The organism is Streptomyces sp. NPDC004788 (assembly GCF_053601115.1).
Genome location: NZ_JBSGBF010000005.1, coordinates 55,492 through 111,252 on the forward strand (window position 1 = coordinate 55,492; position 55,761 = coordinate 111,252).

A 55,761-nucleotide genomic window follows, 5' to 3' on the forward strand; every position below is an offset into this window, starting at 1 on the left:
TGTGGATCTCCACCCGGGTTCTGAGCCCCGGGCCTCGTGGGTGTAGCTCAGCGGAAGAGCGCCGGTCTCCAAAACCGGGACGGCGGAGGTTCGACTCCTCCCACCCGTGCGAGCGCGTGAAACTCCCCTCACCGGGACGGCAGCGCGCCAACAGGGCTCGTCCTTCGATCCCTTGGCGTGGCGGGTAGCTCCCGCGGAATCGCCTAAAGCGGCTGTCGTCTAACGGGCACAGGACTCCCCCGGAGAGGGGGCAACGCTGGTTCGAATCCAGCCGGCCGCAAGCTAGCCCGCCTGACCCAATCGGTAGAGGTGCGTGGTACCGGCCCGGCTCGTCCGGGACATCGGCCACAGAGATCCCGGTTCGAACCCGGGGGTGGGCTCTAGTCCATGCCGTTCGTGGGGGCCCTGGGCCGCCCATCAGTAACCCGCCCTTGAGGGGTGAGACGAACGGGGTTGTAAGCCCGCCCAGGTGGAGCGGCATGGACTTCTTCTTGAAGCCCTACTCACGCGAGTAGGGAGGGGGGTCTCCCGGAAGGGGGGCCATGCGTAGGAGGGGGGTGGCCATGCGCACCCGTTGTCTGGACTGTCGGGCGTTCGCCACCCATGCGGGGCGGTGCGCTGAGCATCACCGGGCCTACGAGTCCGGCCGGTCTGTGCAGTCTCACCGCAAGCGCCGTGAGGCCATCGCCCGGGGGAACAACGCTGCCGCTCGTCTGCGCCGTGCGCTGAAGCGCGTGGGTCGTGGCTCGTGCGCGCACTGTGGTCTGTCCTTCCTGGCATCGGCCATCGACGTGGACCACATCGTTCCCCTGTCGCGTGGCGGTGAGGACGTGGACGCCAACGTTCAGCTCCTGTGCCGCTCGTGCCACAAGGCGAAGACGCGCGTGGACATGGGCTACACGGCTCCGCCCTTCTGACGGGAGGGGGAGAGCGGCCCGGAAGTTCCCGCGCGTGCCCGCCGGCGATCCCGGCCCCAGCTCGGAAAACGCGCCCTAGGTGCGGCTCCGTTTTTGGACTCCCGGGCGCTGTCTGACCTGGGCAAAGCCCGTTCCGCACCCCTGAGAAAGGCACCCGCTAAGGGGTCTCAAGACCCGGTTAGGAGGGTGTCAGGTGTCGCGAGCGAAGAGCCCAGCCCAGCGAACGGGCAACCCGAACGGAGCGGCTACTCCGGACGCTGCCCCCGTGGTCTACGAGGGGCGTGCCCCGCGGGTGCCCAGCCACCTGAAGGCCCAGGGCCGTGAGGTCTGGCGGGCCGTGTGGCAGGCGGGCAGCGGGGCGTACAGCCCGGAGACGGACCGCAACGTGATCTTGCGGTACGCGGAGCTTCACGACCGGCGAGCGGACTTGCTGGACCTGATCCACAAGGAAGGGCTCTCCGTCGTGGGGTCCACGGGGCAGCCGGCCATTCACCCGGCCATGCGGTTCGTGGAGTCCACGGAGCGCGAACTCCGGGCCATCGAGACAGCCATTGGCTTCACGCCCGAAGCGCGTATGCGCCTGGGCATCGTCGCGGCGGAGGCCCGCCGGGTGGCGGCAAGTCCCGCCGATTTCTAACCGGGGGGTGCGGCATGTGGGACGGGCTTGATCCTGTCATCGCGCGGCACATCCCGGCCGGCGCGGAGTTCCCCTCCGAAGGCCACCGGGTGGCCAACTGGATTGAGAAGTTCTGTGTGTTGACCGGCTCGTTCGCCGGGCAGCCCTTCACGCTCCTGCCGTGGCAGCGGGATCTTCTCGTGGATGCCTACCGGCTCGAGCGCGACCCGTTCGGGCGGTGGCGCCGGAAGCACCGCACGGCCGTGGTCTGCGTGGCCCGCAAGAACGGCAAGAGCACCCTTGCCGCGGGGATCATGCTGTACCACCTGGTGGCGGACCGGGCTGACGCTCAGCGTCAGATCATCGCTGCCGCCAACGACCGGGCACAGGCCCGCATGGTGTTCGACGCGGCGAAGGCAATGGTCCTTGCGTCGCCCCGGCTGTCCGCGGTCTGTGAGGTACAGCGGGACATCATCCGGTACGCGGACAACTCGTATCGGGTGGTCAGCGCTGACGCGGGCCGCCAACAGGGTCTGAACCCGTCTTCGGTCAGCCTTGATGAGTACGCCTTCGCGAAGTCGGCTGACCTCTTCGACGCGCTGACCCTGGGGTCCGCCGCACGGAATCAGCCCATGTTCTGGGTGATCTCCACGGCCGGTCCGGACCCGGATGGGCCCTTCGCTCAGCTCTGCACCCAGGGCGAGCGCGTGAACGCCGGGGAGCTTGAGGACCCCACGCTCTTCTACCGCTCGTGGGGCCCGCGCATCGGGGACACCGTGGACCACACGGACCCGGAGGTCTGGCGGGCCTGCAACCCGTCCTTCGACATCCTGAACGTGGCGGACTTCGAAGCTGCGTGTCAGCGCAGTACGGAGGCGTCCTTCCGGATCTACCGCCTGTCCCAGTTCGTGAGGGGCGGTAGCTCGTGGCTGCCTCACGGCCTGTGGGACTCCCTTGCCGTGGACGACACGCTCACCGCCGGTGACGCCGTGGTCCTGGGCTTCGACGGGGCTTGGAAGGGCGACTCCACGGCGCTGGTCGCCTGCCGTGTCGCGGACCTTCGGGTCTTCGTGCTGGGCCACTGGGAAGCTCCGCCGGATGACGCTCACTGGCGGGTGCCGATGGCGGACGTACGGGACGCGCTCCGCTCCGCGCTGGACACGTACACGGTCCGGACGCTGGTGGCTGACCCGTACCGCTGGGAGGAAACCCTTGATCGCCTTGAGGCGGAGGGTCACCCGGTCGAAGCCTTCCCGACCAACAGCCTGAAGCGAATGATCCCGGCGACTCAGGCCGTGTACGACGCGGCCCGGGACGGCCGGCTCAGCCACGACGGGAACCCGGCGTTGGCCCGGCACATAGGCAACGCGGTGCTCCGTGAAGATCGCCACGGGGCCCGCATCACGAAAGAGCACGCGTCTTCCCGCCGGAAGATCGACCTTGCCATAGCCATGATCCTCGCCGTTCACGGCGCGGTGCTGTGGCGTGAGGACAACCCCGGCTTCGCTGACGCGCCAATCCTCGCCACCTGGGAAGACGGCGGTGAGGTCTTCGCCTACGGGGGTAGCGCGGAGTTCTTCAACGATCTTTAGCCCGCCTCTGTGCGCGGGCACGGGGGTGAGATCGTGGGCTTCTGGTCTGCACTTTTCAAGCCCCGCGCTGAGACGCGGGCCACCTGGGAACCGGATACGGACCTGTACCCGTACCCGGGTGTGGTCTCGTCCGCGGGGCAGCGGGTCAACGGCAGCACGGCCCTTCAGGTGTCCGCGGTCTTCGCGTGCATCCGACTTCTGTCGGAGACGATTGCCACGCTGCCGGTCGCCACGTATTCGCGCCGGGGCGGTGCGCGCCGGGAGATCAACTCTCCGACGTGGCTGGACTACCCCACGGCGGAGCCCGGCGGGCTGGGCCGTATCGACCTGATCTCTCAGATCGTGCTGTCCCTCCTCCTTGAGGGCAACGCCTACCTTGCCGTGCGGTGGTCGCCGGACAACACGGCCATCGTCGGGTTGGACGTGCTGGACCCGTCCCGGATCGTGACGCACGCGGTAGTGGTGGACGGCAGCCGGCGCAAGGTCTTCGAAGCGTTCGACATCGACGCGGACGGGAACGAAGTCGCCGTTGGCTACTTCACCTCCCGAGAGATCTTGCACATCCCCGGGATGATGCTGCCCGGCGAATTCACCGGCGTGAGCCCGATCAACTACGCGCGGGAGAGCATCGGGCTTGCGCTCGCGGCCCAGACCTACGGCGCGAAGTTCTTTGCGAACGGCGCCGTACCCGCGGCCATCGTGGAAGTCCCCGGCGCCATGTCGGAAGAAGGGCTTGCCCGCGCTCGTGAGGCGTGGCGACTGGCCAACACGGGACCGGAGAACGCTCACCGCGTCGCACTGCTGACGGAGGGCGCCCGGTTCTCGAAGGTCAGCCTGTCGCCGGACGAAGCCCAGTTCCTACAGACCCGGGCCTTTCAGGTCCCGGAGATCGCACGGATCTTCGGCGTGCCTCCGCACCTGATCGCGGACGCGTCCGGCTCCACGAGCTGGGGAAGCGGTCTGGCCGAACAGAACCAAGCGTTCTCCATGTTCAGCCTTCGGCCGTGGCTCGAGCGGATTGAGGCGGGCTTCACCCGCCTGTTGTTCGCGGAGACCGCGGACCGCATGAAGTTCGTGAAGTTCTCCTTGGACGGCATCCAGCGGGGCGCCCCGAAGGAGCGCATGGAGCTGTACTCCCTGGGCCTTCAGAACGGCATCTACAGCATTGACGAAGTGCGGGCCGCTGAAGACCTTGAGCCCCTGCCGGACGGACTGGGCACCGCGTACCGCGTGCCGCTGAACCTCGCTGACGTGTCCGCCGAAGACGAGCCCCCCGCGAACGAAACCACGCCGGAGCCGGAGCCCCCGGAGCCGGACGAGACGAACGAGGGGGACGAAGACGATGACGGAGACGCGGAGCCTGACGAGTCCGGCTGAGATCCGGGCCAACGGCGACGGGATGACCGCCCGCGGGTACGCCTACCGCTTCAACGAGCTGAGCCACGATCTGGGGGGTTTCCGCGAGCGCATCGCGCCGGGCGCCGGTATGGCGTCCCTTGAGCGCAACGACGTGATCGCCACCTTCAACCACAACGTGGATCAGGTGCTTGGCCGGCGCTCGTCCGGGACGCTCCGCGTGGGCGAAGACGAGCACGGCGGTTGGTACGAGATCGACCTTCCGAACACGAGCACCGGCCGGGACCTTGCCGAACTCCTCAAGCGCGGTGACGTGAAGGGCTCCTCCTTCACCTTCCGCGTGGCCCGGGGTGGGCAGCGCCGGGCGGGCACCGACCCGGAGACCGGTCTCCCCATCCGGGAGATCACACAGATGGACGTGGCGGAGCTGGGCCCGGTGCTGAACCCGGCCTACCCGACCACCGACGCGGCACTTCGGTCCATTGAGGCAGTGCTAGGCGTCGCGCTCCGTGCCGCGAAGCCGGACGACGAAGACCCGGACGAGTCCGAAGAGGACACGCCGGACGAGTCGCCGGAGAGCACGGACGAGCCGGCTGGGGGGCCGGACGAGAAGGACCCGGCGGACGAGCCCGAAGAGGACGAGCCGGAAGAGCACAAGAAGGCGCGTGCACTGGTTCGCGCGCTCATCACCACGGGGGGAACCACACATGGACGCAACGACCCTGAGCGCGAACTTTGAGGCGCGCGAGCGGGCCACCAACGAGCTTCGCGCCCTGAGCGAGGAGTTCGCCGGCAAGGAGATGGACGCGGACGCCCGGTCCAAGGAGACCGCGCTCCTGGGCGCCATTGCCGACTACGACGGCCGGATCAAGCGGGGCATTGAAGTCCTGAAGTCCGGCGAGTCCGTCAGCGCCCTCATGCAGGGCCTGAAGGGGACCGGCTCCAAGGGGAACGCCCCGGACAAGCTGGCCCAGGCGGCGGAACAGCTCCGCTCGCTGAAGATCAACGAGGGGCTGACATTCGCCCCGGAGGCCCCGGAGTCCCGCGCGGCCATCGACACGAAGACCAACCCGGGCAACACCGTGATCGCCCGGACCCTGTACGGCCGGCTTCTGGCGGAGGCCGTTGAGCGGTCCACGGTCATGCGCGGTGGCGCCACCATCCTGACCACGAGTTCCGGTGAGCCCATGGACTTCACCGTTGTCGTGGGCCGGGCTGCCGCGTCCATCGTCAACGAGAACGCGAACATCCCGGAGTCGAACCCGACCACCGTTCAGCGGTCCGTTGGCGCGTACAAGTACGGCTACGCGTCCACCCTGTCCACGGAGTTCGTACAGGATCAGGCCCTTGATCTTGTCTCCTTCCTGGTGGGCGACGCGGGCCCGGCCATCGGTGCGGGCATGGGTCAGCACTTCCTGACCGGCACCGGCACGAACCAGCCGAAGGGCATCGTCACCGCCGGTTCGCCGGCCACGGCCACGTTCACCGCCACCGCGAAGGACGCGACCGTTTCGGACGCGCTCATTGACCTGTACTACGAGCTGCCCAGCTCGTACCGGGGCAACGCTGCCTTCGTCGTCTCCGACAAGGTGGCGGCCCAGATGCGGAAGCTGAAGAGCACGGACGGTCAGTACCTGTGGCAGTCCTCCGTGATCGTGGGCGGCCCGGACACCTTCAACGGCCGGCCGGTCCTCACTGACGTGGGTGTGCCGGACACGAAGGTCACCTTCGGAGACCTGTCGAAGTACACCGTGCGCCTTGCCGGTCCGCTCCGTGTCGAGCGGTCCGTTGACCTCAAGTTCCTCAACGATCAGGTGGTCTACCGCTTCCTTCAGCGGGCGGACGGTCTCCTTGTCGATGAGCGCGCGGTCAAGGTGCTGACGGTCGGCGGTGGCGCGTAACGCTGCCACGGCCTGGGCCCGGTCTGCTCGCCTGAGCGGGCCGGGCCCTTCCCGGGGGAGGGGGCCCTTTGTCATACGCAACCGTTGACGAGCTGCGCGCACTGGACGGGCTGGGGGACGCCCAGCTCTTCCCGGACGCCACGCTTAGCGAAGCCATCGACTACGCCGTTGAGACCGTCGAAACGTACTGCGGGCGGAAGTGGGAAGGCGTCGATGCCGCCCCCGAAACCATCCGGTGGTGCGTGCGCAAGATCGCCCGGCAGTACCTGTTGGATCTCGTCTCCCGCGTCCCGGACCGCGCGCTTCAGCTTCAAAGCGAATTCGGTTCGATCCAGCTTGCCCAGGCGGGCGGGAACTGGCGGCCCACGAGCCTGCCGGAGGTCAATGCCCAGCTCAACCGGTACCGCGTCCGCCTGCCGTTCTTCTTCCTGTAGGGGGCTGCCGTGCCGCTGATCTTCGACGCGAAGGTTGCGCTCTTCGAAGCGCTCAAGGGGCTCGTCCCCGCCGGGGTGCAACTCACCTTCGCGGAGACCGGGCAGTCCGACCGCCGGCAACAGCTCTGGTTGGGCGCCACGACGGACGAAGAGCTTGAGCCCGTCGCCATGAGAGCCGGCCCGCGGAAACCCACGGCAGTCACCGGCTACGTGGAAGCCCACGCCGTGGTGATCGCCCCAGGCGACCCGATCGGCGCGGAGCGGGGCGCGTACGTCCTCCGGGACGTGGTGGCGGACGCCTGCCGGGCCGTGGACCGCGCGAGCGTCGCCGGGCTTCTGGACCTCCGGCCGGAGTCATCGACCGTCGAGACCGCAGAGACCACAGACGGGGCGTACAGCGCCCTGACCGTCCGCGTGAGGGTGCGCGGACGCACCACAACCTAGGGGGGACCGCATGGCGCTGGACGCTGCCATTGGCATTGGAGAAGAGACCACGTACGGCACGGCGCCTACGTCCACGATCGGCTACGAGGGGAAGGCGGATTCGTGGAAGGTGGCCAAGGAGTTCATTGAGAGCGTCGGCTTCCGCCGGGGTATGCAGACCGCCCGCGCGGACCGCCGGAACATCGTGCAGATGGGCGGGGAGGGTGAGCTTGAGGTTGACCTCCTGGACGTGGGCGCTGCCGCGCTCCTGAGTGCCGCCTTCGACAAGCACACCTTCACCGACTCCGGGAGCACCCGGACGCACGTCTTCGAGACTGCCGCGTCCAGTGCCGCGCCCAGCTTCACGGCCCAGATGATCCGTCCCACCATCGACGGAACCAACGTGGCCTACAAGCACGTGGGGTGCGTCGCCACTGAGTGGGAGCTGACCGCGGAGACGGAGAACGCGGTCACGCTCAACGTGTCCTTCGACTTTCAGGACGTGTCCCACACCAGCACCCCGGCTCAGGTGCTGCCCATCGACTACCCGGCGACCGGCCGGCCGTACGACTGGACCCGCACCGCCGTGACCCTGACCCGGGCCGGGACTCCGGTCCCGCTGGACGCCGGGAAGCTGTCCCTCACCGGGGACCTGGGCATGAAGACGGACCGGCGCTTTCTGCGGGCCAACGCCCTGAAGAAGAAGCCGGTCCGCGCTGCCGTGCCGACGTACGAGGGTGAGCTTGAGGGGGAGTTCTCCGCGGACTCCCTGAAGCTCTACGAAGCGTTCGTTGCCGGTGAGGTGATCGGCTTCCGCGTGGACCTCACGGGCCTCACCGCGGGCACGAGCATGAAGATCGAATGCCCGGCCATCCAGTTCACTGGGGAGTCCCCGGAGGCTTCCACGGACGACGTGACCGTTCACACCCTGCCCTTCCGCGTGCTGGACCCGGGCGACGGCAACCCGGCCATTCGGCTGACCTACGTGGAGCCGAAGCCGGTGACCGCGCTGAAGGCAATGAGCGCCCCAGATCAGGGGTGAGGCCCGATGGCCCGCACCAGCGCCTTCACAGTCCGGGTACAGGGGATGACCGCCCTTCAGCGCAACGTGCGCCGGCTCAAGGACCGGGAGTTGAACAACTCCGTCCGGGCCGCGAACAAGGCGGCGGCGGAAGTGGTCAAGCCGGAGGCGGAGGCCACCGCGCCGAAGGGCCGCCGGGACGCGAAGTCCAGCAAGCGCTACAAGCCGGGCAAGCTCGCGAAGTCCGTCAAGGTCACCGCCTCCGTCAAGGGGGCCCAGGTGAAGGCGGGCTCCGCCGCTCGCGTCCCGTATGCGGCAGCCGTGCACTTCGGCTACCCGAAGCGGCACATCCGACCGAACCGGTTCCTGTTCCGGGCCATGGCGCGCAAGAGCGCCGAAGTAACCGAGACCTACGAGCGCGAGATCAGCGCCGTGGTCCGTCAGCACCTTGAGGGGGACTAGACGTGGCGAAGAAGACCGCCGTGGGCGGGGACCTGGGGGAACTCCTCTCCCTTGATCTCAACAGCCTGACCATCGACGAAATCGACATCATCGAAGAGATCACGAACGCCCCGCTGGACGAGCTGCGCAAGCCCGGTCAGCGCCGGGGCCCGATGCTGCGGGCCATGGCCGTGGTCCTCAAGCGTCGCGAAGATCCGAACTTCTCGGCAGCGGACGCGGGCCGGCTCCGGCTCGAGTTCAAGGGCAAGGCGAAGCCGGACCCTACCGCGCCCAGCGCGTAGTTCTGTGCGCCCGGCTCGTGGGCCACTTCCGCGGGCTCACCTGGGCGGACGTGCGGTCCCTACAGCTCAGGGACTTCAACGCGCTGGTTGACCAGATGACAGCCGACATCGAGCGGCAGAACAGACAGACCCGACGCGCGCAACGGGGGCGCACGTCCGGGAGCACCACGGGGGAACGGCGCACGCCGGTCATGACGTAAGGGGGCCGGTGTGGCAAAGCCCATCACGATCACGCTTCTCGGGGACGAGTCGGATCTTGCCGCGTCCCTTGAGCGTGGTTCGGCGGACGTGACCGCCTTCGCTGATCAGGTGGAGGCAGCACTCCGTGAGGCGACCGAAGCGGCGGCGAACCTGGGTGACGCCGTTGCCGAAGGCGCGGACGAAGCCGGGAACGAAGTCGGCTCGTTCGGTGAACGCTTCGGCGGTGCGGCTGCCCTTGCCGGTGCCGCCATCGCGGCCGGGCTCGTGGCCGGCATCACCGAAGCCCTTGATCAGGAGAAGAGCAACGATCTTCTCGCGGCCCAGCTTGGAGCTTCCCCCGCGGAGGCGAAGACCCTGGGCCAGGCAGCCGGACAGATCTACTCGTCCGGCTGGGGCGAGTCCGTCGCGGACGCCAACGCGGCCCTGAAAGCCCTATGGCAAGAGGGCCTTGTTCCGGCGAACGCCACGGCGGACGAACTGGCCAACGTCGGCAAGCGCGCCATGGACGTTGCCGCGGTGCTCGGTGACGAAGTCGGGCCCACGTCCAACGCCGTGGCGCAGATGATCAAGACCGGCCTTGCGCGCAACGCGGAAGAGGCGTTCGACATCATCACGGCCGGCGCCCAGAACGGCGCCAACAAGGCCGAAGACCTGGCCGACACGTTCAACGAGTATTCGACCAACTTCCGGACCATGGGGTTGGACGGGGCCACGGCCATGGGGCTGATCTCCCAGGGCCTGAAGGGCGGAGCCCGTGACGCCGATCAAGTCGCGGACGCCATCAAGGAGTTCAGCCTTGTAGCCGGGCAGGGCGGCAAGGCCGTTGAAGAAACGTTCAACTCGATCGGGCTGAACGGCTCCCAGATCGTCAAGGACGTGGCGGCCGGAGGCGACTCCGCGAAGTTGGCCATGGACAAGGTGCTTGACGCCCTTCGCCAGATGCCCGCTTCGGCGGAGCGCGCGAGCGCGATCAAGACCCTGTTCGGCGGTCCCGGTGAGGACCTGGGCGCGGCCCTGTTCTCCCTGAACGTGGACACAGCGGCCCAGTCCCTGGGCAAGGTCGAAGGGGCCGCGAAGCGCGCCGGCGACACGATGCACGACAACGCTTCAACGCGGCTGTCCGCGTTCTGGCGCTCGCTGCAACAGGGCGCCGTTGACGTGATCGGCGGAGCGGTCCTTCCGGCGCTGGACGGGCTCATTGACGGGGCCGCTGCCGTGGGCCGGTTCATCTCGGACAACCAAACGCCCATCACGGTCGTGGCCGGGCTCATCACGGCCCTACTCCTCCCAGCGCTGATCTCGTGGGGAGTCACCGCCACGACTTCCGCCATAGCCAACGCCACCGCGTGGGTCACGTCCACGGCCACGGCGGTCAGTAGCTCCGCCACTCAGGTGCTCGCGCACTGGTCCGTGGTCGGCGGATGGCTCAAGGCAGCCGGACAGGCCGTGATCTCGTCCGCCATCGTCGTGGGCGGGTGGATCACCATGGGCGCCCAGGCGCTCATACAGGCGGCCCGCATGGCTGCCGCGTGGCTGATCGCCATGGGCCCGGTAGCGCTGATCATCGCTGCCGTGGTCGGTCTCGCGGCCCTGATCTGGGCCAACTGGGACAAGATCGTCTCTTGGACAACCCAGGCGTGGGACTGGGTGTGGAACAAGATCAAGGGGACCTGGGACTTCCTGGTCAACCTGTTCATGAACGCCACGCTCGTGGGGTTCATCGTCCAGCACTGGGACGCCATCAAGAACGCCACCGGCGCCGCCTTCGACTGGGTATGGAACAAGATCAAGGGCATCTGGGACACCCTGGTCAACCTGTTCCTGAACTTCACCGGCCCCGGCCTGTTGATCAAGCATTGGGACACGATCAAGCAAGCCACCGCGGACGCCTTCCTGTGGGTCTACAACAAGGCCCGCGACGGGCTGAACGCCGTGGTCTCGTTCTTCACCGGGCTCCCGGGCCGCATCCGTGACACGGCCGGCAGCGTGGTCCGCTCCGCCCTGGGCATCGGCGGTTCGATCATCGACGGACTGAAGGACGGACTGTCCCGGCTGGGTGGCTTCGCCTCAAGCCTGGCCTCTTCGGTGACCGGCGCCGCGAAGGGCGCGATTAACAGCGTCATCGACCTTCTGAACTGGGCCATTCCGAACAAGCTCGGGTGGGGCGCGCTGTCCATCGACATCCCAGACGACCCGATTCCCCACGTGCGCGCCATGGGCGGTCCGGCCCAGGGCCTGACCCGCGTGGGCGAGCGCGGACCGGAATGGGTGTCCCTGCCCGGCGGATCAACGGTGATCCCGAACCACGCGGCCCCCGCCGGGGGCGGAGTCGTGGTCAACGTCAGCACCAACGCGGACCCCTGGGCCATCGGGCGCGAAGTCGCCTGGGCCCTTCGAACCGCATGACCCCTACTCGCGCGAGTAGGCCAAGGGGGGATGGACATGGCGGAGTTGAACGACTGGACCGCCGAATACGCCGGGCTCGTCATGGGGGAACCCGACTCCGCCATATCCATCGTCGGGGTTGACGGGCTCGTGTCCCTGCCGGACGTGAGGACATCGGACCTCACCCTTGTGCAGCAACACGGCCAGTACCCCGGGGACGACTACCTGAACGGCCGGACCGTGACGCTGACCCTTGAGGTCTACGGCGCCACGGCTGACGAGTTCGCCCAGGCCCTGGGACAGGTCTACGCGGCCTTCGCGCCGGCCGGGCCGGAGAGACCGCTCCGCTTCAGGTTTCCCGGCCTTGCCGCGGGCCGCACGGCCTTCGTCAACGCCCGGCCGCGGAAGCGCTCCGGGCCCGTGGACCTGAACTTTGCCAACCGGGTCTGCAACATCGTCGTGGAGCTGTACGCGACGGACCCGCACATCTACGGGGACGAGCTGGTGACTCTGAAGCTCTCCTCCCCCTGGGAGGGGAGCAACCCCAAGCTCCGGTTCTTCTATCCCGGCTCCGTTCCGGCGCTGCCGGTGATCACGCTGGACAACGCGAAGGACTGTGTTCTCAAGGACGAGATCACGGGCCTGTACTTCGGCATGGTCCCGCTCGCCGGCGGAATCACGATCAACAGCCCGGCCCAGCTCGTGACCGGCACAACGACCGGCACCGTCTTCAACGACCGGATCACCGCCGGATCAACGTGGCCGGAGTACGCCTTCGGTGAGCACCGGCTCAGCCTGTCCAGCGGGGCGGTCACCCGGGCCACGGAGGCAGTCCTCACGTGGCGAAACAGGTGGGTGTGATGGGCGCGAAGTACACGGTCCTGCACACCAACCTGAAGACCGGCGCCGTGGTGGCCCGTCTGCCGGTCACCGGCATTTCGTTCACGCACACGCTCAACGCGGCCGGGACCGCCACGGTCGGCATTCCGCTCCACGCGCCGGAGGCAGACCCGGCGGTCCTGAGCCCCGGTATCAGCGGGCTCGTGATCGTCCGCGACGGGGCCCCGGTCTGGGGCGGAATCATCTGGACCGCCTCCGCAGACATCGCGGCCGGGACGCTCGCCCTGGGCGCCTCCGGCTACCACTCGCACTACAAGGGCCGGGTCTTCGTCAACGGCTGGACCGCCCGCACCGTGGAACAGGCGGACCTACTCAAGTCGTGGTTCAGCTACTTCAACGCGGACAACGGCATCGGCACCGCCACGGACACGATCAAGCCCACCGGGGCCAAGCGCACCGCCGTGTGGACCCGGTACGAGCTGAAGAACGCCGGCGAAGCGATCGAAGAGCTAGCCGACAACATCAACGGGTTCAACTTCCGCTACGTGCCGTACTGGGTCACGCCCAACGTCAAGGTGGGGCACCGATTCGTCATGACCAGCCGGTCCGGCTCGTCCACCCGCACCCTGACGCACCGCGTGAACTGCGATGTAACCCGCGTGGGCTACGACTCCACGGCCCTGTGCACCGTGGCCTACGCCACCGGAGCCGACAAGGGCAACGGCGAAAAACTCGTAGGCATCTTCGAGAACACGGAGCTTGCGGCCCGAATGCCTGAGCGCGTCACGGTCGGCACCTATCAGGACGTGAAGGAAACCCAAACGCTCATAGGTAAGGCACAGGCCACCGTGAATGCCGGGTCAGCCCCTGCCGCGATTCCGGAGCTGACGCTCTACCCCGGCCAGTACGGGCCGCTGGACTTCGTACCGGGCGATTACGTGGCAGTGGACGCGGACGCCGGATACGTCGCCTTCCTAGACGAGTTCGCCGTAACCGAGTGCGGTACGACCGTGGACGTGAACGGCACCGAATCAATTCGTCTCGCGCTCGCCAACAAGGAGTTGTTCATCAATGCCAACCCAAGCTAACGCGGTCCCTCCGTCTCTCGTGAACGAACTTGCGGAGGTCAAGCGCCGGCTCTCCGCCATCGAGCGAGCACCGGCCCCGGTCAACACATTCGACCGATACCCGGCCGTGGAATGGGCCGCCCAGGGGCGCCCCGCCGTAGGCGGAAACATCTGGTCTTCGGTGAGCATTGCGAACGCCACCGGCCTGACCTTCGACCGTGTGGAATGCAAGTTCATCACGGACTTCCTTTACCCCGGCAAGCGAGAAGCCGAAGTTCGGCTAGCCGCATTCCGGCATACCGGCAAGGCAGAACGGGAGATCGTCAGCGCCTCCGCGGTCCTGAACCTCACCGGCATGACCGAACGCCGGATCGGCTCCGTGGTCATGCGCTGGGTCCACGGCATCCCGTACGGCTGGGACTACGCCGATGACACCACGATCTACACGATCGAACTTCAGCACCGGTACAAGGTGGGCCCGGAGCCGTACGACTCCGACGCTCACACCGTGGACGTGTTCGCCTTCTACAAGGGCAGCAACAAGGCGGGCCCTCCGACCGGTGGACCCATGGACATGGCGAACAACGCCGGATACCAAACCATGGTCCTTCCGGATTCACGCCCGAACGTCAGCGCCGGTTGGGTGACCATTCCTCGCATAGTCGGGGAACAGGAGCTTTACGGCTCCTACAGCCTTTCCGCAATGCAGTATTGCGTGGGCCTTCCGGCCGAACGCATCCCGGAGGCTTCCGCGAAGGGCTGGGCCTGGATCAGGAACTCCGGAGCTTCGTGGGGACGAGACCCCGACATCACAGAGCCGTACTTCAGCGTCTAAGGGGGCGGAATGGATCTGGCCCGCCTTTACGGGGCCGCTGAGATCGTCGCCCCGCTTCTGGTGTTCATTGCGTTCTCACTGAACCGGTGGAAGACCGGTATGCGGGACGCATGGCGGGCGGAGGCGGAAGCCTTCGCGAGCAAGGCCCAGCGGCAGGCGGACGAAATCGTTGAGCTTCGCCGTGAGGTGAAGGAACTCAGGCGGGAGAACGCGGAGCTTCGCGCCCAGGTGGCCGAACTCCTGGCACGCCCGTAGCAACCAACTAAGAGGGCGCCACCCTACTCACTCGGGTAGGGCGGTGCCCCCTTTGCATTTCTGGGGGGAAAACGCATGACCACACCACTCCCGGCAGAGATCCCGACCGTCCGCGTCCACGGCCAGTACCGGGGCCCGGACGGGCGCGCGCTCGCCGGCACTATCACCTTCACCGCGCCGGGACTCCTCACCTTCCCGGCGTCAGACCTCTTCATCGGCGGACCGGTCGTGGCGACGCTGGACGAGACCGGGGCGTTCGCGGTAACCCTGCCCGCCACCGACGCGCCCCAGATGAACCCCAGCGGCTGGGCATGGACCGTCAAGGAGAACCTTGCCGGGATCATCGGGAGCCGGACCTTCGCTCTGTTGCTGCCGAAGGCCGTACCGGACGTGGACCTTGCCGACGTGGCGCCGGCCGACCCGACCACGCCGAACTATGTGCCCGTGCCCGGCTCCCAGATCTACACCGGCACCGGCGCTCCGGCCGCATCCCTGGGCCTCACCGGCGACTTCTACACCCAGTACGACACCCGCACCCTGTTGGGCGTCACGCACACCACCGTGACCATGTGGAAGAAGACCGCGGGTACCTGGGCGAAGGTGGGCGGGGACATCCGGGGCTCTCAGTGGTTCGTGAACACGGCGACCACACCCAGCACCGACGCGAAGCCCGGAGACCTCTTGCTCCGGTCGGACACCGGCGACATCTGGCAGCGGACCGCCTCCGGCTGGGGCTCGTCCATCGGCAACCTGAAGGGCCCGAAGGGCGACGCGGGAGCACCGGGCAGCAAGGTCTATGCCTTCGCCAACGGCACCGAAGCGACCGGCGTAGGCGTGCCGGACGACTTCGCCATTCGAACCGACACGGGCAACCTGTACCTGTACGTGGCCGGCTCCGGCTGGACGAACAAGGGCAGCATCAAGGGCCCGAAGGGCGACACGGGCGCGACCGGACCCCAGGGCCCGAAGGGCGACCCGGGAACCGGCAACGTCAACACCGTGAACGGCAAGCTGGGCCCGGACGTGGTGCTCACCCCTGCCGACACGGGCGCCGTACCGGCCACCGGCCCGGCCACGATCACGCTGCCCGCGGGCTCGAGTGCGGTCGCCTTCGCGGTGAAGTCCGCGGACAACGCCACGAACTCCATAGAGGTTCGTGCTTCCGGAAGCGTCCGGTTCCAGCCCGGCAACATCTACATGGACAAGAACCTTCGGATCGGCGGGGCTGGGTCGGCAACCGGCGGAGGCTCCGGGGTGCTGGTCATGCAGGACGGGACCGCCCCTACGTCCTCCGTGACGGACGGCGCGATCGTCTATTCAGAAGCCGGGGTTCTCAAGATCCGCAACGCGGACGGAACGGTGATCGTCCCCGGCGGCACCCCGGCCGGTGTCGTCACATCCGTCAACGGCAAGCCGGGCCCGACCGTGACGCTTGCCGCTGCCGACGTGTCCGCGCTCGCCACCACGGCCCGGGGAGCCGCGAACGGTGTTGCGTCGCTGGACGCATCGAGCCGCGTGCCTATCGCCCAGCTCCCGCCGGAGGTCCCCACGGACCACATGTGGGAACCCAGTGACCTGGGCCTGAAGGCGTGGGCATTCGACCCGGCCGTTGCGATGAGCACTCCTATCTACTCCGGCAACGCCACGCTGAGGCTCACGGCCGTGATCCTCAAGAGCACCCAGACCATTTCCAAGATCGTCTGGCACTTCGGCGGATACGCGGGCGGGATGCTCGCCGGCTCGTGGGGCGCGATCTACAACAGCTCCGGCACCCGCGTGGGCACCACGGCAGTCCTGACCGGCGAGACCGTCATTGCCGGAGTGCACAACGGAGGCGGTCAGACCGTCGCGGCCCCGCTTACGGCGAACGCGTCCCTGCCCGCGGGCATCTACTACGTGGCGTGGGCCTTCCGGTACAACACCACGACCAATGACGGGCCCATGATGCTGTGCGCCGATTCCGCCTTCGGAGCCCCGCCGAATGTCTTCGGGCTCAACAACGTCAAGCGGTACGGCGTGATCAGCGGCACGGCTGCCACATCGGCCCCGGCAACCATCACGCTCAGCTCTGTGGAAAACGGGTCCAACAGGTTTTGGGCAGCGCTCGCGTAGGGGCAATCCACGCCCCAGACCCCAGGTGAGAACACAGCCCCCGTCCGGCTTCGGGCGGGGGCTTCGCATCTGAGGGGGATGAATGCAGCTCGTGACGCGCGCCCAGTGGGGTGCACGGCAGCCTGACAACGGGCACACGCCGGTGGCCCGCAACCGGGGCGTCAAGGTCCACTACCTGGGCACCGCCTACACGGCCGGCGACCATGACACCTGTGCGCCGTACATGCGCAAGATCCAGCGCGACCACATGGACGGCAACGGCTGGGCCGACTTCGCTTACAACTTCGCCGTGTGCGAGCACGGTTACGTGTTCGAAGGCCGGGGCCTGAACGCGCAGAACGCGGCCAACGGCAACACGACCCTGAACCGCGACCACTTCGCCGTGGTCGCCTTCGTCGGTAGCTCCGGCCACACCGCGCCGACCGACGCACAGGTTCAGGGCATCAAGGACGCGATTGCCTACCTGCGGGCCCACGGCGCCGGTGACGAGATCCGCGGCCACCGCGACGGGTACGCCACCGACTGTCCCGGCCCGGCCCTGTACGCGCTTGTGAAGTCCGGCGCACTCGAGCCCGGCGACTCGAAGCCGGAGCCCACGGGCTTCGCCCCGTTCCCGGGGGCCGCGTGGTTCAAGAACAACCCGAACAGCCCGCTCGTCACCGCCATGGGCCGCCGGCTCGTGGCTGAGGGGTGCTCCGCCTACGCGGAGGGTCCGGGCCCGCGCTGGACGGAGGCTGACCGCCGGTCGTACGCGAAGTGGCAGCGCAAGTTGGGCTTCACCGGCTCCGACGCGGACGGGTGGCCCGGCAAGACGAGCTGGGACCGGCTCCGCGTCCCGAAGGTCTGATCGTCACAGCCCGTGCCGCCCAGGCGGCCGGAGCGCTTCCGCGTGGACGAGCTGGCCCACGCCGTGGCGCACACCATCACACACCGCAACAACAGGGGGAAGATCATGGAGTTCATCAAGACCCACCCGGCCCGCATCTACGCCGTGGTGGTCGCCGTGCTCGCGCTCGTCGCGCACTTCGTCCCGTCGCTGCCGTCCCCGCTCATCCTGGGCGTGGTCGCGGCCGTGCTCGGTACCGGTGAGGCGGTCCAGCGCGTGGAGAACGGCAAGACCCTGGGCGCCTACACCGGCCAGTACCGCCCGTAGGCAACCGGCTCCCCAGACCTTCGGTGACCAACACACCGAAGGGGTTGAGGATGACCTATCGACACGTCGCGCTCATGGGCCGGGCCCGGACCGGCAAGGACACCTTGGCCGGCCGGCTCGTGTCCATGTGGGCCTTTACGAGGGTGGCCTTCGCGGACCCGCTCAAGGACATGGCTGCCACGCTGGACCCCATCGTCATGTACGAGCCGGGCGGGTACGGCCCACTGCCGGTCCGCCTGAGCGACGCGGTACGCCGCTGGGGCTGGGAGACGGCCAAGGACAGCTGTCCGGAGGTTCGCCGGACGCTTCAGCGCCTGGGGCAGGCGGCCCGTGATCAGGACCCGAACCACTGGGTCTCGCTCGCCATGGACAAGATCGCCACGGCGGACCGGTGGAACCTGCCGGTCGTGGTGACCGACGTGCGGCACGCCAACGAAGCCCAGGCCCTGAAGAACCGGGGCTTCGTGCTCGTCCGCGTGGTCCGCCCCGGGGCTCCGGCCCTGGGAGCCAACGCCCAGCACGAGAGCGAAACCGCCCTTGACGACTACCCGGCCGACGTGACCGTTGCCAACACGGGCACGCTCGCTGATCTGCACTGCGCTGCCGATCGGCTCGTTCAGTACCGATGACCAGACAGCCCCGTCGGACCCCAGCGGCCCGGCGGGGCTTCGTCGTGTCCGGCGCGGTGACGAAGTGCCGGAATGACGGTCTCTTCCTGTTCCACCCATGGCCGACCAACAGCAGTAACTAGGGCTGCAACCGGCACCGGGCGCCACTTCGCCACTTCGTCACCGCCTGGGCAATCCACTCCCCAGACCCGTGGTGGACCTATCCATCACGAGCCCGGAGGGGGCACAGCCCATGGGGCAGATCCGAACCATCAACCGAAGCGGGAGCCGCTTCTACTTCGACCCGGACAAGCCTGATCTCAAGGTCCCCGGCGTCACGTCCGTGATCGGCATGTTGCCGAAGCCCTTCCTTCAGCACTGGGCATCGAAGATGACCGCGGAGCTTGCGGTTGACTCGCTGGACTTCGTGAAGGCCATGGCGGAGCGAGACCGCGCCGGCGCCGTGGACTACCTCAAGGGCGCTGCCCGCCGGTACACGAAGGCCCGCGCGGACCTGGGCTCTGACGCCCATGACCTGTTTGAGCGGCTGATCCGCGGTGAGGCCGTGGGCCGGGTACACCCGGACCTGACCGCCTACCGGGACCACTTCCGGGAGTTCCTTGAGGCGGTCAACCCGGAGCTTGTCCGCGCCGAAGACATCGCGTGGTCGGACACGCACGCCTACGCCGGGAGCTTCGACGCCATCTTGAACGTGTGGCTGGACGAGAGCGGGAAGCCGACCCCGGACCGCTCCGGCGAGCGGCACACGGTCATAGCGGACTGGAAGACGAGCCGGGCCACCTACGCTGACGTGGCCCTTCAGATGTCCGCGTACGCGCACGCTGACCGGCTCGTTGACGCCCAGGGCGTGAGCGTGCCCATGCCTGACTTCGACGGGGCCTGTGTCCTGCACATCACGGACGAGACGTGGGCCTTCAAGCCGGTCCGCATCGACAGTGAGGACGTGTTCGCCACGTTCCTCCGGCTCCGCGAGATCTTCACGTGGGACCGCTCCACGTCGAAGACCGTCATCGGCCGGGCCATCGCCCAGGCGGCCGGACAGCTCGTGACGGGCACCCAGCGCCGGGCCAAGTAGCCCGGCCCGCGCAGTACCCGCCCCCGGTGACTTCGGTCGCCGGGGGCTTTCTGCTGTCCCCAGCCTGTGGGCAATCGGCTCCCCAGACCCCGGGTGAAGGGGGACGGAGCGGCCGGCCACGAGCCCCGCCCTTCCCCCTGATCAACCAACCCCAGGGGGAGAGCAACACATGGGACTTCAGATCTTCGCCACCGACCCGGACGCGAAGCCGAAGCCGAAGCCGGAGACCGACTTCAGCAACGATCACACGTTCTCGTTCCGGTCCGGCATGGTCGTGAACAAGAAGCCGGTCAGCCTCGCGAACTGGCGGGTCACGACTGGCGACCCGGCCGTTGCCGACGCGGTGGCCCAGCTCCTGGGCGGCACCGCGGAGGAGTACGACCCGACGAAGGAGCAGAACCTCCACGTCCTCACGGACACCCCGTCCGTAGAAGTCGTCATTGACGGCAGCAAGGCCGTGGAGGACAAGCTCATTCTCTGGGGCCGGACCGGTCCCATCCACGAGTGCGACGGCGTGAGCTTCCTGTCCCCGCCGGAGCGCAAGGGGGAGCCGTGCGGCTGCCCGAAGCTCATGACGGAGCGCAAGGAGCTTGCTCGACAGGGCATCGGCCCGGCGCCGGCCATCAACATCACCTTCCGTCTGGCCCATGACTACGAGCTTGGCAAGGGGCGGTTCATCGCGTCCGCGTGGTCGCTCGCGGAGGTGATCCACGAAGTCAAGGACGCCCTTGACGACGTGGACGGGGAGGCCCTGTGCCGCCTCACGCTCGAGCACGTCAGCTACGTCAACAAGGCCGGGATCAAGGTGGACTTCCGCAAGCCGGTGGTTGAGGTCATCGGCTCGTACAACGACGCCATCGCGGACGAGCGGTGACGGGCTTCCTGCCCGGCTCGTTCCTCACCGCCCCCGGCGGGAGCCCGGAGTTCCGGATGGTTCTCCGGGCACTGCCGGACCCGGTGATCAAGGCGCCGCTCTGGGAGTGGAAGCCGGGCGAGATCAAGCACGTGATCAGTGAGCGCCGGCGAAGGTTCGGCGTGGACGAAGAGGAGTTCGTCTATGGGTAAGCGCGGGACGGTCTCCGACTACGCGGGAAACGAGCTGTACCGCGGAGACCTGATCACCTACGGCGCACGGCAGGGGAACCGCGTCCGCATGGCCGACGCGGTGATTGACCGGATCACGGTCCGCAAGGTGGACGGCATCCTTCGCCCGATGCTCCGCGTCCAGCCGACCGGCACCGAATCGGGCTTCGTCCCGCGGAAGCGGCTCCGGAAGGAGTGGATCTCCACGGAACACGCCCGGTTGTGCCTGCCCAACGTCACGGGCGAGCGAGACCAGTAACAGGACAAGTCGAAGGGCCGGACGGTATCCGCTGGGTGCCGCTCCGGCCCTTCGCCGTTTCAGCCCCGCTCGCGGGAGTGGGGCAACGGGGGGACCGATGGAAGTACGGATCAAGGGAGAGACCGCTCCGGCGCTGGGGGATCTTCGGGACCTGGGCGCCGGGGACACGGTGTGGCTTGAGCCCGGCGTGTGGAACCGGCGGGACTGGGGCCGGTACGTGGACGCGATAGCCCACGCCGTGTGTCGCGGGGCTGACGCTCGCTGGGGGCGCCCGTGATCACGGCAATCGTGGTGGGTGTCGCGGCCTTCAACCTGGGCTTCGTGTACGGCGTGATCCTCTTCGGGGGCCGCCGTGGCTAACCCGAGCAAAGCGAAGGGGACCGCCTGGGAGTCCGCCGTTCGCGACTACATGAACAAGGCCCTGGGGCTCGTGGACGAGTCCGGCCGCTTCGTTGACATCTTCTCCGCGCTCAACGTGCGCCGGGCCGCCCAGGAAGGCGCGAAGGACGTGGGCGACGTGCACGCCGTGCCCTTCGTGCTGGAGTGCAAGGACGTGCTCCGCCCGGCGGTCCCGGCGTGGCTGAGGCAAGCCCACGTCGAAGCCGACCACGCCGGATACCCGTACGGAGTCGTGGTCCACAAGGTCCGCCGGGCTGCCGTCGCCTGGGGCAGGGTCCACTTCGGCGTGCACACATGGACCCGCGCCCGTCTCGCCATGGGCCTGACCACGGCGCAGATGCGCGAGCGGTACGCCTTCGCCCCGGCGGTGCGCGGTCTCGACTCCGCCCGGTGGTACCTGACCACCGACATGGAGCACTTCACCCAGCTCGTGGCAGACCTCCGCGCGGCCCCGTAGGGCAGGCAATCCACGCCCTAGAAGCCGAGAGAAGGAGGTACGCACACATGCTTTTCTCTCAGGTTCTCTCGCGCTTCTCCCAGGTCACCGAAGAGGCGGACGGGGGCTATCTCGCCCTGTGCCCGGCGCACGGCGACTCCCGCCCGTCTCTTCGGATCTGGCGTGGGGATGACCACAAGGTCCGGATCACGTGCCGGGCCGGCTGCCAGACCGAAGAGGTGATCGGGGCCGTGGGGCTCCGCTGGGTGGACCTGTTCGACGCGGGCGGGGAGGGCCTGACCGTCTCTTCCACGCGGCCCCAGCTCGTGGGCCCGGAGCACACGGCAGCGCTCGCCCGGTACGTGGACGAGTCCGCTTTCCTACTCCAGAAGCGGGACGACGAAGCCGCCGCTCGTGCCGCCCAGTACGCCGCGGGCCGCTTCGGCATCGACCTTGCCGGCGCCCAGGAGCACGGGCTTGGAGTGGACAACGGGGAGTTCATCACCGGCTTCCCCTACCGTTCCCGCTCCTTCCTGGCCTTCCCGCGGCTGACCGTCCCGCTGAGGGACTTCACCGGCGTGGCCCGCGGGCTTCAGGGCCGGGACCTCACCGGGCAGTGCCCGGGGCGGTGGCTGAGCCTGATGAACCCGGAGGGCGCACGGTGGGCCGCTTACGGCGTCTTCCGGGGCGGTGGCGGGTACGGGGTCACGATCGTGACGGAGGGCCCTGGCGACGCGCTCACCGCCGTGGCCGTGGGCTATGACGCGGTGGCCGTTCGGGGCGCGAGTCTGGCAGGGAACCCGGACTTGATCCGGGAGCTTGCCGAAGGGCTTCGGGGTTCACAGGTCATCGTTGCCGGTGATCACGACCCGGCTGGGCTGGGCTTCACCCAGCGTCTGGCGGAGGGCCTTGCCGCCCACGACGTGGACGTGTTCGCACTCGACATCCCCACGGTCGGACACGACCTGACCCGGTGGCGTGAGGACGATCCGTCCGCCTTCCCCACGGCCCTTCACCGGGCGGTCAAGGCGGCCCGTCCCATCCGGCCCGCCGGCAGCGCGCTCGTGGACGGAGAAACCGGGGCGCTTGTCCCCGATGCCGACGAAGGCGCCCGTGCCGTCCAGCTCATGAAGGACTTCGCGGAGCGCTACGGCTCGTCCGACGTGCTCAACGCTCACGCGCTCGTGGCCTTCACCCGGGGCACGATCAAGCACGCGCCCGGCCTGGGCTTCTACATGTGGACCGGGAAGGTCTGGGAGCGCAGCGACACCCGCGTTCGTCAGGCCATCCACTACATGGGGGCCGCCCTCACCGTGGCAGCCGCTGAGCTGAGCGCCCAGCACACGGAGGCGGGCGGAGACCCGAAGGAAGACCCCGGTGCCCAGCTCAAGAAGGTGGCACTCGGCTTCACCCTGACGCGGCACATCGACTCCCTGATACGGGAGCTTCGGGCCGTGCCGTCCGTCCACGTGGACGCCTCCGACTTCGACGCGCACCCGCACCTGTTGAGCTTCGCCAACGGGACCGTGGACCTTCGGACCGGAGAGCTGAAGCCACACGACAAGCGCGACATGCTCACGTACGGGCTGGACATCGACTACCGGCCCGAAGCCGAGTGCCCGCGGTGGCTGTCCTTCCTCCTTGAGGTCTTCCCGGACAGCCCGGAGCTTGCCGACTACTTCCGCCGGCTCGTGGGCTACGGCATTACCGGGTCGGTTCAAGAACAGTGCTTTGTGGTGCTCTGGGGCAAGGGCGCAAACGGTAAGTCGGTGGCCACGGACACGCTGACCAACGTGTTCCGTTCGATCACGAAGACCACCGCCTTCGCCACCTTTGAGGAAAAGCCCAACGGTGGAATCCCCAACGACATTGCCGCGTTGAGGGGCAGCCGGCTCGTCATGGCGAGCGAAGGCGAGAGTGGCAAGCCCATGTCGGAAGCGATCCTCAAGCGCGCATCCGGCAAGGACATGATGACCGCACGGTTCATGCGGCAAGAGTTCTTCGAGTTCAAGCCCAGCTTCCTTATCGTCCTTTCCACGAACCACAAACCCCGCTTCCGCGGTCAGGACGAAGGGCTTTGGCGCCGTGTCCGCATGATTCCATTCACACGCTGGTTCGCCCCGCACGAGCGTGATCCCTACCTTGACCAAAAGCTCACCGCGGAGGCGGAAGGAATTGCTGCCTGGGCAGTGAAGGGCGCCATGGAGTGGTACGCCTCCGGGCTTCAGGACCCGCCGGTCATCGCGGAGGCCACGAAGGAGTACCGCGAGACGAGCGACGCGTTGGCCGGGTTCTTCCCCGGCGTGCTCGAGCCGTGCGACGACGGACAGCAGATGTCCGGCGGAGACGCCTTCACGGCCTACCTCGATTGGTGCGAAGCGGAAAACCTCCCGCTCAAGGAGCGCTGGACCCGCCGCGCGTTCTTCGGGGCCATGGAGGAGCGCGGGGTTGTCCGCAAGAAGACCAACCGGGGCGTGGCGCTCGTAGGCGTCCGCCCGGCCGGCGAAGGCCCGGCACCGACCGGCCCCGGCATCTTCGCGGGCTGAGATCACGAACACAGGGGGCGGGCTCGTCATGCCCATTTTGGAGTTGTGCGCCGGGTACGGGGGCCTGGGCATGGCGGTAGAAGCGCTGACCGGAGAACGCATCCGCTACGTGGCGGAGAGCGACCCGCACGCTTCCCGAATACTTGCCGCCCGCTATCCGGATGCCCCGAATCTCGGGGACATCACGTCCGTTGACTGGGAGGCACTTCAAGGAGAAATCGACATCGTTACGGCCGGATTCCCCTGCCAGGGGATATCCAACGCCGGACTACGAAGGGGCCTAGCTGATGAACGTTCAGCCGTATGGTTCCACGCCCTCACAGCCATTCGCACACTACGACCACGATTCGTCTTTCTGGAAAACGTCGCTGCAATCCGAAGACGCGGACTCCCGGAAGTTCTCGGGGGATTGGCCGCGATCGGGTATGACGCGAAATGGTGCAGCTTCCGCGCTTCCGAAATCGGAGCACCCCACCACAGGGACCGATGGTTTTGCCTCGCCGTTCCTGAAGGGACCGGAGCACGAGAAGAAGTGGCCTTCGACGCCCATGGGGGAGGTGAACACCAGGACGCCGGAGCTGCCGGCGGTGCTCGTCTTCTTCCCTACTCCCACAGCCTCCGACGGGGCCGGGGGCCCGGGAGGGTCGAAGAGCACCCAGGGCGGCCCGAACCTTCGGACGCTCGCTACTCGCCTGCCACATGGTGGGGGGACTACCTCCCTGCCGTCCGCCGATGGGAAGACCTGACCGGACGCCCGTCCCCAGCTCCCACGGAGCGCGGACCGCGCGGAGGTATCCGTCTCACCCCGGCATGGACTGAGTGGCTGATGGGCCTACCCGCCGGGTGGGTCACCGACGTGCCCGGCCTGGGTCGCAAGGAACAGCTCCGCGCCATCGGCAACGGGGTGATCCCGGCCCAGGCGTTCGCGGCCTTCCACCACCTTCTTCAGCACTGACAACCGCACACCACACGAAGAGCCTGCCCGGCATCCCTGGGCGGGCTCTTCGTCGTATCGGGGGGAAACCGACCGTGGAGACCTACCGCCACGATGTCGCCGGCGACCCGGTGACCGTTCACGTACCGCAGACCCGCGCAGACCTTGACGCCTTCCGGGCGTGGCTCACCGAAGCCGAACGCCGGGGCCCGATCGCACTCGACACCGAAACGACCGGGCTGGACATCTACAGCCCCGGCTACCGCCTCCGCACGGTCCAGTTCGGGGACGCCTTCACCGCCTGGGTCATTCCCTGGGAGCGCGGGCCCGCTTTCCAGTCCGCCGCTCGCGCTGCCCTCCGCCGCGTGCCCCGCTTCCTGATCCACAACGCCCCGTTCGACTGGGCCGTTTTGGATCGTCACGCCGGGGTGCCGCTCGAATCGCTCGCCCCGCGCACCACGGACACCCGCCTGAAGGCCGGGCTTCTGGACCCGCGGCAGCCCCAGGAAGGCGGCATTGGCACCGGCCTCAAGCCCCTGTCCGCGTACTGGGTGGACCCCTCCGCCCCGGACACCCAGGGCGACTTGACCCAGGTGTTCCGCAGCCTGGGCCTGACGAAGGCCACCGGCTGGGCAGCCATCCCCCTCAACAATCCGATCTTCGCCCTGTACGCCGGGCTGGACGTGATCTACACGGCCCGGCTGGACCCGGTGCTCACTCGGGAGCTGGACCGCCTGGGCGTGCGGCCCACGCTCATTCAGTACGAGCACGAGCTAGCCCGGATCACCACGACCATGCAGCGCGCCGGCATGGTCCTTGATCAGGACTACGTGCGGGAGCTGAGCGCGTCCCTGACCTACGAAGAGCACCACTTCGCGGAAGTAGCCCGCCGGTACGGAGTCGAGAACGTCAACGCCCCGCGGCAGATAGCCGAAGCCCTCACGGGCATGGGTGAGCATCTGGGCGAGCGCACCGCATCCGGCGCCGTGAAGGTGGACAAGGCCGTTCTCTCCGCGCTCGCGGACCTGAGCCTTCAGGGCGAGCGCCTTCACGTCCGCACGCCCAACCCGCTCGCGGAAGCGGTCATCCGGAGCAAGAGGGCGGGGAAGTGGAGGACCGCCTACGCGGACACCTTCCTTGAGGTCATGGACGCCCAGGGACGCGTTCACCCGTTCATCAACTCCATGCAGGCCCGGACCGGCCGCATGTCCGTGACCCGGCCCGCCCTTCAGACGCTGCCCAGCTCAGACCAGATGATCCGCCGGGCTCTACTCGCGGACCCCGGTCACGTCATGATCAGCGTGGACTTCTCCGCGATTGAGATGCGCGTCCTTGCCGGTCTCGCCGGGGTCACCCGCATGAAGGAAGGTTTCCTCCGCGGGGAAGACATCCACTGGTTCACGGCCCGGCTCGTCAAGGGCGCCGGGGCCACGGAGAAGGACCGGAAGGTCTTCAAGGGCGCCGGGTTCTCGAAGGTCTACGGCGGAGGCGTCCGCACGGCAGCCCGGCAGACCGGCGCGAGCGAAGAGGCCATGCGCCGGGCCTTCGCGGAGTATGACCGGCTGTACCCGGAGATCAAGCGCGCGTCCGCCCGGTGGCAGCGCGAAGCCTTCGAGTCCGGCATGGTCACCGTGTCCGCCACCGGTCGCCGGCTCCCGCTGGACCGGGACCGCACATACGCGGTGGTCAACTACCAGTGCCAGTCAGCCGCGCGGGACTGCCTGGGTCAGGCCCTGCTGAACATCGAAGAAGCCGGGCTTCTCGACATGCTCAAGCTCCCGATCCATGACGAAGCGCTCTTGTCGGCCCCGCGCGAAGAGGCCCAGGACGTGGCCCGCGCCGTAGAAGAGGCCATGACCTTCGACCTGTTCGGGGTGCCCATCGTGGCCGAAGCCGAAATCGGCGGACGCTCCTGGGGCAGCCTGTACGGCGCGGACTACTGACCCACCCGAAGCCCCGTCCCCCCGGACTCACCGGCGGCAGGCGGGGCTTCGTCATTTCCTCGTTTTCCGCAACTGAATTTCAGGACCACAAGGTCACGGACCGATCAATTCCGGTTTCTCTCTCCTACTCGCGACCGAACTCGGGTCACGGCACGTGCGGACTCCACAACTGTGCGTATTGGCGGCGGATCTAACCCAGTGAAATCGCCGGTGATCCCGCACCGTTCGCCGGCTCCGAAATCGACGTACGGCCCTGATCAAGCCCCGCGTCAAGCACCCCCGGCAGGGGGCTTGATTCGCCGTGCCCTTTTACCGACAGCCATGGGCTTCGTGCACCCATAAACAGGCGTAAGCGCAGGTCAGACGCGCTGCACGACGGTTCGGCCCCCTCCGGGCAATCGGCTCACCAGACCACGGGTGAGCCAAGCCAAGGAGAGCCCACCCGTGTCCAGCACGCTTGCACTTTCGACCGTCCGCGCTGCCCAGAACAAGGACCTTGAAGCGACCACGGCGGTTATCGAAGCAACCGAATCCCGAATAGCCGTTCTCGCTCGTAAGGCGGCCCGGCGAATGGCGGAGAGCGGCCCCCGCCACGATGACTACTTTGATGAGTTCACCCAGCAAGGACGTATTGCCGTCTGGGAAGCGCTCGCCCGTTTTGACGAGACCGTGAACCCGGACTTCCTGGGCTTCGCGTACACCACCGTGGAGACCATGCTCCTGGGCGCCACCCGTGCGGAGCGGAACCAGGGCGTGGACGACTCCGCAGCAAAAACGTTCCTGTCGATGCTGGACCGCGCGGGGGGTGACCCGTTCCTTGCGGAGAAGCTGTGCCAGACCGTCCCGCCCGCCGGTCGCCGGCTGAGCGCGGACCGGGCTCACGCTGCCCGTCTCGCCTACCAAGGGGCTGACTCGCTGGACGCTCCGGCGCCGGGCTCCACGGAAGACGAGCCGTGGGAGCCGGGCACGTCCACGTACGGCGTGCCGGAAGACCTGATCACCCCGGACGACGTGGCCCGCGAAGAGGCCCGGGTCAAGAAGGCGCTCGTCCACGGCATCTTGGACGTGATGGGCGAAGGGCAGGCGTACGTACTCCGCGGCACCTTCGGCATTGAGCCCGTCCCCTTCTACGGCAATGCGGCGGACGAAGACCTTGCCGCGGCCATGAACACCACGGCGAAGGCCGTGCGCGAAGCCCGCCACAAGGGCCTGAAGAGCTTCGGGAAGCGCTGGGTCAAGGCCACCGCCCAGACCGCTGAAGAGGCGGACGAGCTGACTGCCGCCATGACCGCCCGGCTGACCCGCAAGGGCGCGGCGTGCCCGGCCTGACGGGACGCTCCCCCTTTGACCTGCACCACCGACCCCAGGAAGAGGACCGCATGACCATGCAGACCGTTCGCGAGACGAAGGCCACCCTGAACGCCGAAGCCGGCCGGGTGCTGGTCTGGCACAACGACAAGGAAGCGCGCTTCGTCTCCGTCGCCGTGCCGGGCGACCGGGCCAAGCTCAGCCCGGCCCAGGCCCGGGAGCTGGGCCTCTGGCTCGTGGAAGCGAGCGAGCGCGTCACCGCACCGGAGAGCCCGCTCCGCACCGCCACGGCCCCGGCTCCCCGCCGGCCGGGCTTCACGTCGTACACCCCTCCGTCCCGCTGGTAACCAGTGAAGATCCAGCCGCGTGGCCGGAACACATACAACCATTCGGTCGTTTGACAGGTCAGTGACGCTGAGCGACGGAACGGTAAGCCCCGCTTCGGCGGGGCTTTCTTTTTGCCCCTATTTGCGGTAGAGCGGCACCGCTAATGATCTTGTGGCATAACACAGGGGCATATGTCGTTAGCTCCCTGTAGGGTCGAATGGCTGTGCGATTCAGTGCAGCGGAACCATCAGGGGGTTGGTTTTCGCATGTCCTACGTAGAAGGAGTCCCGTCCGTACGATTCGTCACCGAAGGCCCCAGGTGTGCCGGGCCTGACCGATGGGTGTGGGAACCCATGGGTGAGGTCCCAGACATGCCCGACTACATCCACAGCGCTGACGAGCTGGGGCGAGCGCTGTACGTGTACGCGGCTACCGTGGCCCGCGTACTCCACGAGTCCAAGGAACCCTGCCGGTTCCGGCTCGTGGCCTACTGCCTGAAGCACGGACACCCGTTGGGCATCCACGAATGGACGGTCTCCGCGGAGACGGGTCGGCTCGTCCCAGCCGGCGAACCCTGGGTTGTCTACGACGAAGAGGAGGAGCGCGCCGCCGCGTAGTGGTTGCTGTGCTAACGGAGGAGGCACAGCTCCGCCGGGGCTCCCGCTCCCACCCGTTTGGTACGCCGAAGCCCCGTTGCCCGGAAGAGGGTGACGGGGCTTCTTTGCGTGGCGATCAAGCAACGAGCGCCGGGGCAACTCCGCGGGCCCGCTCGTACAGCTCCCGCGCGGTCGAGTTCTTGAGGTGTGGACGGATCAGCCCGCCCATGGTCTTGATCCGATCGTCCGCCCGCCCTGACTGCACCATGGGGAAGTCGTCCAGTGCGAGATGCCACGTGGCGCACGCTGCCTCCAAGTGGCCTACCTGAAGTTGGCGTTCGGCAAGGGTTGCCCGGTGTCGTACGCGGGCGCGCCGGTAGACACCGAAACGGTGTTGATCGGACTGTTGCATTGCTTCGATGGACCCGGCCACGTCGCCCAGCTCGTAGCGCACCTGACTGACGTGGTACAGCAGTGACGACGGGTCGTATGAGCCGAAAGCCCGACTCCGGGACTCAGCTTTCTCCATAGCCGACTCAGCTTCGCGGAGCCGCCGTAGAGCGTGCGTGCGGTCTCCGGTTTGAGCGGCGGCGTGTGCTTGCTGACCGGCAAGGAAGGCGAGCATCCGGGGCCCCGCCTTCGGTGATGCCGCGGCAGCCGCGTCGGCAAGCTCCATGGCCTTGCTGCCGTGCCCTAGGTCCACTGCTTGGACGCTCATCCCTCGGAGCGTGGTGCAGTACGTCAGGTGATCGTCAGCGGCCCCGGCCAACTCCAGAGCCTTGACGTAGTACCGCTGAGCAAGACCGTGAAGCCCTTCGTCCACGGCCATGTAGCCCGTGAGGTAGGCGAGATCCGAAGCGGCCGAAAGCATGGCCTTGCGCACTTCATCCGGAGCATCGGCCCGCAGGTAGGGCGCCACGGTGTTGACCATGAAGGTGGCGGCCATGGGACGGGCATGGCGCCCACCGAACTGATCATCAAGGTCCGAGATCCGTTCGGTCATCGCGATGACCATTTCCACTTCGTTCATCCCGACGCGGGACGTGCGCCCGGTCTGGATGGCTTCCGCCCGTCCGATCACGTCTTGCCAACCGGGGATGGTCAGCGCCACGGAGAAGAGCCCGGCGCCGAGAACGGCTCTTCGTGACGGGTCCATGTCCGACCTCCCCAGCTCGATCATCCCTTCCACGGTATCCGTGGGGCTCGAGGAACGGGCGACGGGAGAGGGGAAGCCAGCTTCAGTGTGCGTGATGGGCCGCTGTAACCGGCGAGACAGCGCTTCGAGGACACAGCGCCGCACCGCTTCCTTCTGGGGGATCGTGCCCCCCAACCAGTGGTGCACCGCTGAGGCATTCGTCTTGAGGGGGGTGCCGTTCTCCGCGCCGACAAGGTTGATTTGCCGGGCGCACTGGCTCAGCGTCCAGTTCGTTTCATCGAAGAGACGTTGAAGTCCCTCGTTGGGCACCTTCGCCATGGTCCACCAACTCCCCGCAGTGGTAGGCGCCTTAAACGCCTTAAAAACGTGGGCTCGCTGCAACGGTACCGCCACGCCCTGTCACGCGGTTCCGTAGTGGGCAAGCGAGATCACGACGCGAACGGAGCTGGGCACGGTGTGCACGAGCGGAGTAGCGCAGTCGGAAGAACCGGCAGCGCCGGAGATTGGCCCGCTGGTTGAGTTGGTCAGCTCTCGTCAGTGCTGGCGTCTCCTCCCGGAAGGGGAGGACCGGCCCACGGTCTTCATGGCGGAGCCGGACCTCACCGGTTGGGTGGCCCCGTGAGCATGACCGCGACCACATGGGAACAGCGCTTCAGCTCCACGGAGCGGGGCGCGCGGTTGGCTCGTCACTTGCTTGTGCTCGAACTGGACGGCTGGGGCTTCCCTTACAAGGGGACCGTCTCCGACCGGGTGACGCTCGTTGCCGCGGAACTCGTGTCCAACGCTGTGCGGCACGGGCGGTTGCCGGGCCGGGACTTTGAGCTTCGGGTTACGGAGCTGGAGCACGCCTTCCGCGTTGAAGTAGCCGACGCGCGGGGGGAGACGAAGCCCAGCGTTCGGGCAGCCGGTGACGAAGAGGGTGGATTCGGCATGTGCCTTGTGGGAGCCCTGGCCACCGCCTGGGGCGTCTCGGAGCGAAGCCCCGGCAAAGTGGTCTGGGCTGAGATCCCGAAGAGCGGTGATCACGCGTGAGCCGGCTGTGGGCTCGTCTGTACTGGGCGTGCGTGTCCCTCGAAATGTGGTGGTGCCTCCACGGTCAGTTCTCCCGGCCGGTCCGGATGCTGTCACCCCGAAGGCGCCGGGCGCACGCCTGGGCCACCGCGAAGTGCGCGGAGCCGGGTTACACCGAAAGAGCGTTGCTTCGGCTTGGCCTTGAACTCAAGGGGCGTGCAGCCCTGGCATCGCTGCGGAGCCCGGAGGGTGAAGCGGAGCTTCTGTGCAAGATCTTCGCCCCGGACCCTGAGCTTGAGGGGGGAAGCGAGTGAGCCGTGTCTTTCGCTTCGTTCCGTACGTCACCCAGCAGGACCCCGGGAGTGAGCCGGAGTACAGCGCGGAGTGCGTGGCCGGCGACGAAGAAGCGTGCGGTGCCCAGTCCGGTACCTGGGACGGCCCGGAGGCCGTGGACGACTGGATGCGCGAGCACATGAAGGAGACCGGGCACCGGAACTTCCGCCGGTCCTTCGTGGACTTCGCGGAACTCGTGCCTGCCACGCGGGAGCTTCCGGCCGGGCTCGAGCCCGCGAAGGCGGAGCGGGTGAGGGCATGAAGCCCGAAGAGGTCTTCCGCTTCACCGGAGCGGAGCGCCGGGAGTTAGAAGCGGGCTGGACTCAGATGCTCGCGGAGGGCGAAGCCGAAGACTGGGCGCGCGCGGTAGAGGCTGCCGCCCCGGGACTGGTCATGGTCGCTGCCGCCGAAGTGGACCGGCAGACGCGCCGGCCCAGGGGGCGCTTACGGCGCTCGTACGACTTCGTTGCTCGCTTCACGGGTCCGCTCATGGTGTTCATGATCTCCGCAGCTTTGGGCTTCTTCGTTGCTGCTACGGCGGTGATGGAGCGATGAAGGCAGCGGAGCGCTTGTGCGGGTCGATGGCGTGGTTGAAACCGGAACACGTCCAACAGGCACGGCGGTGCATCCCCGGCACGAGCCCGTTCACGGGCTGGGTGGCACCTGTGGCCATCTGTCTTCAGCCTCCGCACGCTGGTGATCGCCACCACGTAGCCCGTATCCGGGCGGTACCCCCCGACCACGGAGGCGGAGCCGTGATTGTGGCGTGGCGCAAGAAGCGCGTCTTCATCCTTCATGACCCGGGCCGCACGCAGGAAACCCAATAGGTTCCGTCCCTGCCGACGTAGCCGAATTAGAGGCTCCCCCCTTCTATTCGACATTCCGGCAGGGGTGGGCTCCATCGCCTTCCCCGAGGAGATACATTGCATCAGGTAATTGCAACTCCGCAGGATGAAAAGTTCGCCTTATATCGGCCGGGAAGCCAACGGGCTGTGCACCTTTCTCGCGCCTTCTACGCGGAGTTGGCGGACGCCGTTAGGGACGACCGTCCGGCACCGGAGTGGTTCGTCACGGCTTGCCGGCAGGCGTGGAATCTCGACATCACCGGCGTGCCCAGCCGTGAAGCGGTAATCGTTCGGCCGAAGACGGCCCTGAACTACAGCCGCGCCACGTACGAGATCAACAAGTTCTGCAACCTGAATTGCAAGATGTGCTACCTGCCGATGCGCCCTCTTTCCGGTCTCGACCTTGAGGGCAAGGGCGCGCTCCTCGCGATGCTGCGGGACGCGGGTGTCGTCTGGCTCCAGATCACCGGCGGGGAGCCGACGGTTGACCAGGACTTCCCGGCCTTCTACCGCATGGCCTACGAAGCGGGGATGATGCTGGACATCCTGACCAACGGCACGCGTCTCCACTCCCACATAGATCTTCTCCGGGAGTGCCCGCCGAACAAGGTCACGGTGTCCATGTACGGCGCCACGGAAGACGCCTTCGAAGCGCTGACCCGCACTCGGGGCGCGTTCAAGGGGTTCATGAAAGGTCTCGAAGGGGCGAAGGCCGCGGGAATCCCTCTCGAAATCACCGTGCTCGTCACCAAAGATAATGCCCATGAGGCGGAGGCCATGCGCTCGCTCGCGAGTGAATACGCCGAAACCGTCACGGTCTGCGGCACCATTTCACCCACCTACGATGGCGGCGGAGACCCCTTGGCCCAACAGGCGGACGGCTGGGTTGACCGGTCGGAGATATTCGCCGGGTGCCCCGCCGGACACACGTTCTTTCACGTGGACCCGCACGGCCTTGCAACCATGTGCAAGGTCGGTCGGGACAACCCCATCAACCTGATGGTCGAAGGTCTTGATGGGCTCTTGCGTCTGCCCGGAATCGCGGACGCCCAAATGCTTCGCACCGGTGGATGTTCCGGCTGCAAGCTGTCGAAGACCTGTCGGGTCTGCCGGCCGCTCGCGAAGGCCCACCAGGAAGCGAAGGCACCACTCGCAAGCTACTGCCAACACGGAATGAAGGAGGTCACGGCATGACCGCCGTAGCCGTAGAGATCACCCCGCGGGCCCGAATCGCCACCCTGTCGCCCCTCGTGGCCGCTGCCGTACCGGCGCCGGTGGACGAGCCGGCCGGGTTCGTCATCGCGGACGTGGACGCGCTGACCCGCGAGTCCGTCCCCGGCTGCAACGACGACAACCCCTACCGGTAACCAACCCGGGCAACGTCACCCGCGTGGGTCTCACGGTGTTCCCTGTCGTGGGGCCCACGCGGCTCGTGGTGTGGAAGTGTGGACTCGTGGCTATAACTCGTATCGCCCTTGAAGATCTTCCGGCGGCAGTGCTCGCGGAGATCGAAGCGCACGCGGGCCCCCTCTTGAAGGTGGAGCCGGCCAAGGAGGGCTTCAACAGCGAAATCGCCGCACGCGTGTTCACGGAACACGGCAGCGTGTACGTGAAGGGTCTCCGGGCGGATCACCCGCGCGTCTGGACCCAGCGCCGGGAAGCGGAGGTGAACCCGTTCCTTCGCGGAATCGCCCCGGCCCTTCGGTGGCGCATCGAGTCGGCGGAGTGGGACCTCCTGGGGTTCGAAGCGCTTGAAGGGCACCATGCCGACTACGCGCCTGAGTCGCCCGACGTACCGAAGGTGGCCACCCTTCTTGCCCGCCTGGGCGAAGTCCCGTGTCCCGACATCGACCTTCGACGGGCGGAGCAGCGCCTTGAGCACTACGCCGCGAAGCCGGGGGATCTCGACTTCTTCGCCGGGGACTTCCTGCTTCACACGGACCTGAACAACGCCAACGTGCTCGTGGACGACGTGGCCCGGCTCGTGGACTGGGCGTGGGCGACCCGCGGGGCCGCGTGGCTGGACGCCGGGTACTGGGTGATCTGGCTCATGGCGGCCGGAGGCCACTCCCCGCAATCCGCCGAAAGCTGGGCCAGCAAGATCCCCGCGTGGCACAGCGCCCCGCCCGCTGGTGTGACCGCCTTCGCCGTGGCCAACGCCAACGTCTGGGAAGAGATCGGTGGCGACGCTCCCGACCCGTGGACCGCCCGGCTGGTCACCGCTTCGAAGAGCTGGGCGACGTACCGCCGAACGGCCTGAGCTTCAAGCCCGTGGAGTCACCCAAACACGGGGGCGGCTCCTAGGGGGTCACTCCGTTGTGGTGGACCTCGGCTGCCGGTCCGCCACGAAGGACCCCTTGCCCCACACGGTTTCGACTAGCCCACGCTCGCGAACGACGCGCACAGCCCTTCGGGCGGTCTCGCGGGCAACCTTGTGCCGCGCGCAAAGCTCCGCTTCGGACGAAATCGGGTCACCGGGCTTCTTGCCCTTGATCTCGTCAAGGAGAGCGTCCAGCACCCGCATGTAGGGAGCGTGCGGGGCGTGCGGGTCCGTGGGGCGCTCAGGCATGGGGGAAGCGTAGACAACGGGTCAATCTTGGGCGACGTAGACAGGCAGACGAGTTAGACAGGTAGACGTGTTAGACGAGTTGGCTTAGCGTGATGCCCCGAACACAAGAAACGCCCCGGCGGACCGGTCCTACGCGGTCTTCCGGGGCTAAGTCGAGACAGCTAACAGGAGCTGACTGACCTATGCGCGATGCTATCGCCCGTGCCCTGATGTGGACGCTGCGGCTACTGCTGCCCGCCCATGGACGCCACGCCGCACCCGTCTACACCCCGGAGCCGGAGCCGGAGCCGGAGCCGGAGCCGGGGCCGGGGCCGGGGCCGGAGCCGGAGCCCGTCAACCCGTGGTCTCGCCCGTGGCGGAGCCCGAGCAAGGAAGAGGCGGCAGCACTGTTCCGCCAGCAAGCGGAGGACACCCTTGAACTCCGCGCCGTGGAGTTGATCCAACTGCGTCGCCGTATTGCCCTTCGTCTGGCGGAGGGGGCCCCGGAGGACGAATACCCGTACACGTATCCCGGAGCCCCCTTCCCGGCCTCCGCCTTCGCCGTGGCGGTGACCGCGTGACCCGCGACGGGCTGACCCTCCGGCCCAGCTTCGGACACGTCGCCCTGTGCGTGGTCTGTAAGACGAACACGAAGGCCCCCGTGCCCGTCCGGGACATCCCGAGCACGAGCGGCCCCGGAACAACCCTGTACGCCTGCCCTGAGCACGCGGCGGCTCTGACCCCCGGGCCGATCGCCGGGGAGCTGGAGACGCGCTTCTAGCCCCCAGCAAAGCCCCTCGAGCCTGCCCCGTCCGGTAGCCACCCCTCTCAGGTGGCCGGGCGGGGCTTTTCGCGGTCTCTGTCATCGCTGAACCGTAGGCTGGGCGCCATGGTGAGCCAACGGCCAGAAACCCCGCTAGCGCTCAAGCGTCGGGCGTTCAAGATCAACCGCATCCTTGGGGAGACCTACCCCTACGCGCATTGTGAGCTGGACTTCCGGAACGCCTGGGAACTTCTGGTTGCAACGGTGCTCTCCGCCCAGACCACAGACCTTCGCGTGAACCAGACGACGCCACGCCTGTTCGCGAAGTACCCGAAGCCCGCGGATCTCGCCGGGGCGGACCCCGTGGACGTTGAAGAGCTGATCAAGCCCACGGGCTTCTTCCGGGCGAAGACCCGAAGCATCACGAAGATGGCTGCCGCCATCGTGCACGACCATGACGGACGGGTGCCCGGGACGCTTGAGGAGATGGTCAAGCTGCCGGGGGTCGGCAGGAAGACCGCCTTCGTTGTCCTTGGCAATGCGTGCGCATGTGAGGCAAGCGTTACCGCAGATCAGGCCCATGGCACTAAAGTGTGTACCCCGTTCGGCGTGCCCGGCATCACCGTCGACACCCACTTCATGCGCCTCGCGCGCCGCTGGAAGTGGACCGAGTCCGACGACCCGGTGAAGATCGAGGCCGAGGTCGCCGCGATCTTCCCGAAGAGCGAGTGGACGATGCTCTCGCACCGGGTGATCTTCCACGGCCGCCGCATCTGCCACGCGCGCAAGCCCGCGTGCGGCGCATGCCCGATCGCCCACCTCTGCCCTTCGTACGGGGAGGGCGAGACGGATCCGGAGAAGGCGAAGAAGCTCCTGAAGTACGAGAAGGGCGGCTTCCCGGGCCAGCGGCTCAACCCGCCCCCGGACTACCCGGGGCAGCCGGCGCCCCCGCTGGGCGCGAGCCCGAGCGCATGAGGGAACGAACGACGACTCCGACCGCGTTGTGAAACACGGGGGTGCCTATGACGCGCACTGGTGAAGAGATCCACGGCGAAGAGATCCGCGACGAAGAGATCCACGGCGACAAGCTCCGCGGCGGAGAGCTCCAGGGCGAACAGCTCCGCGGCAAGGAGATCGGCGGTGTGGCCGGCGGTATGACCGGGGGCCTGCTCAACCGTGCCGGGCTGCCCGACTGGCTGGAGCCGGTCGACCGGGCGGCCCGCACGGTCGAGCCCGAGCAGCTGAGCCGCTTCCTGCCGCCCGAGGACGGGGCGGGGCGGCAGTCCGCCGTGCTCGTCCTCTTCGGCGAGGGCGCCCGCGGCCCCGAGCTGCTCCTGATGGAGCGCTCCGGCAGCCTCCGCTCGCACGCCGGCCAGCCGTCCTTCCCCGGCGGCGCGCTGGACCCCGAGGACGGCGATCCGGCCGACGGCGGCCTGCTCCGGGCCGCGCTGCGCGAGGCCCGGGAGGAGACCGGGCTCGACCCGGCCGGCGTCCAGCTCTTCGGCGTGCTGCCGCAGCTCTACATCCCGGTCAGCAGCTTCGTCGTCACCCCCGTGCTCGGCTGGTGGCGCCACCCCAGCCCCGTCGGGGTCGTCGACCCCGCCGAGACCGCCCGGGTCTTCACCGTCCCCGTGGCGGATCTCACGGACCCCGCGAACCGCGCCATGGCCGTTCACCCGCTCGGCCACGAAGGGCCCGCATTCCTCGTCGCATCGGCTCTGGTCTGGGGTTTCACCGCCGGAGTGATCGACCGGCTGCTGCACTACGCGGGCTGGGAGCAGCCTTGGGACCGCTCCAGGAAGGTCCCGCTCGACTGGAGGGCATGACAGGCTGGCCCCCGGGCGACCGAAGACGAATCTGCGAGGCTCTTGACGGTGAACGTGCTGGACATCCTGTTGCTGCTCCTCGCCGTGTGGTTCGCGATCATCGGCTACCGCCAGGGCTTCGTCGTCGGCATCCTCTCGGTGATCGGCTTCCTCGGCGGCGGTCTCGTCGCCGTTCTGCTGCTGCCAATCATCTGGAACCAGCTGACCGACCACAGCGAGGTCTCCACCGTGGCCACCGGGGTCTTCGTGATGGTGGTCATCGTCTGCGCCTCCGTCGGCCAGGCCTTCACCACCCACCTGGGAAGCAGACTGCGCCGGCACATCACGTGGACGCCGGCGCGCGCCCTGGACGCGACCGGCGGCGCGCTCGTGAACGTCGTCGCGATGCTCCTCGTGGCCTGGCTGATCGGCTCCGCGCTCGCCGGCACTGTCATGCCGACCATCGGCAAGCAGGTCCGCAACTCCAAGGTGCTGCTCGGGGTGTCCCGGGTGATGCCGGATCAGGCGCCCGGCTGGTTCTCCGACTTCACCTCGGCGCTCGCCCAGAACGGCTTCCCGCAGGTCTTCAGCCCCTTCGCCAACGAGCCCATCACCGAGGTCAGGCCGCCGGATCCGGCGCTCGCCCACAGCCCCGTCGCCGACCGTGCCAAGCGCTCCGTCGTCAAGGTCGTCGGCACCGCGCCCAGTTGCGGCAAGGTGCTCGAAGGCTCCGGCTTCGTCTTCGCCGACCGCCGGGTGATGACCAACGCCCATGTCGTCGGCGGCGTCGATGAGCCGACCGTGCAGATCGGCGGCGAGGGCAAGCTCTACGACGCCAAGGTCGTGCTCTACGACTGGAAGCGCGACATCGCCGTCCTCGACGTGCCCGACCTGGACGCCCGGCCGCTCCAGTTCACCGACCAGGACGCGCGCAGCGGCGACAACGCCATCGTGGCCGGCTTCCCGGAGAACGGCGCGTACGACGTGCGCTCCGCCCGCGTCCGCGGCCGGATCACCGCCAACGGACCCGACATCTACCACCGCGGCGAGGTGCGCAGGGACGTGTACTCGCTGTATGCGACGGTCCGTCAGGGCAACTCCGGCGGACCGCTCCTCACCGAGGACGGCAAGGTGTCCGGCGTGATCTTCGCCCGCTCCCTCGACGACGCCAACACCGGATACGCGCTCACGGTCGACGAGATCCGGCAGGACATCGCCCAGGGCCGCGCTGCCAACCAGCAGGTCGACAGCCAGGGCTGCGCGCTGTAACGCGCCGCGGGCGGTGGTGTGTGGTGTGACGTACGGGGCTTCCCGCTACGTACGGGTGTGGCGCAGCCGGGCCGAGACCCATCGGGCCCGGCGGCGCAGGATGCGCGAGATCCCCACGGCCGGCGCGGTGTGCGCGTGGCCCTGGTCCTGCGTGCCGCCCCGCTCAGGGGCGCCGGAGCCGCCCATCGAGCGTCGGTCGCGTGCTGTGTCACCGTAGTCGTGCGTCCAGCCCATACCGGGACGTCTGCCCGGGGCCCAAGGTCGGTAACCGCCCCGGGGCCCGCCAATTGGCGTATGCGCGAGGCACATGGCAGTTCGGCAGACGCCTGTGCGCCATCACCGGGCGGCCGGCCGTCGACGGACCGTCAGCGGCCCGTCGACAGCCCGTCAGCGGTCCGGCTCGGGGTCCTTCAGCCAGTTGACGAGCTCCGTGGTGAACGCGGCCGGGTCCTCCTCGTGCGGGAAGTGCCCCAGCCCGTCGAAGAGCCGCCAGCGGTACGGGGCCTCCACGTACTCCCCGGAGCCCGCCGCGCTGCGGGTGCGCATCACCGGGTCGAGCGATCCGTGCAGATGCAGCGTGGGCACCCGCACCGGCCGCTTCATGCGCCGGTTGAACTGGATGCCGTCGGGCCGCGCGAGGGAGCGCACCATCCAGCGGTACGGCTCGATCGAGCAGTGCGCGGTCGACGGGATGCACATGGCCCGCCGGTAGACCGCCAGGGCCTCCTCGTCGGCGGCCGACCGGGGATGCGGGCCCGACCACTCCTCGATGAGCTTCCCCACGAGCGCCGCGTCGTCGGCGACGAGCTGACGCTCCGGCAGCCACGGTCGCTGGAAGCCCCACACATGCGAGCCGGCGCGCGACTGGGAGAAGTCGGAGAGCATCGCCGAGCGCCAGCGGCGCGGGTGCGGCATCGAGGAGACCACCAGCCGGCGCACCAGCTTGGGCCGCATGACGGCGGCCGTCCAGGCGAGATAGCCGCCCAGGTCGTGGCCGACGAGCGCCGCGTCCGGCTCGCCCAGCGAGCGGACCACGCCGGTGATGTCGAGGGCCAGGTTGGCCGGGTCGTAGCCCCGGGGCGTGCGGTCGCTGCCGCCCACGCCCCGCAGGTCCATCGCCACGGCCCGGAACCCGGCCTCCGCGAGGGCCGGCAGCTGGTGCCGCCAGGTCCACCAGAACTGCGGGAAGCCGTGGAGCAGCAGCACGAGCGGGCCGTCGCCCATCTCGGCGATGTGGAAACGGGCACCGTTGGCCGCCACGTCGCGGTGCGTCCACGGTCCGTCGATGCGGACCGGGCTTCCGCCGTTGGCGCTGCTGCTCTCAGGGACGGTCATGCGGACGAGCGTGCCACAGACTCGCCCTTGTCCAGGGCGACCAGGTCCGCGCCGGCCGGCTCGGAGCGCGGATGCGGCTTGACGTTCTGCATGATCGCCGCGGTCTCCTTGGCCGAGGCGATGGACTTCTTCGGCGGCTTCACCTTCTTGAACTTGGCGACCGCGACGGCCCCGAGCAGCCCGGCGAACAGCACGTTCGCGGCGAAGGAGAGCAGGAAGCACCAGAGCAGGTTCCAGCCGCCGTTGCCGTTGTGCCCGCCGGTCCAGGTGTTGATGGCGTAGGCGAGCGCGAAGCTCAGCATCGGCAGCGAGAACAGCAGCACCACCAGTGCGCCGATGCCGAGGATCGCGCCGATCCCACCGCGCTTGACGTCCTGGCGGATCTCGGCCTTGGCCAGGGCGATCTCGTCGTGCACCAGTGCGGACATCTCGGCGGTCGCCGAGGCGACCAGCTGGCCGAGGCTGCGCTCGGTTCCGTCGAACGGGTCGCTCATGGCTGCTCCCTCTTCTCCCCTTACGGGCCGGATAGTGGCTCTCAGATCATGCCGGACGGTCGGCCTCATCGCGCGATGCCCCCGCCAGTTGGGCGCGCTCACGATGTTCGGCGGCCTTCCGCTCGTAGATCTCGGCCATCCTCAGGTGGTACTCCGGGTTGTCCTCCTCGTACACGTCGGGGATGCCGTCGTGGTCCTCGTCACGCTCCTCCTCGGCGCACAGCGCCTGGTACTTGCGCACCCGCAGCTTCAGCAGCACCGAGGCGAGCGTGGCGGCTATCAGCGAGCCGATGAGGACGGCCGCCTTGACCTCGTCGGTGACGACGGGGTCGCCCGCGAAGGCCAGCTCGCCGATGAGGAGCGAGACGGTGAAGCCGATGCCGGCGAGCGAGGCGACGGCGAAGACGTCAGGCCAGGCCAGGTCGGGGTTGAGCGAGGCCCGGGTGAAGCGGGCGGCGAGCCAGGTGCCGCCGAAGATGCCGACCGCCTTGCCGACCACGAGCCCGAGTACGACGCCGAGCGTCACGGGCTGGGTGAAGACGTCACCGACGGCCTTGCCGGAGATCGTCACCCCAGCCGAGAACAGCGCGAACAGCGGCACGGCCAGACCGGCGGAGACCGGCCGCACCAGGTGCTCGATGTGCTCGCCGGGGGAGTGCTCCTCGCCCTCCCGGGTGGTGCAGCGCAGCATCAGGCCCATGGCGACACCGGCGATGGTGGCGTGGACGCCGCTGTTGTACATCAGGCCCCAGATGATCAGGGCCAGCGGCACGTACACGTACCAGCCGCGGACGCCCTTGCGCAGCAGCAGCCAGAAGACGGCCAGGCCGACGACGGCGCCGCCGAGGGCCGCGAAGTTCAGTTCGCCGGTGAAGAAGACCGCGATGATCAGGATGGCGAACAGGTCGTCGACCACGGCCAGCGTGAGCAGGAAGGCCCGCAGCGCCGAGGGCAGCGAGGTGCCGATCACGGCGAGGACGGCGAGCGCGAAGGCGATGTCCGTGGCCGTGGGCACCGCCCAGCCCCCGAGGTCGCCGCCGCCTGCCACGTTGACCACCGTGTAGACCAGGGCGGGTACGGCCATGCCGCATATCGCGGCGATGACGGGCAGCGCGGCGGCCTTGGGATCGCGCAGCTCGCCCGCGACCAGTTCGCGCTTGAGCTCGATGCCGGCCACGAAGAAGAAGATGGCGAGCAGCCCGTCCGCGGCCCAGTGCTGGACCGACAGGTCGAGCCCGAGGGCGGCCGGGCCGATGTGGAAGTCCCGTATCGCCGCGTAGGCGTCCTTGAGCGGGGAGTTGGCCCAGACGAGCGCGGCGATGGCAGCGACCAGGAGCAGCACGCCGCCGACGGTCTCGGTGCGCAGCGCGTCGGCGACGAACCGGCGCTCGGGCAGCGACAGGCGGCCGAGGAACCTGCGGTCGTTGGCGGGCTTGGACGCGGTCGTGGGCGCGGGCACGGGGCGAACCTCCGGTCGGTGGGCAGCACAGAGCACTTGCCGACCAGACTTCCCGGCGCACCTTGTAAACCCTTACTTTACCTAAAGATGCTCCGGTGGTGTCCGGTGATCTTCACTTTAGGTGCGTATGGGGATACCAGCACCCCCTGTGGACAACCGCCTGTGGACAACGCGAGGGCGCCTGTCCCGGATGCTCCGGGACAGGCGCCCACCTGCGCTTCAGTGGCTCAGTCCGCCGCTCAGTCCTCGCTCGGGGCGGCCGGCAGCTTGCTCTGGATGAGGTCCATGACCGACGAGTCCGTCAGCGTCGTGACGTCGCCCAGCTCGCGGTTCTCGGCGACGTCGCGAAGAAGCCGGCGCATGATCTTGCCCGAGCGGGTCTTCGGCAGCTCCGCCACCGGCAGGATCCGCTTCGGCTTGGCGATCGGGCCGAGGGTCGCGCCCACGTGGTTGCGCAGCTCGGCGACGAGGGCGTCGTCCTCGCTCGCCGTGCCGCGCAGGATCACGAAGGCGACGATCGCCTGGCCGGTCGTCTCGTCGGCGGCGCCGACCACGGCGGCCTCGGCGACGGACGGGTGGGAGACCAGCGCGGACTCGACCTCGGTGGTGGAGATGTTGTGGCCCGAGACGAGCATGACGTCGTCGACCCGGCCGAGCAGCCAGATGTCGCCGTCGTCGTCCTTCTTGGCGCCGTCGCCGGCGAAGTACTTGCCCTCGAAGCGGGACCAGTAGGTGTCGATGAAGCGCTGGTCGTCGCCCCAGATGGTGCGGAGCATCGCCGGCCACGGCTCGGTGAGGACCAGGTAGCCGCCGCCCCCGTTCGGCACCTCGTTCGCCTCGTCGTCGACGACGGTGGCGGAGATGCCGGGCAGCGGGCGCTGCGCGGAGCCGGGCTTGGTCTCGGTGACGCCGGGCAGCGGCGAGATCATCATCGCGCCGGTCTCGGTCTGCCACCAGGTGTCCACGATCGGGCAGCTGTCGGCGCCGATGTTCTTGCGGTACCAGATCCACGCCTCGGGGTTGATCGGCTCGCCGACCGACCCCAGGATCCGCAGCGACGACAGGTCGAACTTGGCGGGGATGTCGTCGCCCCACTTCATGAACGTACGGATCGCGGTCGGCGCCGTGTAGAGGATCGTGACGCCGTACTTCTGCACGATCTCCCAGAACCGGCCCTGGTGCGGGGTGTCCGGCGTGCCCTCGTACATGACCTGCGTTGCGCCGTTGGCCAGCGGGCCGTACGTGATGTACGAGTGGCCGGTGACCCAGCCGATGTCGGCGGTGCACCAGAAGACGTCGGTCTCCGGCTTGAGGTCGAAGACGGCGTGGTGGGTGTACGCGGCCTGGGTGAGGTAGCCGCCGGAGGTGTGCAGGATGCCCTTCGGCTTACCGGTCGTGCCGGAGGTGTACAGGATGAAGAGCGGGTGCTCGGCCTCGAACGCCTCGGGGGTGTGCTCGGCGGACTGGCGGGCCACGATGTCGTCCCACCACACGTCCCGGCCCTCGGTCCAGGCCACGTCCTGCCCGGTGCGCCGCACGACCAGCACGTTCCGCACCCGGTCGACCCGGTCGAGCGCCTCGTCGACGGCGGGCTTGAGCGCGCTCGGCTTGCCCCGGCGGTAGCCGCCGTCGGCGGTGATGACGAGCTTGGCGTCGGCGTCCTCGATGCGGGTGGCGATGGCGTCGGCCGAGAAGCCGCCGAAGACCACCGAGTGGGCGGCGCCGATGCGCGCGCAGGCGAGCATCGAGACGACGGCCTCGGGGATCATCGGGAGGTAGACCGCCACGCGGTCGCCCTTGGTGACACCGAGTTCGGTGAGGGCGTTGGCCGCCCTGGACACCTCGTCCTTGAGCTCGGCGTAGGTGATGGCGCGGCTGTCGCCGGGCTCGCCCTCGAAGTGGATGGCCACCCGGTCGCCGTGGCCGGCCTCGACGTGCCGGTCGACGCAGTTGTACGCGACGTTCAGCTCCCCGTCGGCGAACCACTTGGCGAACGGCGGATTCGACCAGTCGAGGGTCTCGGTCGGCGCGGTGGCCCAGCTGAGCCGCCTGGCCTGCTCGGCCCAGAAGCCCAGCCTGTCCGCCTTGGCCTGCTCGTACGCCTCCGCCGTCACGTTGGCGTTCGCTGCCAGTTCGGCGGGCGGCGCGAAGCGGCGCTCTTCCTTGAGCAGATTGGCCAAGGATTCGTTGCTCACGACATCTCCCTTTCCCAGGGCGTCCTATGTGCCTGTGTGTCCCGCGTCATAGCTCATCAGGCGGATGCCCGGGTGACAAGAGCCTCCGGGTAATTGGTTTAGACCTGTGAGGGGGGTACGTGGAGGTGACGCCCGCTCCCCGAGCGGAAGGGAGCGGGCGTCACACCATTGCACGGACGAACGGAACGGAAGGTTCAGCGAGCGCGGGGCAGGACCCGCGCCGGCTCATGACGCCCGGGCCACCTCCAGGACGGGGACCGTCGGCTCCGGTGCGGCGGCCTTCCGCGTTTTCGGCGCGGGTGGCACATGGTTGAACACGTCGTCATAGCTGTGCACCTCGTCCGTGCCGGCGAGCAGATACGCCTGGGCCTCGCCCACGTGGAAGTACATCCCGTGCAGGGTCAGGGTGCCCTCGGCGAGCCGCCGCGCCACCGACTCGTGCCGCCGCAGATGCTCCAGCTGCTGCACCACGTTGGTCAGGCACAGCTGCTCGACCTCGTCCGCCGGCAGCCGCCCGGAGATCCGGGCCCAGGCGTGGCGCCGGCTCGCCATCCGCTCCAGGCTCGGCCGGCCGTGCCGCAGCCAGCGCCGCAGCGGGGTCGACGGGTCGTCGGCGGCGCCGCCCAGCAGGGCCTGCATCGCGCCGCAGCCGGAGTGTCCGCAGACCGTGATCGACTCGACCCGCAGCACCTCCACCGCGTACTCGATCGCGGCCGCCACCGAGTCGTCCCCGCTCTCCTCGCCGGGCAGCGGCACCAGATTGCCCACATTGCGCACGGTGAACAGGTCGCCCGGACCGCTGGACGTGATCATGCTCGTGACGAGCCGGGAGTCGGCGCAGGTCAGGAAGAGCTGCGAAGGCCGCTGCCCCTCCCGGGCCAGCCGCGCCAGCTCGTCCCTGACCAGCGGCGCGGTGTCCCGCTGGAACGCGCCGATACCGGTCGCCAGCCGGTGCCCGGTGCCGCTCCGGGTCTCGCCGGCCGGCTGCACCTCGCCGCACTGGTGGTTGCGCCACGGCGTCCAAGGGTGGCAGCAGGAGTGCGCGGCAGAGGAGCCGGCGCCCGTGGCACCGCCACCCGGGGCGGGCGCTCTCTCGACAATCAGTCCGCCGCCGGGCCCAGTGGTCCGCACCGTGCCGCCGTGCGCCAGATGTGAGGTCTGCCAGTCGTGCAGCGTCTCGTACGCCGCGTGGTCCATGAACGAGCCGTCCAGCTCCACGACGGCGTCGGCGCCCGCGGGGATCTGGTGAAGGGCCCGGCTCAGCCGCGGCACGGCGAGGAAGGTCAACTGACCGCGGATCCGGACGAGATGCCGCCCGTCCCGCTCCTCCCGGGTGATCCGGGTGCGGGCCAGTCGCTGCATCGCGACGGCCACCGCCACCGCGACTCCGAGGCCCACGCCCTCCAGGATCCCGAGGAACACCACTCCCGCCAGCGTCACCGCGTAGACCAGGACTTCACGATGACGGGTGACGGCCCTGATGTGCGTGATGCTGACCATCTGCACGCCGACGACCATCACGAGGGCGGCCAGCGCGGGCAGCGGGATGAGTTCGAGGACCGGGACGAGGAAGAGGGCGGCGAGTACGACCCAGACGCCGTGCAGTATCGCCGAGTTGCGGCTCACGGCCCCGGCCGACACGTTCGCCACGCTGCGCACCGCGACCCCGGCGACCGGAAGCCCGCCGAGCGCACCGGACACGATGTTCGCCGCGCCCTGACCCGCGAGTTCGCGGTCGAGTCGGGTGCGGGCGGCCGCGGGGGCGTCGGTGGTCCCCGTGGCGGCGGCGCGCTTGGCGGCCAGCTTGTCGACGGCGACGGCGGAGAGCAGCGACTGCACGCTGGTGACCAGCGTGATCGTCAGCACTCCGGCCGCGATCCCGAGGACCGGGCCGTCCGGCAGCCCGGGCAGCGCGTGGCTGCTCCACGACGGCAGGTCGACCCGCGGCACACCGAGCCCCGCGAGCGCGGCGAGCGCCGTGGCGGCGCCCACCGCGACCAGCGCGGCAGGGGCCGTCCGCAGCAGCCGTCCCGTACGGCCAGGCAGGCGCGGCCAGAGGAGCAGCAGCGCGACAGTGAGGGCGCTGACGACGAGCGCGGCGCCGGACGCGTGGGCCAGCTGGTCCGGCAGGCCGGCGGCGTTGTCGACGGTGGAGCTCTGGGGGGTGCCGCCGAGCACGATGTGGAGCTGGGCGAGGGCGATGGTGACGCCGATGCCCGCGAGCATCCCGTGCACGATGGCGGGCGAGACGGCGAGGGCGGACCGGGCCACTCGCAGGGCGGCCAGGCCCAGTTGAGTGAGTCCGGCGAGGACCGTGATGGCGCAGGTGGTGCGCCAGCCGTAGCGCTGGATCAACTCGGCCGTGACCACGGTCAGTCCGGCGGCCGGGCCGCTGACCTGGAGCGGCGATCCACCGAGCCGGCCGGCCACGATGCCGCCGACCGCGGCGGCGACCAGACCGGCCTGGAGCGGGGCTCCGGTGGCGAGGGCGATGCCGAGCGAGAGCGGCAGCGCGATCAGGAAGACGGCGACGGACGCGGAGAGGTCCGCGCCTGCGACCCGGAAGCGGCGGCGGTCGCCGTCCGGCGGACTGTGGGGTCGCTGGAGGCGGGGCCGGGTGGTCGGTCGGGTGGGGCGGTAGAGGGTCATGTTCCCGTCTCCTCCGTGGCAGTGGCGGGGACACCGATCAACGCTCAGTAAATGGATAGTAATGGAGAGTAAAGACTCTGGCATGATTTTCGGGGCAAACAGGGCAATGATTCACCGGTTCCGGTGACAGAACGTAGGCATGCCGCTTGTCGTTGTGGCTCCCCGGCCGACCGGGTGCGAGGTTTGCGCCGCTTGTACGGAAATCCGAGGATCCGAGGAGAGGTGGGCCACATGGCAACCGCCGGGAGAAGCGCCGGAAGAGGGACCACTGCCCAGCGGAGGGTGCTCGCCGTCGGAGCCCTCGCCGTCGCCCTGACGGCAGGCCTGGCCGGCTGCTCCGGCTCGGGAGGTTCCGCCCCGAAGGGCGCTCCGGGTGCGGGCCCCGCGAAGAAGGGCGCTGCCGCGGCCCCGCAGAGCGCGGTCCGGTTGATCGGCGACGGTTCCACCGCCTTCACCGGCGCCCAGCCGCACCAGCCGGTCTGGCAGCGCCTGAAGCCCGGTCAGGTGCCGCCGCAGTTCGTGGTGTTCTCCTGGGACGGCGCGGGCGAGGACAGCCAGAAGCTCTTCTCCCACTTCCGCAAGGTGGGCAAGCAGTACGGCGCGACGATGACGTACTTCCTCAGCGGCGTGTACCTGCTGCCGGAGGAGAAGCGCGACCTCTACGACCCGCCGCAGCACTCCCCGGGCCGCTCCGACATCGGCTTCAACGACCTCGAGGGCATCCGTGACACCGTGCGGCAGCTCCGCGGCGCGTGGGAGGAGGGCAACGAGATCGGCACCCACTTCAACGGCCACTTCTGCGGCAAGGACGGAGGCGTGGGCACCTGGTCGGTCGACGAGTGGAAGAGCGAGATCAACCAGGCCAAGTCCTTCGTCAAGCACTGGAAGACCAACGCCGGCCTGAAGGCGGAGCAGCCGCTCCCGTTCGACTACGACAAGGAGCTCGTCGGCGCCCGCACGCCCTGCCTGGAAGGCCGCGAGAACTTCGTCAAGGCGGCCTCCCAGATGGGCTTCCGCTACGACACCAGCGGCGTCAACGACCAGATCTGGCCCAAGAAGGACCGCGGCCTGTGGGATCTGTCGATGCAGCTCGTGCCGGTCCCCGGCCGCGCCTTCCAGACGCTGTCGATGGACTACAACTTCCTGGTCAACCAGTCCGGTACGACGCAGGGTGACCCGTCGCAGCACGAGTACTGGGGCAACCAGATGCGCGACGGCCTCGTGCAGGCCTTCGAGCGCTCGTACCGGGGCAACCGGGCGCCGCTGATCATCGGCAACCACTTCGAGTCCTGGAACGGCGGCACGTACATGCGGGCCGTCGAGAACACCATCGCCACGGTCTGCGTGCAGAAGGACGTCAAGTGCGTCTCCTTCCGCCAGCTCGCCGACTGGCTCGACGCCCAGGACCCCGCCGTCATCGCCAAGATGCGCACCCTGAAGGTCGGCGAGGCCCCGCGGGGCGGCTGGCAGTCCTTCCTGGCCCCCCAGCCGGCCGCTCCCGCCGGCGCCCCGGCCGCCGCTCCGGTCAAGCCGGCTGCACGACACTGAGCCCTTCGGCGAGGCCGAACTCTTCGGACAGGGTGAGCCCTTCCGACAGCACGAACCCGGGGTCGACCTGCGCCGCCAGGTCGGCCCCCGTCTTGGCGTTGCCCCAGCTCTCCGCGTTGCGGAGGTGGAAGTGCACCATCTGCCGGGTGTAGCGCTCCCAGTCACGGTGGGCGTACGAGTCGTCCGCCGCGTTCCGGAGGGTGCGCAGGGCCGTGCGGTTGGCGGGCTCCAGGAGGTCGAAGCGGGGCGGGCGACCCTTCTCCATGGCGCGGACCCAGTCGGAGTGGCCGACCGTGACCAGGAGGTCGTCGCCGACCTCGGAGCGCAGGAAGTCGACGTCGTCCTCGCCCTGCACCTTGTTGCCGACGACCTTGAGCGCCACCCCGAAGTCCCGCGCGTACTCCTTGTACTGGCGGTAGACGGAGACGCCCTTGCGGGTCGGCTCGGCGACCAGGAAGGTCATGTCGAAGCGGGTGAACATGCCGGAGGCGAAGGAGTCGGAGCCCGCGGTCATGTCGACGACCACGTACTCGTCCGGGCCGTCCACCAGGTGGTTCAGGCACAGCTCCACCGCGCCGACCTTCGAGTGGTAGCAGGCCACGCCGAGGTCCGACTCGGTGAACGGGCCCGTCGCCATCAGCCGGATCTCGTCGCCGTCGAGCCACACGGGCCGGGCGCAGGCCGCGTAGATGGGGTTGTCCTCGCGGACCCGGAGCAGTCGCGAACCCTGCCCGGGCGGCGTCGTCTTGATCATCGAGTCGGCGGAGGCGATCCGCGGGTTGTCACCCCGCAGGTACTCCTTGATGAGCGGCAGGTGCGCCCCCATCGCGGGCAGCGCGGCGGCCTCCTCGTCGGAGAGGCCGAGCGCCGCCCCGAGGTGCTGGTTGATGTCGGCGTCGACCGCGACGACCGGGGCTCCGGCGGCGGCGAGGTGTCGGATGAAGAGCGAGGACAGCGTGGTCTTGCCGCTGCCGCCCTTCCCCACGAAAGCGATCTTCATGTTCACCTAGCGTAGTGGCATGACTGCGGTTCGTGGTCGAGATGCGTGAAGAACACCACTCAAAGGTGGGGCGGGCCCGCCGGGCGCGTAGCCTCCCTACTTATGAGTACGCACGCCTCTGACCCCCTGGCCGCCCTCGGCTCCCTGCCGGGCGTCGCCGACTCGGTGGACTCCGTACGCAAGGCCGTCGACCGGGTCTACGGCCACCGTGTGATGCGCCGTCGCAGCAACGAGATCACCTCCGAGGCGGCGCTGCGCGGCTCGCGCGGCTCGGCCGCGCTCGCGGGTGCCGACTGGGCCCTGGAGGAGGTTCGCCGGCGTACCGACTTCAGTGCCGACCCGGAGGCCCGCACGGTCGGCGCGGCCCTGCGGCTGACCGCCGAGTGCGGGCAGCTGCTGTCCATCTGGCGCCAGTCGCCGGTACGGGTGCTGGCCCGGCTGCACCTGGTCGCCGAGGGCGAGCCGCTCGACTCCACGGGCCGGCCGCGCCAGGCGGGCGAGCCGGTGGACGAGCCGCTGATCGAGGCGCCGCTGCCGACTCCCGCGGAGGTCTCGGCCCGGCTCGACGGGCTGGCGGAGCTGATCATCGCGGGCGGCGACGCCCCGGCCCTGGTCACCGCCGCCGTCGTGCACGGCGAACTCCTCGCCCTGCGCCCCTTCACCTCGCACAACGGCCTGATCGCGCGGGCGGCGGAGCGGATCGTGCTGATCGGCAGCGGCCTCGACCCCAAGGCGATCTGCCCTGCCGAGGTCGGCCATGCGGAGCTGGGGCGGGCGGCCTATCTGGCGGCCTTCGAGGGATATCTGTCCGGGACCCCGGAAGGCATGGGCGCCTGGATCGCGCACTGTGGGCGTGCCGTGGAGCTCGGCGTCCGGGAGTCGACGGCCGTCTGCGAGGCGCTGCAGCGCGGCGCGGCCTGAAAGTCCTGTGCGGGAGGCGGAGAAGCCCCCGTACATGGGTTGCGGCGGTACCAGACTTCGGTACCGCCGCTGGCACGTCTACCCAGTTACCAAGCGTCCTCGATATGTGCCCATCAGGCGGGGAACTTTGCCCTGCGCCTGGTGCGGCTGGCCCTTAATCGAAGGGTCGACGTCGCGTGGGTGCCAGGTTTCTGTGCGTTAGGTCCGTGGGGCCGACTTGCTCAACAGGTGATCCTCTCGGATGTCCTAGGTCTCGCGGGCCTGATTCCTTTCTACTCCTGTCCGGGAGGAAGCGAAAGTGCTGACTCCGCTTCTTTGCTTTCGTCTCAAATCCGGGCAAAGCGATCGGCAAGGCCGAGAGGTCTAAGCGGCCTGGGCGGCCCGGGTCAGCGAGGCCGCCTGCCGGCGACGGCTGGCGTACCAGACGAGCGCGGCGGTGGCGGCCGCCGCGCCCAGCGCCGCCGCGGCGACGATCGCCGGACGGGGCGGCATCGTGAACTCGGGCAGCCGCTGCTTCAGCCGGACCGGCTTGTCGAAGACGAGCACCGGCCAGTCCCGGGCGACCGCCTCGCGCCGAAGCGTCCGGTCGGGGTTCACCACGTACGGGTGGCCCACCGCCTCCAGCATCGGCAGGTCGGTCGCGGAGTCGCTGTACGCGTAGCAGCGCGAGAGGTCGTACCCCTCGGACTCGGCCAGCTCCCGCACCGCCTCGGCCTTGGTCGGCCCGTACGCGTAGTACTCCACCTCGCCGGTGAAGCAGCCGTCGTCGCCGACCACCATCCGGGTGGCGACCACCCGGTCGGCGCCGAGCATCTCGCCGATCGGCTCGACGACCTCGGCCCCGGATGTCGAGACGATCACGACGTCGCGGCCGGCCGCGTGGTGGTCCTCGATGAGGGAGGCCGCCTCGTCGTAGATGATCGGATCGATCAGATCGTGCAGGGTCTCGGCCACGAGCTCCTTGACCAGCGCGACGTTCCAGCCTTTGCAGAGCGCGGAAAGATATTCGCGCATCCGCTCCATCTGGTCGTGATCGGCTCCCCCGGCCAGGAACACGAACTGGATGTAGGCCGTCCGCAGCGCGGCACGGCGGCTGATCAGCCCGCCCCGGTAGAAGGACTTGCTGAAGGTCAGCGTCGAGGACTTCGCAATGACCGTCTTGTCCAGGTCAAAGAAGGCGGCTGCGCGCGGCATCGAGTGGTTTTCCACGAGCCCGAGCATAGGTGCCCGCCATTCGGCGTACGCTGGGGCGCGTGGGTTTGCCTGAGAAGGCTCTCGGGTACACCATGGAAGTCACGGATCGTTCGCGACCGTGCTAACCCGGTCCGGCTCCTCCCCCCCCGAGTCGGCCGGAGAGACGACCCCCGCTCTCCCCCCCGGCGGGGGTCGTCGCATGTCCGGACCCGTTTTCGGTCGTCGAACCGGCATGCCCGCCCCTCCTTCCAGCTCGCGCCCCGGCGTCGCCCGGGCAGCCGCCCGCCATGCCATTTCGTCACACAGCGTAGTCGCCGGACTGCTCTCCGGACAGTCCCTGTTTGGGTGGCGAAGTTATTCACATGCGGCGGGTTATCCACAGTTTTTGAGCAAGATCCACAAGATTTCCGAGACGGCTGCACGGTGATTCCGGCCGCGAAGTTCGCGGACCGCTGGAATCACGTGAGGAGTGTGCGCCGTGCACGGATCGAAGGCTTCCGGAAGGCCGGTTCGAGGCGGGTCCACCGCCCGCCTGGGCACCGGCTCGGGCATGGACGCGGGCCCAGGCCCGGAGGCGGGCGCGGGGGCGGGCTTGGGCCTGCGTGCGGGCGTGGGCCCGCGTGGGGGCGTGGGCCCGCGTGCGGGTGAGGAAGGGGTGCGGCAGGCCCGGCCGCTGATCGTCACCGAGGACCTGGTGCTCCTCGACGACCTGCTGCGGCTGTGCGCCGCCGCCGGCGCCGAGCCCGACGTGCACCACACCGTGCCCGAGCGCCGGCCCGGCTGGACCGACCCACCGCTCGTCCTCGTCGGCGACGACGCGGCGGCCCGCTGCCGGGGCGCCACCCGCCGGCCCGGCGTGCTGCTCGTCCACAGGGAAGCCGACGACCCCGGCGTATGGAGGCGCGCCGTCGAGATCGGGGCCGAAGGCGTCCTGACCCTGCCCGGCGAGGAGAACCGGCTCGTCGACCTGATCGCCGACGCCGCCGAAGGCACCGGCCGGCAGGCCCTCACCGTGGGCGTCGTCGGCGGACGCGGTGGCGCAGGCGCCTCCACCCTCTCCTGCGCCCTGGCGCTCGCCGCCGCGCGGGCCGGGGAGCGCACCCTGCTCGTCGACGGCGATCCGCTCGGCGGCGGACTCGACGTGCTGCTCGGCGGCGAACGAGTCGAGGGCCGACGCTGGCCCGACTTCGCCGCCTCGAAGGGGCGCGTGGCAGGCGCCGCCCTGGAGGAGTCGCTGCCCTCCGTCCGGGGCGTGCGCGTCCTCAGCTGGGACCGTGGGGATCCGGTGCGGGTGCCGCCCGAGGCCATGCGCTCGGTGCTCGCCGCCGCCCGCAGGCGCGGCGGAGTCGTCGTGGTCGACCTGCCCCGCCATGTCGACGGCGCGGTCACCCAGGCGCTCGCCCAGCTCGACGTCGGGCTGCTGCTGGTCCCGGGCGAACTGCGGGCCGTCGCCGCCGCCCACCGGGTGGCCGGAGCGGTCGGCACGGTGCTCCGTGACCTGCGCACCGTCGTCCGCGGGCCGTACGCGCCCGGGCTCGACGAATGGTGGATCGCCGACGCCCTGCGGCTGCCCCTCGTCGGTGAACTCCCGGTGGAAGAAGGGCTCTCGGCTGCCGGGGACGGCGGACCGCCGCCCGGTGCCGACGCCCGCGGCGGACTCGGCCGCTTCTGTACCGCCTTCTGGGAGCGCGTGCTCGCCCCGGAGCGTGCGGCATGAGCGGCGCGGGGCTGCTCGACGCCGTGCGGCAGCGGCTCGCAGAGAGCGGCGCCGAACCGACCCCGGCCCGCGTCGCGGCGGCGCTGCGCGCCCAGGGCCGGCTGCTCGGCGACGCGGAAGTGCTCGGCGCCGCCGAGGAGTTGCGATGCGAGCTCATCGGCAGCGGTCCGCTGGAGCCGCTGCTCGCCGACCCCCGGGTCACCGACGTCCTGGTGTCGGCACCCGACCGGGTCTGGGTGGACCGCGGCGCCGGACTCGAACCGACCGGGGTGACCTTCCCGGACGCCGCGGCCGTACGGAGACTGGCGCAGCGGCTCGCGGCCGTGGCCGGCCGACGCCTGGACGACGCCCGGCCCTGGGTGGACGCCCGGCTGCCGGACGGCACCCGCATGCACGCCGTACTGCCACCGGTCGCGGTCGGCTCCACCTGTCTCTCGCTGCGGGTGGTGCGGCCGAGGGCCTTCTCCGTGGCGGAGCTGACCGAGGCAGGCACGGTCCCACCCGGCGGGGAGCCGCTGCTGCGGGCGCTGGTCGAGGCCCGCGTCTCGTTCCTCGTCAGCGGCGGCACGGGCTCCGGCAAGACGACCCTGCTCTCCACGCTGCTCGGCCTGGTGGGCGAACGGGAGCGGATCGTCATCGCCGAGGACTCCGCGGAACTGCGCCCCGACCACCCGCATGTGGTGCGCCTGGAGGCACGCCCGCCCAACCAGGAGGGGGCGGGGCTCGTGACCCTTCGGGACCTGGTGCGGCAGGCGCTGCGGATGCGGCCGGACCGGCTGGTCGTGGGTGAGGTCCGCGGGCCGGAGGCGGTCGATCTGCTCGCCGCCCTCAACACCGGCCACGAAGGCGGCTGCGGGACGGTCCACGCCAACACGGCGGCCGACGTGCCGGCCCGGCTGGAGGCCCTGGGGACGGCGGCGGGACTCGACCGGGCCGCCCTGCACAGCCAGTTGGGCGCCGGGCTCTCGGCGGTGCTGCACGTGGTGCGGGACCGCTCGGGGCGCCGGCGGATCGCCGAGGTGCACGTCCTGGAGCGGGACCGGGAGGGACTGGTGGTGACGCTGCCCGCACTGCGCTGGGCGGCCGGCGGGTTCGAGCGCGAGCGGGGCTGGGGGCGGCTGCGGTCGCTGATCGGAGGGGAGCGATGACGATGACGACGGTCGCGGCGGCGCTGTGTGCGGCGCCGGTGCTGTGGTGGGCGGCCGTGCGGGAGCGGGCGCTGCGCCGGGCCCGGCTGGTCCTGGCGCTGCCAGGCGGGACGCGAGTGCTGCTCCGGCCCGTGGCCGCCGGGCGCTGGCGGGATGCGGTGCGCGGCCGGAGGGAGTGGTGGTGTCTGCCGGTGGCGGCGGTGTGCGCGCTCCTCGGCGCCTCGCCGCTCCCGCTGCTCGCGGGCGCGGTGGCGGTGCCGCTGACGGGGCGCAGGCTCCGGGCCGCGAGGGCGCGCCGGGAGCGGGAGGCGCGGGCGGACCGGGTGGTGGACCTGTGCGGGGCGGTCGCCGGGGAGCTGAGAGCGGGGTGGCAGCCCGCCCAGGCGCTGGCGTTCGCGGCGCGGACGACGGGGGCGCTCGGCGGCGAGGAGGCGGCGGTCCTGGCGGCGGCCCGGTTCGGCGGAGACGTGCCGGATGCGCTGCGCCGGGCCGGACGGCGGGACGGGGCCGACGGGCTCGCCGGGATGGCCGCGTGCTGGCAGGTCGCCGTGGACGGCGGGGCGGGCCTCGCCAACGGCCTCGACCGCCTGGAGGCCGCGCTGCGGGCCCACCGGGACCAGCGGGAGCGGCTGCGGGCCCAACTGGCCGGGGCCTGGGCCACGGTGGCCGTCCTCGCGGTCCTGCCGGTCGCCGGACTCGGTCTCGGGGCGGCGCTCGGGGCGCGTCCGCTGCGGGTGCTGCTGCACACCCCGGCCGGCCTGGGATGCCTGCTCGTCGGCGGAGTCCTGGAGGCCGTGGGGCTGTGGTGGGCGGCCCGGATCGTGCGGGGCGGTGAGCGGCTGTGACGGTGGTTCTCGCGGTGCTCTACGCGCTGGCGACGGCGGTCGCGGCGCTGTCCGCAAGGCGCCGGGACCGGCGGACGCGTCGCCGGGCCGCGCTGCTGCTGCTCGCGGCGGTACCGGCGCCCGAGCGATGGCGCGGCCTG

At 69.2% G+C, this 55,761-nt stretch carries 57 protein-coding genes, 2 tRNA genes and 1 pseudogene (1 of these 60 only partly in view); 50 read left to right on the top strand and 10 right to left on the bottom strand.

From position 1 onward, the window contains the following. Window positions 1-36 precede the first annotated feature (36 nt). From ACWEJX_RS04380 to ACWEJX_RS04545, 34 genes and pseudogenes are all read left to right on the top strand, one after another. Window positions 37-109: transfer RNA gene (locus ACWEJX_RS04380), tRNA-Trp, on the top strand. Between the two features lie 99 nt (window positions 110-208). Continuing rightward, a tRNA-Leu gene (locus ACWEJX_RS04385) sits at window positions 209-280 on the top strand. 283 nt (window positions 281-563) lie between these two features. Continuing rightward, window positions 564-917, top strand: coding sequence for an HNH endonuclease (locus ACWEJX_RS04390; RefSeq protein WP_451606119.1), 354 nt, complete (start codon window positions 564-566; stop codon window positions 915-917). A gap of 265 nt (window positions 918-1,182) precedes the next feature. Beyond that, window positions 1,183-1,554 carry a phage terminase small subunit P27 family gene (locus ACWEJX_RS04395; RefSeq protein ID WP_202430255.1) on the top strand — a complete coding sequence of 124 codons (372 nt, stop codon included), beginning with the start codon at window positions 1,183-1,185 and terminating at the stop codon, window positions 1,552-1,554. Window positions 1,555-1,568: 14 nt separating this feature from the next. After that, window positions 1,569-3,125: a terminase large subunit domain-containing protein gene (locus ACWEJX_RS04400; RefSeq protein WP_451606020.1), complete on the top strand. Its 1,557-nt coding sequence runs from the start codon at window positions 1,569-1,571 to the stop codon at window positions 3,123-3,125. 33 nt (window positions 3,126-3,158) lie between these two features. Beyond that, the gene (locus ACWEJX_RS04405; RefSeq protein ID WP_451606021.1) at window positions 3,159-4,502 is read left to right on the top strand and encodes a phage portal protein; all 1,344 of its coding nucleotides are present in this window, start codon (window positions 3,159-3,161) and stop codon (window positions 4,500-4,502) included. Continuing rightward, on the top strand, window positions 4,468-5,220 hold the full coding sequence (locus ACWEJX_RS04410; RefSeq protein WP_451606022.1) for an HK97 family phage prohead protease: 753 nt from the start codon (window positions 4,468-4,470) through the stop codon (window positions 5,218-5,220). The genes ACWEJX_RS04405 and ACWEJX_RS04410 overlap by 35 nt, the downstream gene beginning before the upstream one ends. Continuing rightward, window positions 5,189-6,382 (top strand): phage major capsid protein, encoded by a 1,194-nt coding sequence (locus ACWEJX_RS04415; RefSeq protein WP_451606023.1) that lies wholly within the window; start codon window positions 5,189-5,191, stop codon window positions 6,380-6,382. Before ACWEJX_RS04410 ends, ACWEJX_RS04415 begins: the two co-directional genes overlap by 32 nt. A 68-nt stretch (window positions 6,383-6,450) precedes the next feature. Next, on the top strand, window positions 6,451-6,816 hold the full coding sequence (locus tag ACWEJX_RS04420) for a hypothetical protein (RefSeq protein WP_451606024.1): 366 nt from the start codon (window positions 6,451-6,453) through the stop codon (window positions 6,814-6,816). A gap of 9 nt (window positions 6,817-6,825) precedes the next feature. Continuing rightward, a complete protein-coding gene (locus ACWEJX_RS04425; protein ID WP_451606025.1) occupies window positions 6,826-7,260 on the top strand; it encodes a hypothetical protein in 435 nt (144 codons plus the stop codon). Window positions 7,261-7,270: 10 nt separating this feature from the next. Continuing rightward, the gene (locus ACWEJX_RS04430) at window positions 7,271-8,281 is read left to right on the top strand and encodes a phage tail tube protein (RefSeq protein ID WP_451606026.1); all 1,011 of its coding nucleotides are present in this window, start codon (window positions 7,271-7,273) and stop codon (window positions 8,279-8,281) included. 45 nt (window positions 8,282-8,326) lie between these two features. Continuing rightward, window positions 8,327-8,722, top strand: a complete 396-nt coding sequence (locus tag ACWEJX_RS04435) for an HK97 gp10 family phage protein (RefSeq protein WP_451606027.1) — start codon at window positions 8,327-8,329, stop codon at window positions 8,720-8,722. A gap of 2 nt (window positions 8,723-8,724) precedes the next feature. Continuing rightward, window positions 8,725-9,003 carry a hypothetical protein gene (locus ACWEJX_RS04440; RefSeq protein ID WP_059251389.1) on the top strand — a complete coding sequence of 93 codons (279 nt, stop codon included), beginning with the start codon at window positions 8,725-8,727 and terminating at the stop codon, window positions 9,001-9,003. A gap of 210 nt (window positions 9,004-9,213) precedes the next feature. Further along, window positions 9,214-11,610: a phage tail tape measure protein gene (locus ACWEJX_RS04445; protein WP_451606028.1), complete on the top strand. Its 2,397-nt coding sequence runs from the start codon at window positions 9,214-9,216 to the stop codon at window positions 11,608-11,610. 36 nt (window positions 11,611-11,646) lie between these two features. After that, window positions 11,647-12,450, top strand: coding sequence for a hypothetical protein (locus tag ACWEJX_RS04450; RefSeq protein ID WP_451606029.1), 804 nt, complete (start codon window positions 11,647-11,649; stop codon window positions 12,448-12,450). Beyond that, window positions 12,429-13,517 carry a hypothetical protein gene (locus ACWEJX_RS04455; protein WP_451606030.1) on the top strand — a complete coding sequence of 363 codons (1,089 nt, stop codon included), beginning with the start codon at window positions 12,429-12,431 and terminating at the stop codon, window positions 13,515-13,517. The genes ACWEJX_RS04450 and ACWEJX_RS04455 overlap by 22 nt, the downstream gene beginning before the upstream one ends. A gap of 19 nt (window positions 13,518-13,536) precedes the next feature. Further along, entirely contained in the window at window positions 13,537-14,331 is a 795-nt protein-coding gene (locus tag ACWEJX_RS04460) for a hypothetical protein (protein ID WP_451606031.1), read from the top strand. Window positions 14,332-14,340: 9 nt separating this feature from the next. Then, window positions 14,341-14,586 (top strand): hypothetical protein, encoded by a 246-nt coding sequence (locus tag ACWEJX_RS04465; RefSeq protein WP_059251398.1) that lies wholly within the window; start codon window positions 14,341-14,343, stop codon window positions 14,584-14,586. A 75-nt stretch (window positions 14,587-14,661) separates the two neighbouring features. Beyond that, window positions 14,662-16,698, top strand: coding sequence for a hypothetical protein (locus tag ACWEJX_RS04470; protein WP_451606032.1), 2,037 nt, complete (start codon window positions 14,662-14,664; stop codon window positions 16,696-16,698). A gap of 82 nt (window positions 16,699-16,780) precedes the next feature. After that, entirely contained in the window at window positions 16,781-17,545 is a 765-nt protein-coding gene (locus ACWEJX_RS04475; protein ID WP_451606033.1) for a peptidoglycan-binding protein, read from the top strand. Window positions 17,546-17,557: 12 nt separating this feature from the next. After that, a complete protein-coding gene (locus tag ACWEJX_RS04480) occupies window positions 17,558-17,851 on the top strand; it encodes a hypothetical protein (protein ID WP_451606034.1) in 294 nt (97 codons plus the stop codon). Between the two features lie 50 nt (window positions 17,852-17,901). Further along, a complete protein-coding gene (locus tag ACWEJX_RS04485; RefSeq protein ID WP_451606035.1) occupies window positions 17,902-18,480 on the top strand; it encodes a deoxynucleotide monophosphate kinase family protein in 579 nt (192 codons plus the stop codon). Window positions 18,481-18,712: 232 nt separating this feature from the next. Beyond that, complete coding sequence (locus ACWEJX_RS04490; protein ID WP_451606036.1) at window positions 18,713-19,555, top strand: hypothetical protein; 843 nt, start codon at window positions 18,713-18,715, stop codon at window positions 19,553-19,555. A gap of 169 nt (window positions 19,556-19,724) precedes the next feature. Further along, window positions 19,725-20,429, top strand: a complete 705-nt coding sequence (locus tag ACWEJX_RS04495; RefSeq protein WP_376626895.1) for a hypothetical protein — start codon at window positions 19,725-19,727, stop codon at window positions 20,427-20,429. Continuing rightward, window positions 20,426-20,620 carry a hypothetical protein gene (locus ACWEJX_RS04500; protein ID WP_451606037.1) on the top strand — a complete coding sequence of 65 codons (195 nt, stop codon included), beginning with the start codon at window positions 20,426-20,428 and terminating at the stop codon, window positions 20,618-20,620. Before ACWEJX_RS04495 ends, ACWEJX_RS04500 begins: the two co-directional genes overlap by 4 nt. Further along, window positions 20,613-20,897, top strand: a complete 285-nt coding sequence (locus ACWEJX_RS04505; RefSeq protein WP_059251412.1) for a hypothetical protein — start codon at window positions 20,613-20,615, stop codon at window positions 20,895-20,897. The genes ACWEJX_RS04500 and ACWEJX_RS04505 overlap by 8 nt, the downstream gene beginning before the upstream one ends. A 352-nt stretch (window positions 20,898-21,249) precedes the next feature. After that, window positions 21,250-21,753, top strand: coding sequence for a hypothetical protein (locus ACWEJX_RS04510; RefSeq protein ID WP_451606038.1), 504 nt, complete (start codon window positions 21,250-21,252; stop codon window positions 21,751-21,753). A 47-nt stretch (window positions 21,754-21,800) separates the two neighbouring features. Next, window positions 21,801-24,278 carry a phage/plasmid primase, P4 family gene (locus ACWEJX_RS04515; RefSeq protein ID WP_451606039.1) on the top strand — a complete coding sequence of 826 codons (2,478 nt, stop codon included), beginning with the start codon at window positions 21,801-21,803 and terminating at the stop codon, window positions 24,276-24,278. 28 nt (window positions 24,279-24,306) lie between these two features. After that, window positions 24,307-24,783 (top strand): annotated as a pseudogene (locus ACWEJX_RS04520) (DNA cytosine methyltransferase); the annotation flags it as partial. A 321-nt stretch (window positions 24,784-25,104) separates the two neighbouring features. Continuing rightward, window positions 25,105-25,233 (top strand): hypothetical protein, encoded by a 129-nt coding sequence (locus ACWEJX_RS04525; protein ID WP_376627667.1) that lies wholly within the window; start codon window positions 25,105-25,107, stop codon window positions 25,231-25,233. 74 nt (window positions 25,234-25,307) lie between these two features. Continuing rightward, the gene (locus ACWEJX_RS04530; protein ID WP_451606040.1) at window positions 25,308-27,155 is read left to right on the top strand and encodes a DNA polymerase; all 1,848 of its coding nucleotides are present in this window, start codon (window positions 25,308-25,310) and stop codon (window positions 27,153-27,155) included. 444 nt (window positions 27,156-27,599) lie between these two features. Then, the gene (locus ACWEJX_RS04535; protein ID WP_451606041.1) at window positions 27,600-28,484 is read left to right on the top strand and encodes a hypothetical protein; all 885 of its coding nucleotides are present in this window, start codon (window positions 27,600-27,602) and stop codon (window positions 28,482-28,484) included. Window positions 28,485-28,534: 50 nt separating this feature from the next. Then, window positions 28,535-28,810 carry a hypothetical protein gene (locus ACWEJX_RS04540; protein ID WP_161133232.1) on the top strand — a complete coding sequence of 92 codons (276 nt, stop codon included), beginning with the start codon at window positions 28,535-28,537 and terminating at the stop codon, window positions 28,808-28,810. Between the two features lie 333 nt (window positions 28,811-29,143). Continuing rightward, window positions 29,144-29,407, top strand: a complete 264-nt coding sequence (locus ACWEJX_RS04545; RefSeq protein ID WP_059251423.1) for a hypothetical protein — start codon at window positions 29,144-29,146, stop codon at window positions 29,405-29,407. A gap of 115 nt (window positions 29,408-29,522) precedes the next feature. Here the strand turns inward: ACWEJX_RS04545 and ACWEJX_RS04550 are convergent, their stop codons facing one another. After that, window positions 29,523-30,860, bottom strand: coding sequence for a tetratricopeptide repeat protein (locus ACWEJX_RS04550; RefSeq protein ID WP_451606042.1), 1,338 nt, complete (start codon window positions 30,858-30,860; stop codon window positions 29,523-29,525). A 306-nt stretch (window positions 30,861-31,166) separates the two neighbouring features. On the opposite strand from ACWEJX_RS04550, the gene ACWEJX_RS04555 reads away from it, so the two are divergent. From ACWEJX_RS04555 to ACWEJX_RS04580, 6 genes are all read left to right on the top strand, one after another. Next, window positions 31,167-31,574, top strand: a complete 408-nt coding sequence (locus ACWEJX_RS04555) for an ATP-binding protein (RefSeq protein ID WP_451606120.1) — start codon at window positions 31,167-31,169, stop codon at window positions 31,572-31,574. Between the two features lie 289 nt (window positions 31,575-31,863). Then, window positions 31,864-32,148, top strand: coding sequence for a DUF7848 domain-containing protein (locus ACWEJX_RS04560; RefSeq protein ID WP_451606043.1), 285 nt, complete (start codon window positions 31,864-31,866; stop codon window positions 32,146-32,148). Then, window positions 32,145-32,441 carry a hypothetical protein gene (locus ACWEJX_RS04565; RefSeq protein ID WP_451606044.1) on the top strand — a complete coding sequence of 99 codons (297 nt, stop codon included), beginning with the start codon at window positions 32,145-32,147 and terminating at the stop codon, window positions 32,439-32,441. The genes ACWEJX_RS04560 and ACWEJX_RS04565 overlap by 4 nt, the downstream gene beginning before the upstream one ends. Before the next feature lie 368 nt (window positions 32,442-32,809). Then, window positions 32,810-33,925, top strand: a complete 1,116-nt coding sequence (locus tag ACWEJX_RS04570; protein ID WP_451606045.1) for a radical SAM protein — start codon at window positions 32,810-32,812, stop codon at window positions 33,923-33,925. Beyond that, window positions 33,922-34,098 carry a hypothetical protein gene (locus tag ACWEJX_RS04575; protein ID WP_451606046.1) on the top strand — a complete coding sequence of 59 codons (177 nt, stop codon included), beginning with the start codon at window positions 33,922-33,924 and terminating at the stop codon, window positions 34,096-34,098. The genes ACWEJX_RS04570 and ACWEJX_RS04575 overlap by 4 nt, the downstream gene beginning before the upstream one ends. 86 nt (window positions 34,099-34,184) lie before the next feature. Beyond that, window positions 34,185-34,991 carry an aminoglycoside phosphotransferase gene (locus ACWEJX_RS04580; RefSeq protein ID WP_451606121.1) on the top strand — a complete coding sequence of 269 codons (807 nt, stop codon included), beginning with the start codon at window positions 34,185-34,187 and terminating at the stop codon, window positions 34,989-34,991. 48 nt (window positions 34,992-35,039) lie between these two features. Here the strand turns inward: ACWEJX_RS04580 and ACWEJX_RS04585 are convergent, their stop codons facing one another. Then, window positions 35,040-35,255 carry a GntR family transcriptional regulator gene (locus ACWEJX_RS04585; RefSeq protein ID WP_451606047.1) on the bottom strand — a complete coding sequence of 72 codons (216 nt, stop codon included), beginning with the start codon at window positions 35,253-35,255 and terminating at the stop codon, window positions 35,040-35,042. Window positions 35,256-35,482: 227 nt separating this feature from the next. Between ACWEJX_RS04585 and ACWEJX_RS04590 the strand changes: the two genes are divergently transcribed. From ACWEJX_RS04590 to ACWEJX_RS04605, 4 genes are all read left to right on the top strand, one after another. Next, window positions 35,483-35,860, top strand: a complete 378-nt coding sequence (locus ACWEJX_RS04590; RefSeq protein WP_451606048.1) for a hypothetical protein — start codon at window positions 35,483-35,485, stop codon at window positions 35,858-35,860. A gap of 308 nt (window positions 35,861-36,168) precedes the next feature. Next, the gene (locus ACWEJX_RS04595) at window positions 36,169-37,017 is read left to right on the top strand and encodes an endonuclease III domain-containing protein (RefSeq protein WP_451606049.1); all 849 of its coding nucleotides are present in this window, start codon (window positions 36,169-36,171) and stop codon (window positions 37,015-37,017) included. 179 nt (window positions 37,018-37,196) lie between these two features. Beyond that, window positions 37,197-37,868 carry an NUDIX hydrolase gene (locus ACWEJX_RS04600; protein ID WP_451606122.1) on the top strand — a complete coding sequence of 224 codons (672 nt, stop codon included), beginning with the start codon at window positions 37,197-37,199 and terminating at the stop codon, window positions 37,866-37,868. 48 nt (window positions 37,869-37,916) lie between these two features. Beyond that, window positions 37,917-39,116 (top strand): MarP family serine protease, encoded by a 1,200-nt coding sequence (locus ACWEJX_RS04605; RefSeq protein WP_451606050.1) that lies wholly within the window; start codon window positions 37,917-37,919, stop codon window positions 39,114-39,116. Window positions 39,117-39,161: 45 nt separating this feature from the next. Here ACWEJX_RS04605 and ACWEJX_RS04610 read toward each other — a convergent pair whose 3' ends face one another. The 6 genes from ACWEJX_RS04610 to ACWEJX_RS04635 all read right to left on the bottom strand — a co-directional run bounded on the left by ACWEJX_RS04610 (window position 39,162) and on the right by ACWEJX_RS04635 (window position 47,248). Continuing rightward, window positions 39,162-39,350 carry a hypothetical protein gene (locus ACWEJX_RS04610; protein ID WP_451606051.1) on the bottom strand — a complete coding sequence of 63 codons (189 nt, stop codon included), beginning with the start codon at window positions 39,348-39,350 and terminating at the stop codon, window positions 39,162-39,164. 153 nt (window positions 39,351-39,503) lie between these two features. After that, window positions 39,504-40,451 carry an alpha/beta fold hydrolase gene (locus ACWEJX_RS04615; RefSeq protein WP_451606052.1) on the bottom strand — a complete coding sequence of 316 codons (948 nt, stop codon included), beginning with the start codon at window positions 40,449-40,451 and terminating at the stop codon, window positions 39,504-39,506. Further along, window positions 40,448-40,945 (bottom strand): phage holin family protein, encoded by a 498-nt coding sequence (locus ACWEJX_RS04620; RefSeq protein ID WP_451606053.1) that lies wholly within the window; start codon window positions 40,943-40,945, stop codon window positions 40,448-40,450. Before ACWEJX_RS04620 ends, ACWEJX_RS04615 begins: the two co-directional genes overlap by 4 nt. Window positions 40,946-40,991: 46 nt before the next feature. Further along, the gene (nhaA, locus tag ACWEJX_RS04625) at window positions 40,992-42,404 is read right to left on the bottom strand and encodes a Na+/H+ antiporter NhaA (protein WP_451606054.1); all 1,413 of its coding nucleotides are present in this window, start codon (window positions 42,402-42,404) and stop codon (window positions 40,992-40,994) included. A 239-nt stretch (window positions 42,405-42,643) separates the two neighbouring features. Beyond that, complete coding sequence (gene acs, locus ACWEJX_RS04630; protein WP_451606055.1) at window positions 42,644-44,599, bottom strand: acetate--CoA ligase; 1,956 nt, start codon at window positions 44,597-44,599, stop codon at window positions 42,644-42,646. 225 nt (window positions 44,600-44,824) lie between these two features. Further along, entirely contained in the window at window positions 44,825-47,248 is a 2,424-nt protein-coding gene (locus ACWEJX_RS04635) for a SulP family inorganic anion transporter (RefSeq protein WP_451606056.1), read from the bottom strand. Between the two features lie 231 nt (window positions 47,249-47,479). Between ACWEJX_RS04635 and ACWEJX_RS04640 the strand changes: the two genes are divergently transcribed. After that, window positions 47,480-48,796 (top strand): hypothetical protein, encoded by a 1,317-nt coding sequence (locus tag ACWEJX_RS04640; protein WP_451606057.1) that lies wholly within the window; start codon window positions 47,480-47,482, stop codon window positions 48,794-48,796. On the opposite strand, the gene ACWEJX_RS04645 is transcribed toward ACWEJX_RS04640, so the two are convergent. After that, window positions 48,774-49,796 (bottom strand): ATP-binding protein, encoded by a 1,023-nt coding sequence (locus tag ACWEJX_RS04645; RefSeq protein ID WP_451606058.1) that lies wholly within the window; start codon window positions 49,794-49,796, stop codon window positions 48,774-48,776. The genes ACWEJX_RS04640 and ACWEJX_RS04645 overlap by 23 nt on opposite strands. 102 nt (window positions 49,797-49,898) lie before the next feature. Between ACWEJX_RS04645 and ACWEJX_RS04650 the strand changes: the two genes are divergently transcribed. Beyond that, window positions 49,899-50,717 (top strand): oxidoreductase, encoded by an 819-nt coding sequence (locus tag ACWEJX_RS04650; RefSeq protein WP_451606059.1) that lies wholly within the window; start codon window positions 49,899-49,901, stop codon window positions 50,715-50,717. 363 nt (window positions 50,718-51,080) lie between these two features. Here ACWEJX_RS04650 and ACWEJX_RS04655 read toward each other — a convergent pair whose 3' ends face one another. Then, window positions 51,081-51,938: an HAD family hydrolase gene (locus ACWEJX_RS04655; RefSeq protein ID WP_451606060.1), complete on the bottom strand. Its 858-nt coding sequence runs from the start codon at window positions 51,936-51,938 to the stop codon at window positions 51,081-51,083. A gap of 523 nt (window positions 51,939-52,461) precedes the next feature. On the opposite strand from ACWEJX_RS04655, the gene ssd reads away from it, so the two are divergent. The 4 genes in view from ssd to ACWEJX_RS04675 are tightly spaced (at most 2 nt apart) and all read left to right on the top strand, a layout consistent with a single transcriptional unit that may run on beyond the window. Next, window positions 52,462-53,628, top strand: coding sequence for a septum site-determining protein Ssd (ssd, locus tag ACWEJX_RS04660; RefSeq protein ID WP_451606061.1), 1,167 nt, complete (start codon window positions 52,462-52,464; stop codon window positions 53,626-53,628). Then, the gene (locus tag ACWEJX_RS04665; RefSeq protein WP_451606062.1) at window positions 53,625-54,776 is read left to right on the top strand and encodes a TadA family conjugal transfer-associated ATPase; all 1,152 of its coding nucleotides are present in this window, start codon (window positions 53,625-53,627) and stop codon (window positions 54,774-54,776) included. The genes ssd and ACWEJX_RS04665 overlap by 4 nt, the downstream gene beginning before the upstream one ends. Beyond that, complete coding sequence (locus ACWEJX_RS04670; RefSeq protein WP_451606063.1) at window positions 54,773-55,621, top strand: type II secretion system F family protein; 849 nt, start codon at window positions 54,773-54,775, stop codon at window positions 55,619-55,621. Before ACWEJX_RS04665 ends, ACWEJX_RS04670 begins: the two co-directional genes overlap by 4 nt. A gap of 2 nt (window positions 55,622-55,623) precedes the next feature. Further along, window positions 55,624-55,761, top strand: the 5' end (the start) of a protein-coding gene (locus ACWEJX_RS04675) for a type II secretion system F family protein (protein WP_451606123.1). It continues 618 nt past the right edge of the window; 138 of the gene's 756 nt are visible here — the first part of the coding sequence; its start codon is at window positions 55,624-55,626; its stop codon lies off the right edge, out of view.

What these genes read in the sequence shown, in the direction of transcription:
- ACWEJX_RS04430 (WP_451606026.1), top strand. Translation starts at nt 7,271, where the DNA reads ATGGCGCTGGACGCTGCCATTGGCATTGGAGAAGAGACCACGTACGGC.
- ACWEJX_RS04665 (WP_451606062.1), top strand. Translation starts at nt 53,625, where the DNA reads ATGAGCGGCGCGGGGCTGCTCGACGCCGTGCGGCAGCGGCTCGCAGAG.
- ACWEJX_RS04565 (WP_451606044.1), top strand. Translation starts at nt 32,145, where the DNA reads ATGAAGCCCGAAGAGGTCTTCCGCTTCACCGGAGCGGAGCGCCGGGAG.
- ACWEJX_RS04595 (WP_451606049.1), top strand. Translation starts at nt 36,169, where the DNA reads ATGGTGAGCCAACGGCCAGAAACCCCGCTAGCGCTCAAGCGTCGGGCG.
- ssd (WP_451606061.1), top strand. Translation starts at nt 52,462, where the DNA reads ATGGACGCGGGCCCAGGCCCGGAGGCGGGCGCGGGGGCGGGCTTGGGC.
- ACWEJX_RS04655 (WP_451606060.1), bottom strand. Translation starts at nt 51,938, where the DNA reads ATGCTCGGGCTCGTGGAAAACCACTCGATGCCGCGCGCAGCCGCCTTC.
- ACWEJX_RS04555 (WP_451606120.1), top strand. Translation starts at nt 31,167, where the DNA reads ATGACCGCGACCACATGGGAACAGCGCTTCAGCTCCACGGAGCGGGGC.
- ACWEJX_RS04575 (WP_451606046.1), top strand. Translation starts at nt 33,922, where the DNA reads ATGACCGCCGTAGCCGTAGAGATCACCCCGCGGGCCCGAATCGCCACC.
- ACWEJX_RS04615 (WP_451606052.1), bottom strand. Translation starts at nt 40,451, where the DNA reads ATGACCGTCCCTGAGAGCAGCAGCGCCAACGGCGGAAGCCCGGTCCGC.
- ACWEJX_RS04400 (WP_451606020.1), top strand. Translation starts at nt 1,569, where the DNA reads ATGTGGGACGGGCTTGATCCTGTCATCGCGCGGCACATCCCGGCCGGC.
- ACWEJX_RS04585 (WP_451606047.1), bottom strand. Translation starts at nt 35,255, where the DNA reads ATGCGGGTGCTGGACGCTCTCCTTGACGAGATCAAGGGCAAGAAGCCC.
- ACWEJX_RS04415 (WP_451606023.1), top strand. Translation starts at nt 5,189, where the DNA reads ATGGACGCAACGACCCTGAGCGCGAACTTTGAGGCGCGCGAGCGGGCC.
- ACWEJX_RS04670 (WP_451606063.1), top strand. Translation starts at nt 54,773, where the DNA reads ATGACGATGACGACGGTCGCGGCGGCGCTGTGTGCGGCGCCGGTGCTG.
- ACWEJX_RS04390 (WP_451606119.1), top strand. Translation starts at nt 564, where the DNA reads ATGCGCACCCGTTGTCTGGACTGTCGGGCGTTCGCCACCCATGCGGGG.
- ACWEJX_RS04495 (WP_376626895.1), top strand. Translation starts at nt 19,725, where the DNA reads ATGGGACTTCAGATCTTCGCCACCGACCCGGACGCGAAGCCGAAGCCG.
- ACWEJX_RS04550 (WP_451606042.1), bottom strand. Translation starts at nt 30,860, where the DNA reads ATGGCGAAGGTGCCCAACGAGGGACTTCAACGTCTCTTCGATGAAACG.
- ACWEJX_RS04525 (WP_376627667.1), top strand. Translation starts at nt 25,105, where the DNA reads ATGGGCCTACCCGCCGGGTGGGTCACCGACGTGCCCGGCCTGGGTCGC.
- ACWEJX_RS04620 (WP_451606053.1), bottom strand. Translation starts at nt 40,945, where the DNA reads ATGAGCGACCCGTTCGACGGAACCGAGCGCAGCCTCGGCCAGCTGGTC.
- ACWEJX_RS04485 (WP_451606035.1), top strand. Translation starts at nt 17,902, where the DNA reads ATGACCTATCGACACGTCGCGCTCATGGGCCGGGCCCGGACCGGCAAG.
- ACWEJX_RS04610 (WP_451606051.1), bottom strand. Translation starts at nt 39,350, where the DNA reads ATGGGCTGGACGCACGACTACGGTGACACAGCACGCGACCGACGCTCG.
- ACWEJX_RS04590 (WP_451606048.1), top strand. Translation starts at nt 35,483, where the DNA reads ATGCGCGATGCTATCGCCCGTGCCCTGATGTGGACGCTGCGGCTACTG.
- ACWEJX_RS04465 (WP_059251398.1), top strand. Translation starts at nt 14,341, where the DNA reads ATGGATCTGGCCCGCCTTTACGGGGCCGCTGAGATCGTCGCCCCGCTT.
- ACWEJX_RS04640 (WP_451606057.1), top strand. Translation starts at nt 47,480, where the DNA reads ATGGCAACCGCCGGGAGAAGCGCCGGAAGAGGGACCACTGCCCAGCGG.
- ACWEJX_RS04435 (WP_451606027.1), top strand. Translation starts at nt 8,327, where the DNA reads ATGACCGCCCTTCAGCGCAACGTGCGCCGGCTCAAGGACCGGGAGTTG.
- ACWEJX_RS04490 (WP_451606036.1), top strand. Translation starts at nt 18,713, where the DNA reads ATGGGGCAGATCCGAACCATCAACCGAAGCGGGAGCCGCTTCTACTTC.
- ACWEJX_RS04505 (WP_059251412.1), top strand. Translation starts at nt 20,613, where the DNA reads ATGGGTAAGCGCGGGACGGTCTCCGACTACGCGGGAAACGAGCTGTAC.
- ACWEJX_RS04470 (WP_451606032.1), top strand. Translation starts at nt 14,662, where the DNA reads ATGACCACACCACTCCCGGCAGAGATCCCGACCGTCCGCGTCCACGGC.
- ACWEJX_RS04515 (WP_451606039.1), top strand. Translation starts at nt 21,801, where the DNA reads ATGCTTTTCTCTCAGGTTCTCTCGCGCTTCTCCCAGGTCACCGAAGAG.
- ACWEJX_RS04540 (WP_161133232.1), top strand. Translation starts at nt 28,535, where the DNA reads ATGACCATGCAGACCGTTCGCGAGACGAAGGCCACCCTGAACGCCGAA.
- ACWEJX_RS04475 (WP_451606033.1), top strand. Translation starts at nt 16,781, where the DNA reads ATGCAGCTCGTGACGCGCGCCCAGTGGGGTGCACGGCAGCCTGACAAC.
- ACWEJX_RS04545 (WP_059251423.1), top strand. Translation starts at nt 29,144, where the DNA reads ATGGGTGAGGTCCCAGACATGCCCGACTACATCCACAGCGCTGACGAG.
- ACWEJX_RS04635 (WP_451606056.1), bottom strand. Translation starts at nt 47,248, where the DNA reads ATGACCCTCTACCGCCCCACCCGACCGACCACCCGGCCCCGCCTCCAG.
- ACWEJX_RS04600 (WP_451606122.1), top strand. Translation starts at nt 37,197, where the DNA reads ATGACCGGGGGCCTGCTCAACCGTGCCGGGCTGCCCGACTGGCTGGAG.
- ACWEJX_RS04450 (WP_451606029.1), top strand. Translation starts at nt 11,647, where the DNA reads ATGGCGGAGTTGAACGACTGGACCGCCGAATACGCCGGGCTCGTCATG.
- ACWEJX_RS04645 (WP_451606058.1), bottom strand. Translation starts at nt 49,796, where the DNA reads ATGAAGATCGCTTTCGTGGGGAAGGGCGGCAGCGGCAAGACCACGCTG.
- ACWEJX_RS04410 (WP_451606022.1), top strand. Translation starts at nt 4,468, where the DNA reads ATGACGGAGACGCGGAGCCTGACGAGTCCGGCTGAGATCCGGGCCAAC.
- ACWEJX_RS04650 (WP_451606059.1), top strand. Translation starts at nt 49,899, where the DNA reads ATGAGTACGCACGCCTCTGACCCCCTGGCCGCCCTCGGCTCCCTGCCG.